Here is a 57,671-nt window from a genome sequence, read left to right as displayed (position 1 = left end):
TGGTCGCGTCCAGTCTTGCTGCGAGCTCTCGTGCAGGCGCGTCATTGTATCCCCGTCGATAGCTCTGATGGATGGAGTCGTAGTGATAGGCGACCGCTCTTTCCGGGTCGCGGCGATCTACGAGCAGCAGCGACCAATGCTCGTTGCGTCCCTCATTCTCCGCCGTAGCCATAGGATTGCCACTGTTCACCGGCAGGAACACGAAGTCGGCTGCGACGTCGTTTTGATGATAGATGGACAGCACCGTATGTTGCGCGTCTCGGTCGTGACGGCGCAGTTGCTGGGAGACCAAGGGATCCACCAGCCGCGTTCGGGCGGCGAGCGCTGGATCGGCCTGCTGCAACTGCTGCTGGAGGAATTCGTAATCCCTCTGGATATGGGCGTCGCTCAGCAGTTCGGTGGCCCCGAGCACCGCCCCCGCGGGAAGGTTGGACGAACCTGACGGAAGCGCTGCGATCTGTGCATCGGAGGAGGTGGTCAGATCGACCAACGGAACACCGCGATAGGTGTCTGACAGCCTGGCGGTCGCAGGCAAGCCGTGTGCTGGAGCCCTTGCCGGTACTGCCGCCGCTGCAGCTTCCCTCATCGCACCGCGATGGACAAGCCAAACGTCGTTGCCTCCTTCTGGCCTCCGGGCGGTGTAGCCGTGACCTTTAATCTCGTAGTTCCATTCCGGCTTGTCCGCGTCCGGCAAGAGGCCCTGGTGATCCAGGAAAGGGAGCATCGCTTCTGGGACGCGTTGAGTCCCATGGGAGAAACCTTTGGGGACGGCGAATGAGATGTTTATGAAGTCCTCGAGCGCAGCGGGGGTCGCCTCAGACCTTGCGGAGGGCGCGGCCTCCGCATGCAGCCTTCGGATATGTTCGGCCCCTGTGCCTTGAACGGGTACCCCTGCCAATGGCAATTCACCCAACTGCTGCATGGGGGGCTGCATCGGCACGCGGCCGCCTGAATTGCCGATTTCGCTCGGCGGCTGCTGAATGGCGGCGGCTTGCGGGGCCCACTGCCTCTCCGCTGGCCGCAACGGCGCCGTCGAATGTTCATTGTTGACGATGAACCGCTCGGGTGGCGGGAGGTTGCCCTGGTCAAGCGCATCCGGCGAGGGCCGGATCTGCTGTTGGCTAGCAGCTAACGCTGGCGGGGCGGCCTCAACTCCGGCGTGCCCAGAGCCGGCCGCTGCCAAAGCGTCCGCCACGATCCTGTCTGACGCGGGCTTCGCATCGCGAACCCGTCCCAACGCCAAGCGGAGATAACGATTGCCTGGAAACAACCCCTCGGCGAGTTTGATCCGCGAATCATGATCCAGCCCAGAGATCGTCTGGCCCTGACTCTCAAGCGCCTTAGAAAAATTGCGAAGATTACGACCATAGATAAGACGGGTGGTTAAGGCCAAGCTGCTGTCACTGGTCACTTGTTCCAAGACATGCGCGTCTGCCTTTGAGGGCGCCGTCACTGGCCACCGGCCAGTCGCTGAATAGCCCGGCTCATGATACGCACGCAGGACGTTCAACGCCGGCTTTATGTCCTTGTTTTGCGGAAAGAAAGTATCGACGTGATCGACCAGGGATTGGTGATTTTTTAGATCAGTCTCTTGGCCACGAGCGCCGAGATCATTCGCCAATCGGCGAAGCGCAGACGAGTATATTCCGAGCGTCGGCGCGCTATGGTGTTGCTGAGCCGCAGCGTGGGCGATCGCCTTATCAATCACGTCCCGGTGTTCGTCCGACAGATGGGGATAGCGGGTAGCAGAAGTCGCTGAATAGCCCGGCTCATGATAGGCACGGAGGGCGTTCAACGCCCTCTTTATTTCCTCCTTATTCGGAAGAAAAGCATCGACGTGATCGACCAGGGATTGGTGATTTTTTAGGTCAGTCGCTTGGCCACGAGCGCCGAGATCATTTGCCAATCGGCGAAGTGCATACCTGTATTTTAGGACCGTGCTCTCGCTATATTTTTGCTGAGCCGCAACGTGGGCGATCGCCTTATCAATAAGGTCCCGGTGTTCGTCGGAAAGATGGGGATAGCCGGTAGCACGGGCGCCACTCGCGACAGGAGCCGGATCGGCTCGGCGCGGCTCGGCCACGTGCTGCTCAAAGCTCACTTGCCGCGCCTGGCCCGCATCCGGCAAGAGGCCATGGTGGTCCAAGGAAGAGAGCATCGCGTCTGGGACGTGTTGAGTCCCATGGGAGAAGTCTTTGGGGACGGCGAATGGAACGGGTGGCAGGTGGTTGCCCTGGTCAAGCGCATCCGGCCAGGGCCGGTGTTGGCTGGCAGCTAACGCTGGCGGGGCGGCGGCCTCAACTCCGGCGTGCCCAGAGCCGGCCGCTGCGAAAGCGTCCGTCACGCTTCTGTCTGACGCGGACTCCATATCGCGAACCCGTTGCAGCGCCAAGCGGAGATAGGGGTGGCCTGGAAACAACGTCTCGGCGAATTTGATCCGCGAATCGTGATCCAGCCCAGAGATCGTCTGGCCCCGACTCTCAAGCTCCTCAGAAAATCTGCGAAGACTACGACCATAGACAGCACGGGTGGTTGAGGCCAACCTGCTGTCATTGGTCACTTGTTCCAAGACATACGCGTCTGCCTTTGAGGGCACCGTCACTGGCCACCGGCCAGTCGCTGAATAGCCCGGCTCATGATACGCACGCAGGACGTTCAACGCCGGCTTTATATCCTTAATATCATTGTTTTTCGGAAAGAAAGCATCGACGTGATCGACCAGGGATTGGTGATTTTTTAGATCAGTCGCTTGGCCGCGAGCGCCGAGATCATTCGCCAATCGGCGAAGCGCAGACGAGTATATTCGAAGCGTCTCCGCGCTATGGTGTTGCTGAGCCGCAGCGTGGCCGATCGCCTTATCAATAACGTCTCGGTGTTCGTCGGACAGATGGGGATAGCGGGTAGCAGGGGCGCCAGCAGTCGCTGAATAGCCCGGCTCATGATACGCACGCAGGACGTTCAACGCCCTCTTCATATCATCGTTTTTCGGAAAGAAAGCATCGACGTGATCGACCAGGGATTGGTGATTTTTTAGATCAGTCGCTTGGCCACGAGCGCCGAGATCATTCGCCAATCGGCGAAGTGCATACGTGTATTTTCGGACCGTGCTCTCGCTATATTTTTGCTGAGCCGCAACGTGAGTGATCGCCTTATCAATAACGTCCCGGTGTTCGCCGGAGAGATGGGGATAGCCGGTAGCGCGGGCGCCACTCGCGACAGGATCGGCTCGGCGCGGCTCGGCCACGTGCGGCTCAAAGCCCGCTTGCCGGGCCTGGCCCGCATTCGGCAAGGGGTCAAGGCGGCCCACGAAAGGGAGCATCGCGTCTGGGACGCGGTGAGTCCCATGGGAGAAGCCTTTGGGGACGGCGAATGAGACGTTTATGGAGTTCTCGATCGCAGCGAGGTGCTTCTCAGACCATGCGGACGGCGCGGCCTCCGCATGCAGCCTTCGGGTGTGTTCGGACCCTCTCCCTTGAACGGGTACCCCTTCCAATGGCAATTCACCCAATTGCTGCATGGGGGGCTGCATCGGCACGCGGCCGCCTGAATTGCCGATTTCGCTCAGCGGCTGCTGAATGGCGGCGGCTTGCGGCGTATTCAGGGCCCTCTGCCTCTCCGCTGGCCTCAATAGCACTGTGGAATGTTCATTGTTGATGATGACCCACCCGGGTGGCAGATGGTTGCCCTGCTCAAGCGCATCCGGCCAAGGCCGGATCTGCTGTTGGCTGGCAGCTAACGCTGGCGGGGCGGCGGCCTCAACTCCGGCGTGCCCAGAGCCGGCCGCTGCGAAAGCGTCCGCCACGATGCTGTTGAGGTCACCCGGTCCAGCGGGCATCCCTGGCTCGCTGAAAAGAGACGAGGCGGCTTGATCCTGCCCTCGCTCAAGCCCTGCGCTCAATTGTTCAAGTCGCAGAACCTCTTCTGGATTGGTTGGCGACTCGTCAGCTTGATTGAACAGCCTCCGGGCCTCGGCAAGGTGCTGCTCATCGCCCACTTGCCGGGCCTGGCCCGCTTGCCCCTCTTCCAAGCCGGCGTCCTGCACCTGCGACAAAGCTGTTACACGGGATGGATTACTATTTCGCGGGTCCACACTAGCCTCACATCAAACTGTATCGTCAAAGTCCTGCGCTAATCCACGCAGCGGCTCATCGAGTTGAGATTCTGCCGAGAGCCCCTCGTCTGCTATCGTCAAGGGTGCCGGCTCCGGGAGGGCGCCTGTCTGGCTTTCAAAGATGCGTTTCAGAATGCGATCCGAATAATATCGCACCTTCCTCAATTGCAATGGTGGCAGACCTTTGATGAGAACGATCTCGTACTCGTCATTAAGTAGCCGCACCTGTTCGGGACGCAACAGCGGTGCACCCTGATGTGAATTCTGGATGTTCCAATCGAACGTGCGCGCCTGGCTGTAGGAAATCGATTGGGCTTGAAACGTGTATTCACCGATAGCTTTGGAAATGTAGTTCGGAGTCTCGTCATCGGCAGTGGCCATGAACACTTGCAGGCCGGTATTGCTGAGAAAATTCTGCTTGCCAGCCTCGCCATAGGCCCCCGTCAGTGCGGAGAGGCTCTGGATGATGAGCATGAAGCGACCCTTGTAGCCCGCGATGGTCGTAATTGCGGTCTCGATCGCCTCCAGCTTACCCAAGTGCTTGAACTCATCGAGCAGAAAGAGAACCTCGTTCTTTTCATCCCGGCGGGGCAGCGACCGCTGCAGAATTGAAACGATTTGCTGAAAAAACAAGCGTATCAAAGGCGCGATCACCTCAAGATCGTTCGGACCAACACAAAGATAGATGCACGTTCTGCGACGGCGAAGATCATAGACCGAAAAGTCCGAGCGACTTGTAGCTGCCTTTACAGCGGGATCCGCCCACAAATTGAGCCCGCCATCGCCGAGCACGGAAGTGTAGGAGGTCAGGATTTTCGTGTCGTTCCCCGCCATGTCGTCGAATATGCGTTGTGCCTCTTTGTTCTGGGTCTCCATGGCGAGTCGCGCGAAGAGCTTAAACTTCTCCCCCGGCTGGGCGAAGAGATCATAGACGGCGCCGATTGTTGGCGTGCCCCGCTCGATGCAGGCAAGGATCCCCGCGACAAAGATATCTCGCGCGCCGCTGACGAAACCTTCCGCGCCCTCCCCCTTCGCCGTAATCAGGTTTGCGGCCAAGCGGCGGGCTTCGGTGAATTGCAGCTGTGGAGGCAGCGCTATAAGATCCAACAGCGGATTGTAGCAGTTTGTGCGCCGCTCCGAATCCAGCGGCGCGAATTTGAACACGTCGTCGCCTGCGGCTTTGCGCGCCCTCGAGGTGAGCTCAAAGAGCTCCCCTTTGACATCCAGAGCTATCACTGAGCCTTTGAATGTAAGTAGCGTTGGAATGACTATGCCGACGCCCTTGCCAGCGCGCGTCGGTGCAACGATGAGGCTGTGAGGCTGCTCGCCATTGGTCAGGTAGTAGCCAGGCCAGAAAGGGCCACTCGTCTTCCCAAATACCGGGCCTGTCACGCCACGGTATCGTCGCAGATATCCGGTGCGTCGCATTTCATCCACTCGAGCCCAACGAGCCGTCCCGTGGTGTTCGAGCTTGTGGCGTAATACGATCCGCTGAATCAGCAAGACGACCGCGGACGTCGAGAGCAAGATAGCTGCGCCCCGATAGAAGACGGGGGTTGCGAAACCCAGATAGAAGGGGGTCTCAAACCAAAAGGCACGGACGTCAAACGTCATCAAAGCCTCGCCGCTACCCCCGTGGCGGAACGTTGCGTACAGACTTGCCGCGCAGAAGCCCAAGGCGAGCGAGCACGCGATGCTAATGGCTATGTTTGGGGGCGTCGTTTTTGTTGAGGGCATTGTTCCATTGCCGGATTAGCCGTAGCTAGTGCTGCGCTTGCTTCAGACACCGAACCGACGTCGCGCGATGTCGCCGCTCGACAGATCGATGCCGCAGCGGGTGGTGCGATGCTTGCATCGACCACCCGAAGACGTGGTTTTTGAAAGTTACACTAAGCAGGTACGTCAACGGACAGCGAATTGGAAACGGCAAGGCCGTGAACGGAATTCGGGAGAGAAGGCGTCACTGTACCATGGCCGAGACCTCAACGGCCCGAGCGATCTCTGCTTCTGGAGGCAGCCATCAGGTCGTCTCGAGCGTGACTGAAGTCGTGGTTAATGGCCTGACCGACTAGACCACCCCGCTGCAGCTGTTCATAGGAGATTTGCGCGCTTGTCGCACGGACTGCAGCCTCAAGACCTGCTATATGGCCGTCCAGATTCGCATTCCGTTCCGCTGCTGCATACCGCGGCGGAGGCATGTTCTGCAACAGACCATGCAGGTGGGGAAGTGAGCTAGCTTGCGCCTGTTGATTTGCGTCTAATTCATGATACACGGCGATAATGGCATTTTGTGCGTTCTCCTTGACCATGTGGTGATTATGAGGATCAGCCGCCAATTCAATGGCCTGCTCAAAAATGCGGGATTTATTTGCATCATTAAACTTACCGAAGTTTTGTGAAGCGTAAAGAGCTCCGAGAGCTTGCTCCGGTGGCTCCATGTTGCCAATGCGATTAACAACAGCATCTTGCATCTGTGGCGTTATGTAATTGGCTATACTACTGACCGCTCTGACTTGCTCCAATGCGACGTTATCCGGCTGGTACCCCAATCCGTCTGTCAATTTCCGGGCCAGCTCCATGGCTGATTGTCCGAGCTGATTGGCCCGCCTTTCAAATTTCGCGAGGTCAGTTTCTGGCCCGGGTTGAGTGCCCCGAACGGCTGTCCGCGCTTGCGTCCCGAGGTCTTTGAAGCCCCCAAGATTTCGCGCTGTATCGCGCGGGTTAGCGGTTACCAGCCGTTCTGCAACATCGCTCAATGGCCCCTCTGGAAGGTCCAGGAGGCCACTGCGTCTTCCCCCGCCTTGGGATGAACTTGCAGCTGCGCGTGCCCGTTTGTTATCGCGATCCATTGCTCGGTCTCCAAAGTCGCTATTCTACCCAATGAGGTTACCACCAAAGCTTGACCTGCTGAACCGATATGATGTTACAGTTGTAGTCTGGCAGAGGGTTCCCAGCTCTGTGGGTCTGCCAAGAGCCCGCCTGAGCCAAGGAAAATATGATGAGGCTGGCATCAAATGCGATGAGTGGGGTCTGCCCGAGGGCATGAATGGCACGCCGTCGCCGACTCTTTCACCTCCCCCTTCCGGTTCCTTGCAAGAGCCCGGCATGAGATCCCCCGCAGCAGGTTCTCCTTTGGGCGCAGGCTTGCATGCTCGACGGTTTCGATGAGGACCATCGCCCACTCCGGCTGATCAGCCGCGGCCGAGCTGTCGTGCTCCCTCGGCAAGGAAATCAGTCGCGACCTGACCGGCAATTTGCGCCGCGCCGCGCCAATAGCATCGCTGTACCATGCCACCGCCAAGGCATTCCTGCCGCAGGCCACCCGTGGCAATCCCCCGGCCCAACCGGCGCCAGGCGAGGAGCAAAGGTCCGACGGCAAAAACGCGCGCGGGCGGGCAGCACGGCATCGCGCAATGCCGCTCCGTTCTCGACGCGGCCGCCTGTCGTCTATGTGCCGCGGTCGTCAGCACCAGCCCGCGGCGAGCCAACCGTCGGCTGGGCGATCGCGACGTCTTCAATGCCTTTGTTCCGGGGTTTTCTCAACGGGAGTCGCCTGGCGCAGCCACCTCGGAAAGGACGGCATACTTCAGCGCCACCTTGACCGGGTGCAATTGCCGCGCGGCTTTGCGCCCCAACCGCATTGATGCAGGCCCGCCATCGACTAACTTGCTTTGGCTGCAATCCCCTCGACTCACAGAAACCTTTCCCCAAAGACGGTCGGTTTCTCGCGCTCCTGTCCGGGGCCAACTGTGGATGGTCCTACGATCGGGTCAAAAGAGTTCGATGGATGAGGGTGCAAGTGGCGCCGACGCGCTCTGCTTGTCAGACGCCATTGGTATTACCGCGGGAATGCAGCCATCCTGACACCATGCCTGTTTTTGGGCAATTCAACGTGTTGCGTCTTTTGCCGATGCCCCCGCCTCTCGTCGCCGAGTCAGCTCTGGCTTGCGTGGTCGCGACCGAAGACCTCAAGCCTATGGCCAGCCAGAACGACAGTGTCGACTTTGCAACAATGTCAGAGGTCCGACTGACACGGGCGGCCCACAACCGTGCAGTTGAAAGCTTTTCTCTTTTGGCACGCTTGGTGCAGCAGATGATCCTAAACTTGCGCGGAACCGCGATAGACCGAGAGGGGAATCCCAGGAATGAACATGACAGGCATCATTGCGTCGGTCGCTGTCGACTTTGTCTGTCTGCCAGCGGTTGGAACAGATGGATCCTACAAAGCGGCATTTCACGTCCTGGGCGAACCCGATGCGGAGAGCAACATGGCGGTCAGCGTTTTTCACGTGTGAAAGCCTGTGACGCGGTTCGAACTTAGTTCGACCGCAACCTATGGGAACAGGGAGCCGATCTGCAGCCAGAGCCAAGGCACAGTGACCGAGATCTACCACGATCACTGCAACATCGACGAGATCGTTGGATCATCAGGCACAGTTGAGGACACCAACTATGATGGGAGCATCGACAGCGGCGACGGGTAGGCAAGCCTGCTTAGCGACCAGCATCAGGTTGCTACTTCGAAGGAGCCTCTCACATCGAAGGCATCGTAGAGCCGGCCAGAGTTGCCTCTCGCCTGAAGCCGAGGCGCGCGTCAAACCATTGTCGCCGTGCAGGTCTTTGCCGCCCTGTGCAATTTGGGAGACCACGCATCAATGAAGCGGATCAGCTTGCTTCTAATGAGCGCATTTCGGGGTTCGGACCTGTGTCCCTCATGAAGAGAGTGGTTCGATCCGGCACAGACCCTTGGGCGGGGGGGCTTGGTTGAGCCGGTGCCGGACCGAACCGTCTCAGGCAACGCCGGCTATGTCGAGGGATATTGCGGCAACTTCGTGGCCAAAACGTGGGGGTAATGTGTCGTGGATTCACCGATTCCAACACGCGCGTTGCAAACGTGACTGGAAGTTTAAGAAACCGCGCAGCGCCGCTGAGTTTGTCGGGAGTTCTGCACGTGGGCGGCTAGCTTGGCTGTAAAATAGCCGCCCGATCAGGCGTCGGATTCAGGAAGGGAAAAACTCGCAATGTTGTTTCCGCGGGGCGCCGGGCGACATACAAGCCAGCCGGTGTCGCCCGGCCACATAGAATTCGACCATCTCCTTCGAAGGGCTCACAACAGAAAAACGTGTGTATCAGGACATTCGGATCCGAAGCAGAAGTCATGCGCTTCAATCTTGCGGACTGACGCAATGGCCCGGCGATTTTTCATGACCGGGCAAGGCCGTTCCGTTTGTCGGCGATGCCGGAATGGCGAAACGGCCCCGAGTCGGGAGTACATAGGTGAGGCGAGCCGGCCGGGTGTAGGGTCGGGCTCTCGGCCGTTCGGGGAGACGGCATGAGCGGCAGGGTTTCGCGGCGCCAGTTCATCGCAGCGGCGGCTGGTGCGGGGATCGCGGTCAAGATCGGTTTTCTGGGCCGGCCCGCTGCGCCCATTGCCAATTCTCCCGGCCGTTCGCCAAACTGGATCGGACCGGACGGTCGGCCGCGTTTTCGGATGGACGCCGTGGCCAAGGTCACCGGGGAAAAGACCTTCACCCGCGATTTTCGCGCCCGTGACATAGCGGGCTGGCCGCAAGAACAGAGCCACGCGTTCCTGATCCGCGGCACCCGGGCCGACGCTCCGTTCGACGGGCTGAACCTCTCACTGCTGGGCGGAGGTCTCAAGCCCGACCGATTGATAGTCGGCGAAGACCTTGTGCGCGATGGTCTTGCGCCGCCGGAAACGACGGCTCCCGGCTTCTATGGCGACATGTTCCTGGTGCCAAAGGGGCGCATTCCGCGCCTGCTCGGTCAGCCAGTCGCGCTCTTGATCTACAAGGATTTCGCGCGGTTCGACGCGGCCAAGCGGTTGGTCCGTTTCGCCAAGGGCATCGTGCGCTGGGGCGCGGTCGGCGGCTACGAAACGCCACCTCATTACGGCGCCAGCCGGTTCGTGCGCATCGGCGGTACGATATCGGATGAAACCGCTCCGCTCGAAGGCACCACCATCTACGGCAGTTTCGACGGCGATCGGGTCGTCTGGCCGAAGCCGGATCGGAGCGGCGATGCGGCGGCCCGCGCCCTGTGGGCGGCGGGCGAGATCGAGCGTGAGATCACGGCTGCCGGGGACGGCGCGTTGGTCCTGAAGCGAAGCTATTTCTCGCAGTCGACCGACGCCTGCGCGATGGAAGCCGACAATGGCAATGCCTGGTTCGAGCCGGGCAGTTCGACCCTGCACGCACTCATCGCGACCCAATCGCCTTACGAGGTGGCGACCTCGACGCTGGAAATGCTGTCGAAATCGCGGTTCGCGGTGAAGGCGCTCGAGCTTTCGATCGGTTACACGGTCGGATACGGCACCAAGGATCATTCGATCTTTCCCTACTACGCCGTCCTGGCTGGCCTCTATGGCGACGGGCGCCCGGTGCGTCTTGCCAACGACCGCTTCGAGCAGTTCCAGATGGGGTTGAAGCGCCATGCCTTCTGGATGGAGAATACGCTTGTCGTGGATCGCTCCACGCACGCCTTCCGCATCATGAGAGGCAACTATCGCACGGATGCCGGAGGACGGCGCAATTTCTCGCCCGAGGTTGGCAAGGTCGGGGCCAGCGCGGCGCAGAGCATCTATTATCTGCCGAAGAGCGATTTCTCGGTCGAGGTCCGCGCTTCGCGCGCTGTCGATGCTGGCTCGACGCGCGGGTACGGAACGCTGCAGACCATGGCCGCGACCGAGATGATGATCGATGAGGCGGCCGAACTGCTCGGCATCGATCCGATCGAGCTTCGCCTCAAGAACGCGTTCAAGACCGGCATGAAGAACTCGCAGGGCGCCATTGCCGGCGAGGCGCTAAGAACCGAGGAGATCCTGGAGCGAGCCCGTGCCCATCCGTTGTGGAGGGATCGCGATGCGAACAAAGCGGCGTTCGATGACGCCAATCCGGGTAAGCGCTATGGCATCGGTTTCGCGCAGGTGCAGAAGGATTACGGCACCGGAGCCGAGGCAGCGGTGACCACGCTGTCATTCGATCCGTCCGGCCGGCTCACAATGCGCCAGAACGGGAATGATATCGGCACGGGCCTGACCACCTCTCAGGCGGTGATGGTCGCCGACATCATCGGCCGGGTGCCGCACGACTATGCCTTCGGAATCGTCGACTGGCCCGAGATGCCTCTCGTCTCCACCGAGGAGCCCTATACGACGCCGCAGGACAGGGAGGACGCGCTGGCACGCAATCCGCGCTGGACGCCCTCGTTTATTTCACCGATGAGCGCCTCAAACAGCGCCTATTTCGTCGGCCACGCCACGCGGACGGCGGCGCGGGCGCTGCTGCGCCTGTCGCTCTGGCCGGCTGCGGTCGCGCTCTGGTCGAGTGGACCGGGCGGCGGGCGGGCGGGGCCGCTCGCTGTCGACATGGCGGACGTGCGGATCGCAGATGGCAAATTGACGGCTGGAGGGATGGAGCCGCTCGCACTGGAACAACTCGCGGCGGCGGCGCACAGGCTCGGCCTGGTCACGGGAGTCAGCGTCCATGTGTTCAACCGCTGGCAATGGGCCGAGGCGGTGTTCGATGTGCCGAACGTCGGCGCCGTCCGCTTGCCGGTCGACGCGCTTTCGGTCTGCTATGGCCAAAGCGCGCCGGCTGGTTTGAAGGCGCTGATGACCTGCGGCGGCTTCCATTTTCTCGACCGGCGCCAGGTCTTCTATCCGCCGGTAAAGCGCCAGAACGCCGCCGGCACCTGTTACACGGGCGTAGCGACGATCGCCGAAATCGCAGTGGACACCGCCTCAGGCGACGTGAAGCTCCTTGCACATCATTCCATCCTCGAATGCGGCACTCAAATCGTGCCGGAACTCGTCTCGGGTCAGCTCCAAGGCGGCCTGGCTATGGGCGTCGGCCACGCCCTGCTCGAGGAATTGCCGCTCTATGAGGACGGTCCCGGCGACGGGACGTGGAACTGGAACCGGTATCGCCTGCCGCATGCCAGGGATGTCGCGGTCTGGACACAGACATCGGAGGTGTTGGCGCCGCTTTCCGAAATCGACCCACCAAAGGGAATGGCTGAGGTCGTGATGATCGCGATCGTTCCGGCGATCGTCAATGCCGTCAACCACGCCATCGGCAAGCGTTTTTATCAAACGCCGATCACGCCGGAAAGGATTTTGGAGGCCCTCCCGTGACCGTCGCCACGCGACCACTTTCGATGACCGTCAACGATCGCAAGGTCGGCCCGGTCGACGTACCCGACGATCTGATGATGATCGACTTCCTGCACGAATATCTCAACCTCACGGGCTCGCGGCTTGGCTGCGGCCAAGGCATCTGCCACGCCTGCGCGATCATTCTCGATGGGCCGGAAGGAAATTCTAGCGAGATGCGGAGCTGCATCACCGGAGCGCATTTCTTCGATGGCAAGTCCGTCCGCACCATCGAAGCGCATGCCGAACGCGACGCGAATGGCGATGTCGTCCGGCTCTCGGCGATTCAGCAGGCCTTCGTCGAACGTTTTTCGTTCCAGTGCGGCTATTGCACGCCGGGCTTTGTCACCGGTGCAACCGTGCTGGTTGAGCATCTCAAAGAGAAGCCGGTCCGTAGGGCGGATGTCGAACGCACGATCGAGCAGGCGCTTGCGCCGCACATTTGTCGTTGCGCCGGTTATGTCCGTTCTTATGAGGCGGTCCGTCACGTGATCCTGAGCACGCCCGGCCTAGTACAGGGCTGAATCCGGCGATGAGGCGTTCCTGGACATTTGGCCTGCGGCAAACATCAGGTCGACGTACAGCCAATACGGGCGGTCTGTTTCCGTTCACCGCTCATTTTCTGCTTTCGAGATCGCCGCATGGACCCAAGCGGGCACTTTCGCCTTGAGGGCGACTACGCGAGTCCATTCCTCGGGGGTCAGTCTGTTCTTGAGCAATTTCGCGTAGTGGACACCGTTAGATCGGCCAAGGTGCGCGATTGCCCGGATAGCTTCGCCCGACCTATTCTTTGGCAGGCTCGTGATCCAAGCGGGCGCGTGCTTGAGGCGTATTGTGCAGCGGCCAAGTTTCAGGTTCTTCGACTTTCCGGTCGTGAGAAAGACTGTTTGAACCGGAACTTGTGTCGTCAGGCCGAGCTGGTTCGCCGCCGTAGCACCGGAATTGACGATCCTCTCACCTGAACGAAGCGTACGACTTCACGACGGCTTCCGCTTCCGGCAGCACATATCCATACGGCGTCTTCCTGGAGGGCGTGTACATTCCCCTGTAGACGCGCGCCAGTTGGCCCTTTTTCGCAAGTCTGCTGAGAGCTTGATCGGCTGCCGCACGGTTTCCAGAGCCAACGAATTCCTTCGAAGTGAGCAAAGCACCTTCCTTGGCTCTTTTCGTACGCATTTGAACCGCCCGCGTGACCCCTTCCATGGCATTAGCTCCTGTCAGAGAGAAGATTCGAGTTCTGACCGAATTGCTGTTATCGTATTGATTGGAAAGAACAGTTCAAGATCGGCTATGGCCAAATCTGGACGCTATATCCCATCCAAATTATAACGCGGCCTGCCTGTGCATAACCGGAAGTCTGCATTGAGCTTTTTTGGAACGGGATCAAGGCTGCCGCAGGTCTTGGGGCCGTCCTGCGTGGACGAATGAGGCATCCCGGGTCGGGCGACTGCCGAAGACGGCTGGATCATTGCCGCCTTCGCCCGGAACTTCAGGCCCGACGAGGTTGCCGATGATCGGCAGCTCCATGTCGGGGCCGCGGCTCAAGGTTTTTGGGAATCAAATCGCGACCATCTTACGGCCGCACCAAAGTCGAAATCGGCCAATTCAGAATCCGAGCTTCAGCGTCGGATCCACAGTTCCCCGTGTTTTCCTGAAGGTCTCGCCGAAGTCGTCTTCCAGAGCCACATTGGCCAACGCAAATTCGACGAGCTCGGCATCAGATGTCAATCCGGTTCGAGCTTTGGCCTTCTTAATTAGATCAGCACTCACCGCCCCGTAATTCTGCCGTCCTTCTCAGCGCGCAGGCCGGATTCTTCCGCCCTCTGCAGGACGGCGTTAATCCTGGCCAAGCGACGCATCTGCAATTTCTCAGCCAGTTTGGGAAGGGTTCTCGTTCGCTTGCCCACGGATTCTTGGCCGCGACGCATACGTACAGCTGTCTTCGTCATCGGGATTTCCGCAGGTTCCGTTTAACAAAAATCGATTTTAGCAACATAGCAGGCAAGGTGTTTTTTCAAATACCCAAAAATAAAACGGGTGTTGGCAGCCCCGGAGTTGCGTTGCTGAAGCTCTCCGAAGGGAGGGATGCCACGGCTGCAACCGACCCGTTGGCGGGGTCCACTCGGAGCACCAGGTCGTAGGCGCTCCCGGGCCAAGCTCGCAGCGGGAGTTTTCACCTCGTCCGAGCGGCCCGGCAGCGCCAAGTTGGCACGATTCGGGAGTGCTAGCACCGCGCCAATTCGAAGACCGGTGCGGCCTTGACCCTCGCCAGCACCTGACATACTTTCTATAAGCAATTTGCGTAGGGAACGCGTGTGCAGCCCGATGATATCGAACTCATTGTGGACGCTGAAATTTCGGAGGACCCATGCCTCCTCTTTGATGTCGTCACGCCCGATGGCGTGCTTCAGCTATTGGGGGACGTGGAGATGGGCAGCAACCATCTTGTTGTCCGTGACCTCCATATTGGAGGCGATGCCCATGTCCAATGGGGTTGGTCCAAATTGCGCAAGCTCGATCGAGTGATCGCGGAGAAGCTTAATGTCGACTACATCGAAGTTCATGGAGCGGTTCGGACAACGGGTGCGAACCCGGGACGTCGTCCAGGTGTCGTCAGGCTCTCCCGTCCGGCTGAGCCTCAGCTTTCTACACGGCGCGAATACTCCTGAGGCTGCTAGGGTTCTCGTCAGGAGACAGCTGCCGCTGAGGACGGCCCATGCGGTCCTCACGGAGATGGTCGATCAGGGCAAGGCGTTCGTGACTGTTCCTTGCGTCGACGACCTGCGGGCACTGAAGGACGAACTCTCGTCCGCAGGAGTGATCGCGAAGGTTCATGCGCCGCGGCCGATAAGCGTTCGCGAAGTTCGGGATAGCACCAAGCTGTCCCAGGAGGCGTTCGCCGTGAGGTATGGCCTCGATCTGGCAACGCTTCGAAACTGGGAGCAAGGTCGCTCGGAACCGGATGCAGCGGCGAATACTCTGCTTTGGATCATCGCCCGGAATCCGGAGGCAGTCGAAAAATCGCTCGACATGGAGGACGAAGTGGCGGCGCCGTCTCCCTAGTAGTCTAAGTCTTGGGGAGAGGCCGTCGGAACGGCCACTCCATCGCGCGGCTACTCGGCATGCCAATGAACTCTAACCCGACCGCGCTTTGCTCCATCGTGGGCATATCCCAATCAGATCCGCAAACTGCAGCACGACCTGTCGAGACGCACGGAGCACGCCCTGGAGGCGGGCCTGCGCCTTCGCGCGAAGACGGCCAAGCATCTCCAGTCCCTTAGCCAGAACCGGAATATCTCGTCACCGCTACGGCCCGGAACTGGCCGCCACCGCCTCCCAGATAAACCGGCTCACCGCCACCCTTGAAGAGGTGGCGGCAAAGGTCACTGCATTGATCGCGCTGCCCGCGAGATTGCAGCAGGCAGATCGAACTGCCTCCGGGGAGGTTCACGGCCGGGATTCAGCGGCCTCCTCGTCTGCTGCGACAGTTAATCCAATGACATGATGCACCAGGAACACGTCGACGAGGTACGCAGCCTCGTTCCGTGAAATCGGCAACATGTCTGCCGTGATTTCATTATCGATATAGGACTCGGCGTCCCAAAGGGTGCGAGTCAGCTTCTCGTTGGCCGGCTCAATCCGCTCAATGACCCTTTCGAACGCGGCGTTGGCGGCCTCGATAAGCACAGTACGGTCGGCCCCGGCGACTGGCAGGGACGCAATAACGGCATGGGAATCCATGACGAACGTTTCCTTCAGGAGTGGCGGTCTGTTGCCTCAGCATTTTCGGTCGCCATGCCGACGCTGATTTTTGCTGGGGTGGCTCGTCGAAGCGCCAGGCGCCACCTTGTGCTCACATGCGCAGCCGCAGGATACGCGAGAATTCGGCAGATGCAATCAAAGGTGACAAGCACGGCAGCGCCAGGGACAGAACAGTGTCGGCATAGTGGGCGAAAGGCGGTCTCCGAGCTTTAGGTTCCCGCACGAAGCGGCCTGGAACCCAAGCCTGATCCCCGGAGCCGCCGTCGCGCGTTCCGTCAAGCGCAGGCGCGCGCACTCCGCAAGGGCTTGAGCGGAGCGTCCCTTGAGGACGAGCACGGCTGCGCGAGGGACAGAGCGCGTCGGAGGCGGACCGGGTTCAGGCGGCCTGATCCTTGGTGAGTCCAGAGCGTCTTCTTTGGTCGGCCGCTCGGGCGAAACGCCGTTCCTGGGGGTGGCAACCTGGCCCTTACCATTTCGAAAGCAAGGAGCTAAGGGGATTAAGCCTTCCGGTTTCGGCACGCGTTGTCTAGTCGGCGGATAGATGAGTGTTGTGATGTCTGCTACAATCGAAAAGTAGCGTCGAGGGGGGGCGACAATGGTTGAAGTGTTCCGCGGAAGGAGCGGTAAACTCGAACACGAAGGGGCCGCGCCCGGCAGAGTCCATGCGCAGGCAAATCACCGCAAGGCGTTGGGGTACTGGCTCGGGTTCTTGAAGGGCGTGATGGCCAGCGAGCGGGTCGAGCGGGCGGAGATGCCGCCACTCAGGGTCGAAGCTGAGCAGTTCCTGTCCCTTCTTCACGACGATGATGCTGCCGAGCTCATCCGCGATCTGGACATTTGGGGTAACGCGCCCGAAGAGATCTACGCCGTCCTTGAAACGATAATCGGCATACGCTCACGGGAGTTTGTCGCCGCTGACGACAAGGACGAAGTCAACGAGTTCTACGGATTCTGTGCCGGTATCGCCTGCGACAACTCCATCACGCCAGCAGAGGTCGAAAAACTGCTGTCCAGGTTGGACTCGAGTGTGGTCCTGCGCAGAGACAGCCGCGTGGCATCTCTCGGAGAAACTGCCAGAAGGTCTTTTGCTGACGGTCGCATAACCGCCGACGAGGCAGAAGACATATGCGGGTGGATTGCCCGTCTTGTCGGCGACAGCGCGACAGACACGGGGCTGCCTACCTTCGGCAATGTGGGTGTCATTGACGGCGCCTTGGAGGATGCAAGCCAGTTCGTGATTCCGAGCCGGATGTTCGTCCTCACGGGAAAATTCGCCATCGGCCCGCGAAAGGCAGTCGCTGCGATGATTTGCGAACGCGGCGGTGATTGGAAGGACACCGTCTGCGGCCAGACCGACTACCTCATCGTCGCGGCCGAAGCGTCTCGGGACTGGAAGCACAGCCACGAAGGCACGAAGATCATAAGGGCAATGGAGCTTCGCGAAAAGGGAGGTCGGCCGCATCTGGTTCTTGAACCGATGCTGGCCAAAGCGTTGGGTTTCTGACCGCCTCCATCCGGCAAAGGGAAACCCTATTGTCTTGGAGGTGCGGCTTCAGAGCCTAGTCGTCGGAAGCGCGGAGTCTGAACACCTGAGCCTTAGTGAATCCTGATACGGGTCGTTTTTCAAGGCGGGTAGCGGCGGCACCTGGCGCCATCAACCCGCAAAGGATCGGCTGCGAGCATGCCGCCGCTGCGGCTGCGCCTGCGCCGTGATTGCAGCGCTCAGCCCGACACGTCGGGCGGCTGTCAGCGGGGATAGTCCTCCGCTCGGAACAGGAGCCGGATCGATGCCCCTCAACGTAGGCCACGCGGTTGTTTAAACAACATATAACCCATTGAGTTACTGCCAAATGTTTCTGGCCACGACCCTGAGGCGTCAAAAAGTTACGCTTTCTATTTTAGGGAAAATCGCCGAAAAAATATGTTTGAGGTTTCGTCAACTATCGGGACCGGTGGACGATTTTGCACCTGGCGGCCGCCCGGCGGCCTGCTCGACGCTCGTCAAAAAATACCGTCGCACAACCATGCATCCTAGACCGATGCCATCCAACCGCAAGGGAGCACCGCCCGGACTGCCCGCGCCTTGATCAACCCCTGCGTTCTGGTTATATTACTGGAAATATGTCGGAGGCAACTATGGGCAGCTCGCAAAAACGCGCCATTCAAAACTATCGATCTCGCCTCAGCGAGCGCGGCTTGGCGCGCTTCGAAGTGCTTGGCCGCGATGCCGATCGCGACCTTATTCGATCTTTGGCTCGCCGCCTGGCCGAAGATGGGCCGGATGCCTCTAGCCTGCGCGCTGCTGTCAGCCGGACCATCGCGGGCGAGCCACCCAAGCCTGGCGGGATCCTCGCCGCATTGCGTCGTTCGCCGCTGGTGGGAGCCGACCTCGATCTTTCCCGCTCGCATGAAGAGGGACGGAAGATCGACCTGTGACACGCTACCTCCTCGATACCAACATCATCAGCAATGTCGTCAAATCGCAGCCGTCGGAATCGCTCCTGGCATGGATGTCGAGACAGCTTGACGAGGATTTGTTTATCGCTTCGCTGACCGTTGCGGAAATTCTTCGCGGGGTTCTGGAGAAGCCGCGCGGGAAAAAACGCGACGCACTCGACAGGTGGTTCTCTGGGCCTGAGGGGCCGCAGGCGCTGTTTGCAGGCCGCATCCTCTCGTTCGACGACAAGGCCGGGCTGATCTGGGCGCGGCTGATGGCAGGAGGAAAAGCGGCCGGCAAGCCGCGCAGCGGGCTCGATATGATCATCGCCGCTGTCGCCGGAGCGAACGAGTGCGTGCTGGTAACGGATAACGAAAAAGACTTTGCCGGGCTCGAGGTCGTCAATCCGATACGCGGAGCGGTCTGATGCGGCGGCGGGTCAAGGAATGCTCGGGAGGGCAAGATGGCTGAAACTCAGATAGAGTGGACAGACTCCACTTGGAAACCGGTCGCAGGATGCTCGATCGTTACGGCAGGCTGCACCCATTGTTATGCAATAGAGATGGGCCAAACGCCTTGACGCCATGGGCATCGCGAAATATGCGGGGCTTACCCGTAAAACGGGAAAGCGCACGGTGTGGAATGGCGTGGTGCGGGAAGACCGCGAGGCGCTGGCCATTCCCTACGGATGGAAGAAACCGCGAAAAATCTTTGTAAATCCGATGAGCGACCTCTTTCACGAGGGTGTCAGCGACGAGTTCATCCTCAAGGTCTGGAAGGTCATGCGCGAGACCCCGCGCCACAACTATCAAATTCTTACTAAGCGTCCCGAGCGAATGGCAGCGCTTGTCGCCTCGGCGATGGGCGACATCCTGCCCAATGTCTGGCTGGGCACGAGCATTGAAAACGCGGACGTCGTGAGCCGAGTCGACTATCTCCGCCAGGCACCCGCGACCATTCGCTTCATCTCCTTTGAGCCTCTGATTGGATCGGTTGGCACCGTCGATCTCCGTGACATCCATTGGGCAATCGTAGGCGGTGAAAGCGGCAAATTCGCTCGACCGATCAGGGAAGAATGGATCGATGGAATTTACGGCCAATGCCTGACGGCCGGTACCGCCTTCTTCTTCAAGCAGTGGGGAACCTGGGGCAAGGACAATAAAAAGCGTTCAAAGAAAGCCAACGGGCGTGAGTATCGGGGCCAGACTTGGGACGAGATGCCGACTACCCCGCAGGACGCGGTAGCAATGTAGAATAACATCCGGCGGGGGGAAGTTTAGGTGGTCGAAAAACGATATTGAATGGGTCGACGGAGCAAAGCTGGAGGAACACTCTCGCCGCAAGCATAAAATATTGCGCGAATATGTCTTCGACTACCTGACGGTTCGCTGCAGGCTGCCTCAGCAGGAGCGCTTTCGCCTTGCTATCGTCGACGGTTTCGCTGGCGGCGGGCGCTACCAGTGCGGCTCACCTGGATCGCCGTTGATTTTCATCGAGGAACTGAAACGAGCCCTCGAGGCGGTGAACACGCAGCGCGCCGTCCAAGGGCTTGGCGCTGTCGAAGTTGAATGCCTCCTCGTATTCAACGACGCCAGCCGCGAAGTCATCGAGCTTTTGAGGACGCACGTCGCGCCCATGCAAGCGGAGGCAAACCAAGCCTGCCCAAAATTGCATTTACGCGTCGAGTATCTGAACGAGTTCTTCGAAGTCGCCTATCCCAATATGAAGCGCCTACTGGAGCAAGGCCGGTATCGGAGCGTCATCTTCAATCTCGATCAGTGCGGGCATAGTCACGTCGAGCGAAACACCATTCTCGACATCATGCACTCCTATCCCGCGGCTGAGATCTTCTACACCTTCGTCATTAGCTCCCTGCTGGCCTTCCTTCAGAAGGACCAGCCGGAGCGACTTCGCGCCCAACTGAATCATCTCGGCTTGACGAGCAATGACATCCAAGCGCTGGATGCCCTGATGAGTCAGAAGGATTGGCTCGGCACGGCCGAGAAAATCGTCTTTGATGCTTTCCGGTTGTGTGCACCCTATGTCAGCCCATTCTCGATCAACAACCCCGGAGGATGGCGGTATTGGCTGATCCACTTCGCCAATGCTTATCGGGCTAGGCAGGTCTACAACAATGTCCTCCACGACAACGCCAGCTTACAGGCACATTTCGGTCGGTCTGGCCTTAACATGCTGTCCTATGATCCAAAGCATCATGAAGGCATGCTCTATCTCTTCGATATCAGCGGTCGAGCTTCGGCGAAGAATCAGCTTCTCGGGGATATTCCACGCCTGATCACGGAATCCGGGGACGCCATGTCCGTCATGGACTTCTATGAGAGCATCTACAACATCACACCTGCACATGCGGACGATGTGCACGCGGCGATCATAGAGAATCCGGACCTTGAGGTCATAACCCCCGCTGGAGGTGAGCGGAGGAAGGCCAATACAATTGGCGTCGATGACGTGATCAAGATCAAGAAGCAGATCAGCTTCTTCCCAATGTTCTTGAACGCCGGGACAAAGGGCGGTGCCAAAGGATGACCGCGCGGCGTCGGGACCCGGAATGGCGCGAGTTCGAATCCCTAGTCGCGCGGATTGAGGCCGACGCCGGACCTCAGGGCCTGGTCGTTACGTCGCCGGATCGTCTTCGCTGCAAACTCACCGGTCGGATGAGAGAAGTGGATGCAAGCATTCGTGCTCGGGTCGCCAGCACCGAAATGCTTGTTACAATCGAATGTCGACGCTGGCGAAAGACCCAGGACGTAACTTGGATCGAGCAGCTAGCCACAAAGAAGTCTTCGATTGGCGCGGATCGAACCATTGCCGTCAGTGTATCTGGGTTTTCCCCAGAGGCTCAGATTGTCGCGTCTCATGCGGGCATTTCGCTGCGGAAACTTTCGGAAATTACGGTTGCGGAAATCAACTCGATCTTGCGACTGGACTTTGTGCTCTTTTGGCATCGGGCCTGTGCCATTGCACAGGTCGGCATCCGGAGATTTCGTTCGCTCGATTGGAAAGTTCCCAGTCCCCAGGACGTCGATTTCATTTTACCGGAGGATACTGACCCGCTCGCACCGATCTTTCGCAACACTGAGTCCGATACAACTTGGTCTCTAAACGATCTGTGGCACCAAATTCAAGAGGCCGCAGATCCGTTTGACGGCATTCATAAGGCGCAACCGCCTGCGTTCCGGACGGCATGCTTTCCTTATCCTGGCTCAGTCACCCTCACAACCACCAACGGCCCCTGCGTGCTCGGTGACGTCCTCCTCACCGTCGCACTTTGGACAGAGGCCGAGCAGATCACTCTCGATGAGGGGCACAAGGTCGAATACGCATCCGACGAGATGGCCGCGATCCAGCGCGTCGAATTCGCCTCGCGCCGGCGAAAAACGAACGATTGGCGCATCTCCCTCCAGATCCCAAAAGACTCCGAGGACACCGCCGATCTGCGATTGGGAGGCGATCGGTCTGAAGCCGAGAAATAGCGACACACATTGCATTTTGAAAAACGTCTACCGGTTTGTGCCCCCGCCCGGCCCTACGTAGCGCAGCAATCGGACAATCTGCTGTGAGAATCCTGGCCAGGGGCGTGCATCCCAGGGAGGGATCTCAATGAGTATTGCCCAGACAGTTCGACCGGTTCATTTGCGACCGGCCCATCGTCTCGGGTCGTAGCGGCTCTCGCTACGGCCGCCGCGAGCGATACTGGCCTGAACGTTGGACCCGATACGCGCTCTGGAGCAGAGAAGTGAGCTCGATCGGACTTGGGACGCGCTGATGGGGCGTATATCCACTCAGCGCGACCGCCTTGTCCGCTCCCCACAATCCGACAGTGGAAATCAAGCTGCTCATTGGCCCAAGCTCGCTGCTGAGGCTGCCTGGGGCATGAGGAATGCAGCTACATCTCTAATGACGTTCCCAAGATCACCCGGATCGTGAGCGACTTCTCCAACAAACGCGCGCCACTGTCGCTGCTTTTGCGCATCCTCGGCAAAGGCCGACGTCAGCGCATCGGGCAGGTCTTGAGGTATCGCCGTTCCGCGCCGCGCGAAGGTGGCGGCGATCGCTCGTGGCAACCTGTCGTCGTCGAAGGTGAAGGACCGGCTAAGAATCCAGATGTCGTAGAAGTCCTTCATCCTGCTATTCGCCCGCCCCAGCGCCACCATCGCCTGAAATTTCTCGGCAATGACGGTTTCCCGCGCATAAGCCCGCAGCCGGGGCATGGGAAAGTCGAGCATGGAAGGATAGTCCAGCTCTTCGGCACCAGGCTCCAGCGCATCGCCAAAGCCGATGTCGATCGTCAGGCTGACCCGGGCGCCGCTGATCGAGGCCGTCGTCCGCAGCCTGAGCCCACCATACTCCAGCTCCTCGCGAATGCGGTCGACCCGGAGTGCGTCAGCGTCGAACTCGACGCCATCGCCAGCGTCCTGCGCCAGGACCTCCCGAAACGTCGCCAGCATCGGCTCCGCGCTCGGATCGCCAAAACCCAGCAGGTCAAGGTCGCGGGTGCCGCGGTGCGGATCATCGAACCAGCTCATCATCAGCATCGCGCCCTTCAGCACGAAGCGGTCGGCGTGGGGTGACTGGCTAAGCCGGAAAAGCAGCCGCTCGAGGGCGAAGCGGGTCAGAACCAGATCGAGGGTCTGGCCACTTACCTTGGCGAGTTGCAGCAGACGTGCGCGCACTGAGGCGCCGATGTTCTTGATCTCTTTAGCCATTGGCAGTCAGCGCCTCGATATACGGCCGGATGACCGTGGCGACACCGCCACGCTCAGCCTGCCTGGCAATTTCGCCGGGCGTGGCCTTGCGCTGGCGAAGCGCTTCCTGGAGGCCCTCGATCGCCACCGACAGGCCGATCTTGTTGCGATATCGGAAACAGTCCGCGATTGTTTTGACAACCCCAAAGACCTTTACGGTCACGCCCTCGACAACATGAGTTTCGACGCTGTCGTTGAGCAGACTTTCGGTAAAACGCACGATGCGAATGGGTGTGCCGTCGGGTTTGGGAGCCCAGTCTTTCTGGCCGATGGCCAGCCATACCTGTCTCGGAAGCTGATCCGTCAGCTGGTGGAATGCCAGGGCTGACACAAGGCAGACAACGCCTTTGGATACGCGCTTGGCAGCCTCGGCTAGGCTATGATTAGCGTCGAGCGGCGCATCGGAGAGCTGGTAGAGGCCGCGTGCGAGCCGGAGCACCTCCCCATCCCGTTCCATGCGACTCATCGTGGCCGCTGTTACGCCGGCGTTGCGCAGCTCCGCGAGACGCGCGATTCCGCGCAGTGTCAGAAGTGCGTGGGCGATTTGGCGCTGGGAAGCGGGCTCTGGCATTGATACGAAATCTGGGAACTAAGGGGTTACAGTCCGATGATTTGTATCACTTGTTGAGAATCAATGGAAGCCAATCGTCAGCCGCATTGAGCCTTGCGCCGCAGCCATGCTTTGAGCTCGCCGTGGACGGCGGCGCCTTCGACCAGGATATCGGTTTCCTTGGGATGTGGTCCATCGGGATAGAGATCGGAGCCATGGACAAGATGGATTTCATCCCCATCGATGCTGAGCGTCCCTGCCCATCGCGCGGCGACCGGCGCATGAAGGCCTCGGCCGTTCGCCGCATCTTCGCAAGCCGGCCTTACCGCGCAGCCGCCGTTGTGCTGGGGCGAATCCTAGCCGGTTATGCACGTGTCGCAACAGATCCTTCAAAGAAAATCGCGGACTTTTAGCACTCTAAACCGCTGAGAGTATGTACGTTGAGCCTATCATTTGGGCCGCGGGTCGAGACCGTGGCGTATCGGAAACGATCTGCGATGCGGTCGGGCGTATTGACCTCGTCGGATGGCAAGATTGCCTCTGAAATTAGTGGAAGGACGCCAAATGGAGGAAGTCAATACAAGGAGTGCCGGCCGATGATGACACTGGTCATGCGCCTAAAGGCCGCGGCTCATCTTGATCGACTTCGAATCCTGGGACTTTGTGCGCATGCGGACCTGACCGTCTGCGAGCTAGCAGAAGTTCTGAGTCTGTCTCAGGAGCACGTGGTCGCACACGTGCGCCAGCTCGCCAGAGCCGGCTTTCTTCTCGGCAACGAACAGCGCCCCTGGCCTTCGTACCACCTCGAAGCAGGAGGCTCGGACGGCGGCTTGGTTCAATTGTTGGTTGATCTCCTGCCCCACGGCGATGGCCATCACAGACAAGACCTACAGCGCCTGGAGGCGATACAGGGCGCGCGGTCCAAGGTGGCCGCCTGCTTGTCCTGAAACTTAGTCCCAATGGAGCGCGAAGCTGATATGGACAATTCGACTGGCGGCGCCATCGCGGAGCTTGACACTTGCGAGTGGCCTCACCTGGCTGTCGCAGATTCTCGCGTTCACGAGCTGCTTTTAAGACAGGAGCGCCAGGAGCGGACGACCCTCAAACTTATCGCCTCCGAGAACTTCGCGTCCTCGGCGGTGCTGGAAGCGACCGGGTCTATTTTCACCAACAAGTATGCCGAGGGATATCCCGGCGCGCGCTACTACGCCGGAAACGAGATTGTCGATGAGCTTGAGAATCTCGCCATCGAGCGATTGAAGGCGCTGTTCGGCTATGAACACGCCAACGTGCAGCCTTATTCCGGCTCGCCGGCCAATCAGGCTGTCTGTCGAGCGCTGTTGTGTCCGGGAGACAAGATGATGGGCTTGACCCTCCCCGGCGGGGGGCATCTGACGCACGGTTGGGCCGTCAACTTCTCCGGCACTGATTATCAGCGAGTTCCGTACGGGCTGCACGAAAAGACGCAGCAGATTGACCATGACCGCTTGCGCGAGACGGCCAAACGCGAACGACCGAAGCTCATTTGGGTCGGCGGAACTGCTTATCCGCGCATCTTTGACTATGAGGCAATGGCCGACATTGCTTCGGAGGTGAACTCCTATCTGGTAGCCGACATCGCCCACATCAGCGGTCTCATTGTCGCAGGAGCGCATCCGAATCCCGTTGGCCATTGCGATGTTGTCACCAGCACCTCTCACAAATCGATCCGCGGCCCCCGCGGTGGCTTCATCTTGTCAAGGAATGAAGACCGCTATCAGGCGCTCTACCATTCCAAGAGCAAACACAATCTGGCCAAACGCATAGACCGTGCCGTGTTCCCTCTCCTCCAGGGCGGACCGCACATGAATACGATTGCCGCGCTAGCTGTCGCTCTGCACGAAGCAGGGAATGCATCCTTCCGTGTGTACGGTCAGCAGATCGTCAACAACGCCAAGGCTCTGGCCCAGGCCCTTCTGGAGCGAGGTTATGAACTCGTCACGGGGGGCACTGACAATCACATGCTGATCCTTGATCTTAGGGACCGGCCGCTGTCTGGGAAAGCCTATGCCGAGCGTCTGTCGCAAGCAGGTATCATTACGAATTTCAACATGGTGCCGGGGGACCGGCGCCATCCCGCGCTCACCAGCGGCATTCGGTTAGGCACGCCAGCAGTGACGTCTGTGGGCATGCGCGAGGCGGAAATGCTGCAGATTGCCGCTTTCATCGACCTGGTTTGCCGCCAGCCCGATGATTCGGACGTCCATGCCCGCGTGCGCAGAGACGTTGCCGACTTCTGCGCTGCGTTCGACGTGCCGGGCATCTCCGACAGGTAAGACGGCCGGATCAACTGTCACATCAATTCCAACGTTTGAAGCGAGGACATTTCATGCCCAGACAATTCGTGTTTTCTTCCGAATCCGTCGGCGCCGGACATCCCGACAAGATGGCCGACAATATCTCAGATGGCGTGCTCGATGCGATCCTTCGTAAGGATCCCAAGGCTCGTGTCGCTTGTGAAGCGTTGGTGAAGTCAGGGATGGTCGTTCTGGCTGGCGAGATCACCAGTCACGCGCATATCGACTACAGCCAAGTTGCCCGCGATATCATTTTGGACATTGGATATGACGACGATGCGATCGGCTTTGACGGCCGGCGTTGCGCCCTGATCTTGGCCTTGACCGAGCAGTCGCCTGACATCAGCCAGGGCGTCGACGAGGGACGAGGGCAGGATCTCGAGCAGGGAGCGGGGGATCAGGGCCTCATGTTCGGGTACGCGTGCAACGAGACCGAAACATTGATGCCGTTGCCAATCCAACTCGCTCACGAATTGACAAAAAAACAGGCGGAGGTGCGCCAAACCGGACGCCTTGGCTGGCTTCGCCCGGACGTTAAATCTCAAGTGTCCGTCCGTTATGAGGGTTTGCGCCCGATAGCGCTCGATACCATAGTCCTGTCGACGCAGCATGACGAAGAGGTCTCACAAGCCACGGTCCGCGAAGGCGTCATTGAGGAGATCATAAGGCCGGTCTTGCCCCACGACTTGGATACTACCGGGATAAGGTTCCTGGTCAATCCAACAGGCCGGTTCGTGGTCGGTGGGCCGCGCGGCGACTGCGGGCTCACCGGCCGCAAGATCATCGTCGATTCCTACGGCGGTATGGGGCGTCACGGCGGCGGTGCCTTTTCGGGCAAGGACCCGTCCAAGGTTGATCGGTCGGCCGCCTATGCGGCGCGGTACGTTGCAAAAAACGTCGTTGCCAGCGGACTGGCGCAGGTGTGCGAGGTTCAGCTTGCTTACGCGATCGGTGTGGCCGCGCCGGTCTCTATCCTCGTCAATACATTCGGAACCGCAAAGATTGATGAAAAAAGGATCGAGCGCGCCGTCCTTGAGCTTTTCGATCTCCGGCCGAAAGGCATCATCAAGGCGCTTGATCTCTTACGGCCGATTTACCGCAAGACCGCGACATACGGACACTTCGGCCGCGAAGAGCCGGAGTTCACCTGGGAAAAGACGGACAGAGCTGACGACCTGTTGCGTGAGGCAGGACCGGCAGCTGCGTGATGCGCCGGTATTGGATGCGTCGGCATAGGGCGATCCATTCCACACTCGCCAAAAACACGCCGGCCCCGGCGTGGCGAGAAGCCGGCTCGGGTTTTTGGCGGAGACACTGATGTCGAAATATGACGTGCTTTGCATCGGCAATGCCATTGTCGACATCATTGCCCAGTGCGACGAGGCATTCCTCGAGACCAACGGCATCATCAAGGGTGCGATGAACCTCATCGACACACAGCGCGCCGAACTGCTCTACAGCCGCATGGGCCCGGCGATCGAAGCCTCCGGCGGCAGCGCCGGCAACACGGCGGCGGGCGTCGCCTCCTTCGGCGGTCGCGCCGCCTTCTTCGGCAAGGTCTCGAACGACCCGCTCGGCGAAATCTATGCCCATGACATCCATGCGCAGGGCGTTGCTTTCGACACCAAGCCGCTCAACGGCGAGCCGCCGACGGCGCGCTCGATGATCTTCGTCACGCCCGATGGCGAGCGCTCGATGAACACCTATCTCGGCGCCTGCATCGAGCTCGGGCCGGAGGACGTCGAAGCAGACAAGGCTTCGGGTGCGGCGGTCACCTATTTCGAAGGCTATCTGTGGGACCCGCCGCGCGCCAAGGAAGCGATCCGGCAGACGGCGAAGCTGGCGCACGCGGCAGGCCGCGAAGTCTCCATGACATTGTCGGATTCGTTCTGCGTCGACCGCTACCGCGACGAATTCCTCGACCTGATGCGTTCGGGCATGGTCGACATCGTCTTTGCCAACAACCACGAGATCAAGTCGCTCTACCAGACATCGTCGTTCGACGAGGCGCTGGCGCAGATCCGCAAGGATTGCAGGGTCGCCGCCGTGACCCGCTCTGAAAAAGGTTCGGTGATCGTGCGCGGCGGCGAAACGGTGGTGATCAAGGCGACCGCCATCAAGGAACTGGTCGACACCACGGGTGCCGGCGATCTCTATGCCGCCGGCTTCCTGCATGGCTACACGCAGGGCCGCGACCTGCAGACCTGCGGCGACCTTGGCTCACTGGCGGCCGGATTGGTGATCCAGCAGATCGGCCCCAGGCCGCGGCAGAATTTGCGCCGCGAGGCCAAGCAGGCGGGGCTGTTGTAGGGCAGCATTTCCGCGAGGTGCTGCCCACCTTGCCGTTGTGCAGGCTGTCCAGACAGGCGCGGGTAAATCGACTGTCGCGTGCCTGCGTGAAGGACGGCGGTTTTTCTCCGAATTTCTGATTGTTGAGGCTTAGGGACGTTGTCGCACTTCGGGCCAGTACTGCCGGCCGATCATGATGGCCAACACGCCCTTTTTGACGAAAGTCGTTTTGAGCCGGGATCGTAGACTGGCAGATTGCCCGAGCGGCCAAGCACAGCCTGCGCAGACCGGCGAGTGGCGCAAATGGCTCAGCTCTACCGCGACCTGCTACTTTGGAAACACGCCGCAGGTGAACGGTTCACATAAACATATAAACATTTCTTTATACCGCATTGACAACAAAGCGGGCTGCTGCGATTGTCTGCGTGTCGTGGTTCTCCGCAAGGCGTTGCCGTAGCGGAGCTAAGAGGGAAGCCGGTGCAATCCGGCGCTGCCCCCGCAACTGTAAGCGGCGAGCCAACCCACCAATGTCACTGGGGCGAACTGCCCCGGGAAGACGGGCAGAGGCTGTGACCCGCGAGCCAGGAGACCTGCCACGGTGAACAACGTCCACGGGCGGGGTGTCTGGTGGCCGCGGCAGCTCGGCGTTCATGCCGGCCTGCTAGCGCCTTCCTTGTCCCCGCCCCAACCATCGGGGTATGGAATGATTGTCTCCCAGCAAGTTCCCATAGCAACGCTTGGCGTGCCGCGTATCGGTCGCCGGCGAGAACTGAAATTCGCGCTCGAAAGCTACTGGTCCGGAAAATCTTCTGCTGCCAACCTTCTGTCGACGGCGAAGGCACTCCGTGCCGCCAGCTGGAGCGAGCAGCACGACCGCGGCGTGTCGAAAATCCCGTCGAACGATTTCTCACTGTATGACCATGTGCTCGACACCGCAGCAATGGTCGGCGCCGTGCCAGCTCGTTACGGCTGGACGGGCGGGGAGGTCCCACTCGACATCTATTTCGCGATGGCGCGCGGGACGCAAGGCGATGCCGCGGGTTGCGGACGCGCCAGTCACGGGCATGCAGGGCAGCGCGTAACCGCGATGGAAATGACCAAATGGTTCGACACGAACTACCACTACATCGTGCCGGAGCTGGGCGACGATCAGACATTCGCCCTCTCGTCGACGAAACCAGTCGATCACTTTCTGGAGGCAAAAGAGCTCGGCATCCATACACGCCCGGTCATCCTTGGACCGGTGACCTTCCTCAAGCTGGCAAAGTCTCCCGACCAGGGCTTCAATCCCATAGCGCTCCTACCGCGCCTGCTGCCCGTCTACGAGCAACTCCTGCGGAGGCTGGAGCTCTCGGGGGCCGACTGGGTGCAGATTGATGAGCCGGCGCTTGTGCTCGACCTTAACCCGAACGAACGAGCTGCCTTCGAATTCACATACGGCCAGCTGTCGAAAGCCGCGCCCAAGTTGAAAATTATGCTGGCGACCTATTTCGGGCCGCTGGGAGACAATCTGGAGACCGCGCTTTCGCTGCGCCTGGCGGGCCTACATCTCGACCTCGTGCGCGCTCCCGAGCAGTTGGAGACGGTTGGTCGGCTCGCACCGAAGGATCTGGTGCTCTCACTTGGCTTGATCGACGGCCGCAACGTCTGGCGCGCGAACCTGGCTGCCATTCTCGACCGCATCAAGCCGATCGTTGCCGGCTGGCCGCTGGATCGCGTCGAGATTGCGCCTTCCTGCTCGATGCTTCATGTGCCGATGGACCTGCGGATGGAGACCGCGCTCGATGTGGACGTCGGTTCGTGGCTGGCATTCGCCGCCCAGAAGAGTGAAGAGCTGCTTGTGCTGGCCCGAGCCTTATCCGAAGGCAGGGAGGCCGTAGCAGGCGCACTGAAAGCTTCTGCCGAGGCGGCCGCGGCGCGCGCAATGTCTGGAAAGGTCCATGATCCGCTCGTCCATGGGCGGGTTATCAGCATTGACGGCGCCATGAAGCAACGAAAGCGCGCATTTGCCAAGCGCTCCAGAGTCCAGGCTGACACGCTCGGCCTGCCGCCGTTCCCGACGACGACGATCGGGTCCTTCCCGCAGACGCCCGATGTGCGCAGGGCGCGCTCCGCTCATGCGAAGGGCCGGCTGAGCTATGTCGATTACCAGGCCTTCCTGAAGAAGGAGACCGAGGCGGCGGTCCGCTGGCAGGAGGAGATCGGGCTGGACGTGCTGGTACATGGCGAGTTCGAACGAAACGACATGGTGCAGCATTTCGGCGAGCAGCTGTCCGGCCTCGCCTTCACCCAGCATGGCTGGGTGCAAAGTTACGGCTCCCGGCTGGTGCGCCCTCCAATCATCTTCGGCGACGTATCGCGGCCCAATCCGATGACGGTTCTCTGGTGGCAATTTGCCCAGTCGCTGACGAAAAAGCCGGTGAAGGGCATGCTCACAGGCCCAGTGACGATTCTTAACTGGTCTTTTGTTCGCGACGACGTACCCCGCGCCGAGGCCTGCCGCCAGATCGCACTCGCCATTCGCGATGAAGTGGCCGACCTTGAAAGAGCTGGCGCAAGGGTGATCCAGATCGATGAGGCCGCGTTTCGCGAAGGCTTGCCCCTGCGGAAGTCCGATTGGAAACATTATCTCGGCTGGGCAGTCGAATGCTTCCGTCTCGCTTCAACGGGTGTAGAGGACGCGACCCAAATTCACACCCACATGTGCTATTCGGAGTTCAATGAGATCATCGACTCGATCGCTGAACTGGACGCGGACGTCATTTCGATCGAGACGTCGCGCTCCAAAATGGAACTGCTAGACGCCTTCACCAAGTCCAAATATCCGAACGAAATCGGTCCTGGCGTCTACGACATTCACTCACCACGTGTCCCGGAGATCGGCGAGATATTGCATCTCGCCCAACTTGCCTGCGAGCGACTGTCCGACGGCCAATTGTGGGTGAATCCGGACTGTGGCCTCAAAACAAGGAAATGGGAGGAGGTCCGCCCTGCCCTCATCAACATGGTCGCTGCAGCACGCGCGCTGCGGGAGAAAGTGCAGGCGCAGGCCGCTGGGCCACTGTGACCGGCAAACATGTGAACAGCGGGCTTCGCGGATTGAATTCAAAGCAGAAAGGACGGGATCGAAAAGTCGCGCACCGGTAGACGCGTGCGAGGCTCCACCCTTGTCGTCCAGCCGAAGGTCCGCTCGACGGCTCAGCGGCGGGGCAGGATTTGGTAGCACTTCTGGAAGGACGGATGACTTCGACCACGAGATGGAGGAAGGCGGCTTGTCCGTGAGCTTCAGCCTCTCATAACGCCAGCGGTCAACAGACACGAGGGGCCAAAGCTGGCGGTCTCGCCTGAGCACCGGCATCATCGAGATATCGGCGGCGAAATCGCCCATCAAGAGCATCGGTTTCGAGGGAATGCGTCGCATGTGGCGGACATCGACAAAATAGCCATACCGCCCAGCCGCAAGCTGCGACCATTCCTCATCGCTCGAATTGAAGCTTGGCTGCATCTGGCATGGCGTTTGCTCCGCTTCTGCTGAGGTTCGCTGGAACGGAGCTTTTCCAAGGGCATGGATCGCGGTGGAATGTTGCTTCGACACAAAGGCGCCGCCAACATTACGATCGGTCCAAGGATCTCAGGTGCGCTCTCCGAGCGTACCTTTTTCGTCGTGCAGGCTACCCGAGCAGTGGCGAGGAGCGGAATCAACCAAGTGTAAGGAGCACCAGATGTCGAACATGATGAAGGCGCTGGTGAAGGCTAAGGCCGAACCGGGCATCTGGATGGAAGAGGTGCCGGTGCCGGAAATCGGCCCCAACGACGTTCTGATCAAAGTGAAGAAGACGGCGATCTGCGGTACCGACGTCCATATCTACAATTGGGACCAGTGGGCGCAGAAGACCGTGCCGGTGCCGATGGTGACCGGCCACGAATTCGTCGGCACTGTCGCCGATTTCGGTGCGGCGGTCACCGAATACAAGATCGGCCAGCGTGTGTCGGGCGAAGGCCACATCGTCTGCGGCCACTGCCGCAACTGCCGGGCGGGCAGGGGACATCTGTGCCGCAACACGCTGGGCGTCGGCGTCAACCGGCCGGGTGCCTTCGGCGAATATCTGGCGATCCCGCAGCACAACGTCGTGCCGATCCCTGATGACGTGCCCGACGAGATCGCAGCAATCTTCGATCCGCTGGGCAATGCGGTTCACACCGCATTGTCCTTTGATCTGGTCGGCGAGGACGTGCTGGTCACCGGCGCCGGGCCGATCGGCATCATGGCTGCGCTCGTCGCCCAATGCGTCGGCGCGCGAAAAGTGGTCATCACCGACATCAACCCGGTGCGGCTGGCGCTGGCGAAAAAACTCGGCGTCCAGCATGTGGTCGACGCGTCGAAGGAAAAGCTGCGCGATATCATGCCGGCGCTCGGCATGACCGAAGGTTTTGACGTCGGCCTCGAAATGTCGGGTGCGGCACCCGCCTTCCGCGACATGATCGACGCCATGAACAATGGCGGCAAGATCGCCATTTTGGGCATCGCGCCGACCGGCTTCGAGATCGACTGGAACAAGGTCATCTTCAAGATGCTGCATCTCAAGGGCATCTATGGCCGCGAGATGTTCGAAACCTGGTACAAGATGATCGCGCTGGTGCAGGGCCCGCTCGATGTTAGCGGCCTGATCACGCACCGCATCGGCATTGATGATTTTCAAGTAGGCTTCGACGCGATGCGCAGCGGCAGCTCGGGCAAGGTGGTGATGGACTGGCAGGGCGACTGGTCGATGTGACTTTGCGGAGGTGCTGACGGGAACGCCACCCTGGCTGCCGTCGATCTCCCCGCGAGGGGCATCGCTGCTGCAAGGCAGTGGCTCCTGCCACCAACGTGCGACGCTCAATCGTGCCGCGACGTATCACGGCCCAATCGGACGGCTGCGCTTGTGGCCATTCGCCCAGATCGGTCAAGGAATGCTCATTGGCCCCCGACGCGATCGCCTGTTTTCCCAATGCCTAGGATCGAGGTCGAGGTGTTGTGGGCGTTTCAGTTGGCAAGATGGGATATGTGATCTCCGGTCGCTTTCCGGTCAGCGAATTAAGGTAGGCAACGATCCGATCGATTTCGATTTGCGCTAGCTCTTCGCCAACCTGGGTGGTGCCCATGATGGCGACCGCCTCGCTCAGGTCCCAGACCTTGCCCGAATGAAAGTATGGCGCGGTGATTGCTACGTTGCGCAGCGATGGCACGCGGAAAACATAGGAATCCTCTGGTACATTGGTGACGGCAAATCGTCCCTTGTCGTTCTCCGGCAGAATGTCGGCGCTAGGCTTCTCTACGAGGCCGAATGGGTAATAGCCTTCCCCACCAATATTGACACCGGAATGGCAGGACGAGCAGCCCTTTTCCATAAAAAGGGCCAGGCCCTGTTTCGCTTCGGAACCGACGGCGGTGTCATCGCCATTGAGGTAGGCGTCGAAGGGGGCCGGCGTGACCAGTGTCCCCTCGTAGGCTGCGAGTGCATTGACTACGTTTTCGAGGGTGATGGGATCTGCTTGCTCCGGGAAAGCTGAATGGAACAACTCCACGTATTGCGGCATCGATTTGAGCGTCTCGACCACTTGCTGCGATGTGTTGGCCATCTCGGCACCGGCCTGTATCGGCCCTTTGGCCTGAGCTTTCAGGTCTTCGGCGCGACCGTCCCAAAACTGTGATTTGTTGAAGACAGAGTTAAACACCGTCGGCGCGTTGCGCTGCCCCTTCTGCCAACCATGGCCAATCGAAGTTTCACGATTGTCGTCGCCCCCGGTGGCCAGGTTGTGGCACGAGTTGCAGGAGAAAACGCCTGAGGACGAGAGGCGTGGATCGAAGTACAGTGCCTTGCCGAGGGCAATCTTCTCCGGCGTGCTCGGGTTGTTGGTGACCGCCGGCGTGAATGGCAAGGGCTTGAAGGTGGCCAGTGACGTTTCTCTGAGGTCTGGCGGAATGGACTGCGCAGCAAAAGCGGTGGCTGCCACAAGCGCAACAGCCACCGCAGGGAATAGAATTTTCATAAATGGAGTCCTTACGATGTGCACGGAAACCATTCTCCACATGCGGCCTGCGAACGCCCTGCGCTAGATCAGCGGATCGAGGGAATCGTGCCTGCCGACCAAGCAAATCGAGCGGCGGAGACAGTGACTGCGATTCATCGCCCGACGGCGGATTCCAATGGTGGCGCGCGCGCAGTCGCTGTTTGTTCGCCTGAGGGTTTGGTCGGTTCTGTGGCCTGTCGCCACATGCTGGCGCAACGCCAGCCTGTTTCATACGCGCAAGCTTTTCTGCACCCATCGAGTGCACGGCTCATGGTTTACAAGCTTTCTGCGTCTTCCCTCTGCAATTCAGACGGACGAGATCGGGACTGAATGGCGGATACTGGCGCGGTTATGGACCGCGATTACCGCGCAGATCAGTGTCACGACAGCGTGAAGTGGCGCTATAGACCTCAATGTTGGACGAGCAACGAACAATCCTGTCGTGACATTTGTTGCTTTCGGCGGAGATCACCACTAGAAGCGACGCTCCGCAGACCAATCCCCCCGGAGAGTTTCATGCCAGAAGAAGACTTCAAAAACATCGACAACCTCATCCAGCTTACCGCAGATGTTGTCTCAGCCTATGTTTCCAACAATCCCGTTCCGGTGGGGGACCTATCTGCCCTGATCGGCCAAGTGCACGAAGCTTTGAAGGGCACGGCGGCCGGTCGCGTCTCGGCACAAGAGCCGACGGTGTTGACGCCGGCGGTCCCGATAAGAAAATCGGTGACGCCGGACTACATTGTCTCCCTTGAGGACGGGAAGAAATTCAAATCGCTGAAGCGTCATCTGTCGACCCACTACGGACTGACCCCTAGTGAATATCGCGCCAAATGGGGTCTGCCGGCGGACTATCCCATGGTCGCGCCGAATTATGCGGCTGCCCGCTCTGCGTTGGCCAAGACAATGGGACTCGGCCGCAAACCAAAAGAGCCTGAAATCTCGGCGCCCGAGAAGCGGTCTAGAAGGAAGGTACCAGCGTGACTTCTTCCGTCCAGACTCGTTGTGGGCTGGCGGCTCGATCGGCATAATGTGAGCTAAACATTGAAAAGGCGGGACCAGGTCCCGCCTTTTCCTTGCAGACGGTGTGATTACACACCCGCGAAGCGGAACGGAATTGACATAACGCAGAGACACAGGAGATCGCAGGGGTAAAAGGAGGACAGTTATCAACTTGGGAGGGAAACTGTTGCAGACTTCTATCCTGAAAAAACATCGCGAGGCTCTCCTGCCTTGGTACACCATCTATCCGACTGTGCCGGAGTTCTCCGCAGCGGTCGGCGCCGAAAGCTATGAGGAATGGCTAAGAGGTCTGCCGGCTGACGATCCGGTGTCGCTCTATCTCCACATTCCGTTCTGCCGATCGATTTGCTGGTATTGCGGCTTTCCGACCACGATTGCCCGCAATCAGGGTCCGATCCTCGACTATGTGGCCGTTCTGCGTGACGAGATCCGTTTGGTCTCGGAGCAAGTGCCGCAGAGGCTCGTCGTGAACGACGTGCATTTCGGCGGTGGAACCCCGACCCTGATCGGGGCAGCGGAATTCTTGGCCATGATCGAACTCCTGCGCCGCCGCTTCGCGTTCAGGGAGCCCGCTACGATCGCCGTCGAAATTGACCCGCGCACGTTCACGCGCGAGATCGCCGAGGCACTGGGAGCAGCCAATGTGAGCCGCACGAGTCTCGGGGTGCAGAGTTTTGATCCAATTGTTCAAAAAGCCATCAACCGGGTCCAGAGCGAGGCGCAGACGGCCGCTGCCGTCGAAGAGCTGCGCCGGCATGGAGTAAGCGGCATCAACGTCGATCTCATGTTCGGTCTCCCGAATCAGACGGTAGAGTCCTGCGTCCAGACTGCGGCGGCAACCGCCGCCATGCGTCCCAACCGGCTTGCGGTGTTCGGCTACGCGCATATTCCATCGGTGATCAAGAATCAGCGCCTGATCGAGAAGACTGCGCTGCCGGACAGCGTCGCCCGCGCCGAACAGGCTGCGGCCGTGGCAGATACGCTGGTTGCGGCCGGCTACCGAGAGATCGGCCTCGACCATTTCGCCTTACCGGACGACGAACTTACGCTGGCGCAGACCCGCGGTCGGCTACGCCGTAACTCGCTGGGTTACTCGGCCGACACCTGCAAAACCGTGATCGGTTTCGGCGCGTCGGCTATCGGGCGGGTCGGCGATGGTTACGTCCAGAACGAGGTGACACACGAGTCCTACAGCCGGCACATAGCAGGTGGCCGTCTGGCAACGTCAAAAGGCTACCGGCTCACAGACGAAGACCGCGTGCGAGCCGCAATCATCGAGCGGCTGATGTGCGATTTGGAGGCCGATGTGCCGGCAATCTGTGCGGCCTATGGATTCGATCCAATCCGCTTTCTCGATTCAACTGAACGCCTGGCGAAGCTGGCCGAGGACGGGGTAGTGGACATCGAAAACGGTCTCATCCGGGTGCGGCAGGAGCATCGCTTCGTGATTCGCGCTGTTGCGGCCGCATTCGATGCTTTTCTCGACCGGGTTGTCCCATAAGCACAGCCAAGCAGCGTGAGGGGCGCCAAAGCGATAAGCTCGTGCCAAACGGCACGCTCGTAAAAATGCCGCAGGCCCCGGTCACGGCGCCCCTGCGCGGATTGAAGTGTTGGACCTTCCCGAATGGACGAGCGTGCCGCCCACAACGCGTCACAGTCATAGAACGGTCACTGGTTTTGTGAGATGCCCGGCCGGTCGACATCTGTGCCTATGAATACTACCGTTTCGCAGGCAAGAAACTGGGGTGAACGACAAGATCGTCGGCGCGATTATCTCGTCCATGGCTCGCGCATTACGTGTACATCGCATCAAGTTCGATGCGGCAGCCCCTTATTCGTCAGTGATAAGATCAACAGTTTTGGGGTTATGGACGGAAACTAGCCTAGCCTAGCCACAACTAATAGCGACGTGGGTACGATCCGAGAATTCTCAGGCCATCAATCTCCGCCAACGCGGCCAGCGCCGGGTGCGTCAAAACGTGTCCAGCGACATCGATGACATACTGATGGGTGTCTAGCCGCTCGCAGGTCGGACGCTGATAGACATTGAGAACGGCTAAATTGTCCTTCGAGAACCTGTTCAGGACACAACTGAGATTTTGCTCTGAAACGCGGAGGTGAAGTGTTGTCCGGTCAAATCCTGTCGGCGCAGGGGTCCTGCGCCCGAGCACCCACCACCGCGTAACGTTATGCAGCCCTTCTTCAATTCCTGTTCGCAATATCTGCAGATTGTACAGCTTGGCACCAAGCGCAGGACCAAATGCTGCTATCGAGGGAGATTTTTGCTCTGCCACGAAAGATGTCGATCCCCGACGGCTCTCTCGCTCGACATTGGGCATGTTCTCGTCGAGCCACCCGGCCACCTCCTGCAGGGCCACTGGGTGGCCCACCACCTTAGCGATCATCGAGAAACTCGCATCCTTGCTGGCCATGAGGCTGTAGCTCAGGACCTTCGGGTACTCGGCGATAATCGTGGGAGACCTCAAGCTCAAGACTTGGTCGAGGTAGGGAGTGGCTCCGACCAGAGAGGTCGTAGCTGGGACGCATGCAACGTGGACGCAGCCATTCTCATATGCTTCGAACAATCCGTCGCTGAACGGAACGAGTTCAACTTGGTCACCAAAGAGGTCCAGCGAGGCTTGATGGGTCCAGGTCCCCTCAGGGCCAATGTACCCTGCCCTCTTGATCCAGGAGGTGTGGATCGCTGGAGGCTGGCTGAATTGCTCGTTCATTCCCCGGCACGCTCGATCGAGAATGCAATAAACATCTGCTGCAGAAAGTAAGAGGGCTGGGACCCGCCCCTCTTCGCTTGCACATCGTGTGGCAGTAGAACTTAGCAGCTTGCTACAATCCGCTGCCCCAGTCGGCGGGGATCCGTGTTCTTGCCCGCTCCTATGGCGCGGTCAGTGGCACTTCTGCCCGGCTCTTGCCGGGCAGAAGCAGAAAAAGGTCAGCCAGCTTTGCTGAGACTGCCAGCGGATGATTTGCCAGTACGGCGGTCCTGTTCGACCTCGTAGTTGATCTTCTGGCCCTCATTAAGGGTCGAAAGGCCCGCTCGTTCGACAGCGGAAATGTGGACGAAAACGTCCTGACCTCCGTTGTCAGGCTGGATAAAACCGAATCCCTTGGTGCTGTTGAACCACTTCACCGTTCCAGTCGCCATAGCGTATTCCTTTGTAACCATTCAATGTAGGCAGGCCATAAGCCAGGTCCGCTTCATATCCGAGACTTTAGGGCAGCAAAAGCTAAAATAGCAAAAGCCCGGTCAAATCGCTAAAGCGGCTCGCAAGCTCCATCATGACCGCCTGTCGCGGACAGCGTCTCCTGCGCTGGCGCTTCGAATGGCAAACACAAGTTCTGAAACGCTCCGGTAAATTCCAGAACCCCGTCTATCGCTGGTTTGGAGTCCTGTTAGGGACCTGCGATCGGCCGATGTGAGCAAGAGTACGCGGACGACCAGCAACTACGGGCGCGCGCTAACGCCACCATGTTCGCCGCTGTCCTAAGGGTATTTCACCTAGCCACCTCTTTAAGCGGCAAGCGCTCCCCAGTCGGCGGTGTCTGACGTCGGACAATGTCGGAGGTACGCAACACAGAGTCCGTTGAATCGCATCGCCGAAAGGGCTTTCTCATCTGGCACGGTTCCTGCGGGGTCATGCAAACGCGCAGGAGAGTCGTCCCATGATCCCCACACAGAAAAATGCCGCCCCACCTTTCGCCGACCTACTCAAAAACTGACATCCCAGCCGGGCCTGGCAGCATTGTGAGGGCTCGTCTGGACCGGCGCTGCCCACCGATCCACCTTCTCCCAGTGGGGGCGACAGGGACGCAGCACCTTCAAATTGAGGGACAACTCACTTCCGTGCGAACTTTGTCCATCGCCCGGTCACCACAACCGAAGCCACCGTCTGCTTGGCTGCGGGGCGCACTTTTTGCGACCGCGCTGGCATTTCTGACGACCGCGCCGTCTCCGGCGGCCGCCTATGACATAGCGAATTTCCTGCTCGACAACGGCATGGAGGTGGTCGTCATACCCGATCACCGCGCGCCCATCGTCACCCATATGGTGTGGTACAAGGTCGGCAGTGCCGACGAGCCTCCGGGCAAATCCGGCATCGCGCATTTCTTCGAGCATCTGATGTTCAAAGGGACGGCCAATCACGGCGCCGGCGAGTTGGACCGCGCGGTGGCGGAGATCGGGGGCTCGCTAAACGCCTTCACCTCTTACGATTATACTGCCTTCTACGAAAGAGTGGCGCCCTCGGCAGTGGAGCAGATGATGAGCTTCGAGGCTGATCGCACGCGCAATCTCACCCTCACGGATGACGTCATCAACACCGAGCGGGACGTGGTCCGCGAGGAGCGTCGCTTGAGGGTCGACAACAATCCGGAGGCGCTTCTCGATGAGGAGGTCGTCACGACGCTCTGGCAGAGCCAACCCTACCGGATCCCGGTGATCGGCTGGATGCACGAGATCGAGAAGCTGGACCGCAACGACGCCGTGGCTTTTTATGACAAGTACTGGCCGAACAACGCCGTGCTGGTGGTGGCAGGCGACGTCGAGCCCGAGGCCGTGAAGGCGCTGGCCGAGAAGACCTATGGCAAGGTCCCGCGTGGACCAGATCTGCCGCCACGCGAACGCCCGTCTGAGCCGGTGCAGAACACCAGGCGCACATTGACGCTAAGGGATGGCCGCGTTTCGGTCCCCATCTTTTCCAGATATTGGGTGGTGCCGTCCTATCGCACCGCCGAGCCCGGCGAAGCCGAGGCGCTGGACCTGCTGGCACAGATTCTCGCCGGGGGCAACCGCAGCCGGCTGTACCAGGAGCTCGTTGTGAAGCAGGGCATAGCCGCAGCGGCCGACGCTGATTTCGAGGGCACCATGCTGGATGCTGGCAAGTTCAGCATCCGCGGCTGGCCGCGCGGCAAGGCGAAGCTTGCGGATGTCGAGGCCGCAGTCGACGCCGAGATAGCGCGCATCGCCAGGAACGGCATCACCAGCGACGAACTGGAGAAGACGAAAAACCGCTATATCCGCTCGTTCATCTTCGCCCATGACGAGCAGGCCTCCGTCGCTGGCATGTATGGCTCCACGCTTGCCACCGGCGGCAGTGTGAAAGACGTCGAGGAATGGCCCGATCGCATCCGCAAGGTCACCGCCGATCAGGTTAAGGCCGTTGCCGCCCGCTACCTCGTGTCCGACCATTCGACCACCGGCTATCTCCTGCCCAAGGAAAATTGATATGATGACGAACCAATTCCGCAGGGCCATTCCACAAGCATTGCCCTCTCCTTTTGGACAAGGCTGGCGCCTCGCCTCCTGGCTGGCTGTCCTTTGCCTTGCTATTTTCTTCCTCACCCTGCCAGCGTGTACCGCCCGTGCTGCGACGAACATCCAGGAGGTGAAATCTGAAAAGGGGATCACCGCCTGGCTGGTGGAAGACCATACGCTGCCGATCGTCACGCTCCAGTTCGTGTTCGACGGCGGCACCAGCCAGGACCCGGCCGATAAGGAGGGGCTTGTCAATTTGATGACCGGCTTGTTCGACGAGGGCGCAGGCGATCACGACGGCGACACCTTTCAGGTGCGACTCGATGATGCCGGCGCTGAGATGAGCTTCCACGCGCGGCCTGACGGCATCTATGGCTCGGTGCGCATGCTTTCCCAGCGCCAGGACGCCGCTTTCGATCTCATCAGGCTCGCGTTGAACAGGCCCCGCTTCGATCAGGAACCCTTTGACCGAATCCGCGCTCAGCTTCTCTCCGGCATCATTGCCAACGAGCGCGAACCTCACGCGATCGGCAGGGATGCATGGCGGCGCCGGCTCTACGGCGCGCATCCGTATTCGAGGCCGCCCGAGGGCACCAAGGAAAGCCTGGCCCGCATAACGCCCGCCGATCTAAGCGCCTTCCACAAGGCCGCTTTCGCCCGCGAGGGGCTGCACGTGGCGGTTGTCGGCGACATCGATGCCAAAGCTCTGAGTGCAAGGCTCGACCAGTTGTTCGGCGATTTGCCTGAGAAGCAGGCGCTCGCCCAGGTACCTGATGTCACCCCGAAGCTCGGCCAGTGGACGTTGGTCGCATACGCCCTGCCCCAGACTTCGCTCCAGCTGGCTTTTCCCGGCGTCGGACGTAGCGACCCGGAATTCTATGCCGCGCAGCTGCTAAACGATATACTCGGAGGCTCGCCATTCACCTCCCGTCTGTTCCAGGAAGTGCGGGAAAAGCGTGGCCTGGCCTACGGTGTGTCCTCTAGTTTGGAAGGCCACCAGCATTCCAACACGCTTGTCGTGACCACGTCGACGCGCGCCGACAGGGCGGCGGAGACACTCGCCCTGATTAGACAAGTAATCAAGGAGCTGGTGGACACCGGGCCAACAGCGGCCGAGCTCGAAGCGAGCAAAAAGTATCTGATCGGGGCCTATGCTATCAGCAATCTTGGTTCCTCCAGGGCGATTTCAGCCACGCTTCTCAGGCTGCAGCTCGACAAGCGCGGCATAGACTACATCCAGCACCGCCCGGCCCTCATCGAGCAGGTGACGCTCGATCAGGTCAGGGCGGCGGCGAAGAAACTGCTGTCGGCCGAGCCCGCCATTATGGGCGTTGGCCCGCGGCTTGCTGGTGTCCCGTGACAGCGAATAATCCCGCGCTCTAAGAATAGATGCTGAAGGACTCCGCCCACATACGTTTGGCTGATTCGACTATGGTGCGGCAGAATGAACGCCTTGATTTCTGCCTGCTCGCCCGCAGACCAGGTTCTCGCCCGGCGGTTCGATTGCCGAGCCGGAGAACGTCGACGTTCCGAGAAGGTATTAACTTTCGCGTATTTGAAATACGAGAAAGTTAAATTCTCTGGAATTGGAGCTCAGTATGCCAACTTTCCTGTATTTCACATACGAGAAAGTTAGAAAATGGCCCTTCACCTCGTCGGAGAAAACATCGATAACGCCCGCAGCCACTATCAGGCTGAAGCGGGCAAGCTCGTCCAGCTAATGCGCGGCATCTATGTCGATGCCGGGGAGGATATCGAGGCCACGATACTCAAGCACGCCGTCCGCATCGCCAAATACCTGTATCCCAACGCTTACCGCTCGGCCGCGAGCGCTGTCCTTCTCGGCCCAACCCGCGATGGCCGCCTGTTCCTGAGCGGGCGACGAATACAACGCACGCGCTTGCGCTCGCTGGAAATCATTCAGAACGCAGCTCCCGACCACCCATCAGTCGCTCAAGCGATTGTCGATGATGGCATGGGAGAATTCCGGATCGACGTCTCCTCGATGCGCCAGCGCTTCCTCGAAGCTTTCCGCCTGCGCAGCGAACACGCGGCATCCATCGACGAGACGATGCGCGAGGCAATTGCGAACCGCCTCATAGAAGAATACGGCAGCGCCCAAGGCGCTGCCGACGCGACATGGGCGCTTGCCCGCGCAAACCAGTGGTATCGCGAAGGCGAGCACGCCGAGCGCTTCCTCCTCCGCCGTCCACTGATGGCGGAGCCCGCGCTCAATGAAGCCGCGCTCGATCTGTTAGTAGCGTGGCACGGCGCTCCACTCGGCAATCTCACACATGATGGTTTTGAGTGGCGCTGGAATCCAGACGATCAGGATGGCCCGCCACTTGTTCGCCAGACCACGCCGGGCAAGCTGCCCCCTTTCATCCTGTCGCTGCTGCCTGAAGGCTGGCTTGAATCAGTGTTGAACGACCGCGACGAGCGCGCGATGCTGCGCTCGGGCAAACGCTACATGTCGAACATCACCATCGTCGAGCATGCGAGCGATCTCTCCGCCCTGCCGCCCGACATCCTGCTAACCCGGCTCAATGGATTTACTAGGAACTCTGTCTTCACTGGCCAGTATGCAGGGCCGGGTCGCGGCGATTTAGAGCAGAGCTTCGAGCGCAATCTGGCGCAGATTTTCGAGCGTACCGATACGCCCCGTTTATCGGGCGTTCAGATCAAAGCGCCGATGTTCCTCGATACCGACGGTACTCTCTCCCCCAGTACCGGCAAACCGTTCACCCACATCCTCAAGCCTGCCGGTACAGGTGGATTTGAGGCCTGCCGGTTATCGAATGGCAGTCGCTCGCTTTGGGCAGCGCGGCCGGTTTCAAGACGCCCGCGACAGCGCTCGTCTCGATGCCTGACAGGATGCCTCCGGCGCTCCTCGTGGAGCGGTTCGACATCAGAACGAGCCTTGACGACAAGCATCTTTTGGCGCTTGAGGATTTTTGCTCGGTGCTCGGTGTGCCCACGGAAGCAAAATACGACGGCACAATGGAGCGAATCGCGCGGGCACTAAGACCGCTATCGACCTCCCCCGAAGACGACGTCCTGCTTGTCCTCAAGCGATCCTTATTCGCCTGGCTGATCGCCGATGGCGACATGCACCTTAAGAACATGGCACTGCTGAAAATCGCAGAGCCCGGCAGCGCGCAGTTCAGCTCAGTCCGCATGGCTCCGCTCTACGACGCGGTCACGACTCGCGTGTTTCCACATCTCGAAAAAGACCGGAGGGCCCTCAAGCTGAACGGCAAAGACGATCGTCTGCGGCGCGCCGACTTCAAGGCTTTCGCGAGCACGGCTGGCCTTAAGGCTGCCGATGCGGATACCAGCATCGACGATCTCGTTGCAGCCCTCTCACGCGCTCTCAACCACCTCGAATTGCCGCCACCTCTATCAGACGGCTCTCAAGGCGCGAAGATGGCGGAGCAAATGCGCGCTATTGTCCACGAACGCATCGAAGGGTTTGCGTAGATATGTCGATCTACTGATACGACGGTTTCCGCTCTCAGACCCAAACACCTTATTGGCTGAACCGCCTAGCCATATAGCGTTCGAGCTTGAGCTTGCGCTTTTTCCCAATCCGGCCTCCCATCCGCGTCCAATTTTTTGACCCCCTTATGGACTGTGCGACGTCAGCGTTCGCCCGGGCGGAGCTGGTCAAGGTTGCGCAGCCCGGGCGGGCGCGGATCGCGCTTGGCAGCTGAAGGGTGATCAGGCGCGGTTCTTGAAGCGCCAGGACTCGTGTGGACAGGTGACAAGTCATTGATGCTGCGGACTTGCAACTTTTCTCTGTCGTGAAAGGACAAGTTCTTTATCAATAATCCAAAATTTCACATTGGAATCATAATTCTTGATGATGTTCCCATAGTCTTTCTGCGCGAAGGATCGTCACCCGTATGGGCCAAGACTCTGTTTCGCTGAAGGCCACGCAGGAGCTTGGCCTCTACAACGACGCGATGGGAGCCTTCTTGATGGCGCAGGTCCGGGCCATTGTGCAGGAAGCGGGCTCCCAGCAAAAACAAATCACACTGGGTAGAAGGACTCGGAAACGCCGCAAACCAACCCTGCAAAATCTCAGAAAACGGCAGGAATGCTGGAGGTTCGGTGAAAAACGAACGCAAACCTCTTCACTGCAGTCAAACCGCGAAGCCGATGGGGCGTCGTTGCGCGCGGCCCTCGATTTGCGCGTGTGCACGGGCAGGCAAGCTGACAATTACCGGTCGATCCCGGACCAGCCGCGCCAGGCGCTGCCATACTGCGCCAAGCGCAATTGGCAGCTAACGGTCGAAATTAATTTGTTGAACCGGGTGCGAGTGGCACCGATGACCGCCCATTTGATTGCAGCGTGTTCTCGACATGGCAACGGTCGTCGGTGCGCCGTTCGACGTTATTGTCGTGCGTATCGGCGAAGCCGCCGACGCGAGCGCTGCCGCGAAACTGCGCTTTCCACCATTGCTCGATCAGTCCCACGGAGATTGTTTCCAAGTTTCATGAACGGCATCCACCAGCGCTGCGGCTAGATCTTGGACATCGGTCTCGCTCGTCGGAGTCGAGAGCGCGCCAGAGCAATTCGTCGTCATTAGAAAACTCCGTTCCAGCATTGCAAGGTGCACCTTTGCGAGCGCCGCCTTCTGCAACGCGCTCGGGCACGACGTCCGGTAGTTTCGGATCACTTCAGTCTTCAGGTGGAGCCGAAAGAGGGAGCTCGCGCCGGTAACGTGCGCGGGGAGTTCGCGCCTTCTGAGTTGCTCGATGATTTCACTACGAAGCGTTTCGCCCATCTGGTTAAGACGGGCCACGGCATCCTTTGTGTATGATTGCAGTGCCACCAGCCCAGCTGTCATGCTGAGCGGGTTTGCGGTGAACGTGCCGCCGTGGGACACGGCTGGCTTGCCCCTGGTGTGATCGAAGACCGCCATGTACGACGCAGGCCCCGCTACGGCTCCAACGGGCAAACCTCCGCCGATGATCTTGCCCAAAGCGACCAGATCCGGCTCAAAGCCGAAGATGTCATGGGCGCCACGGAAACCGACGCGGTAAGAAACGACCTCGTCAATCACAAGCAGGATGCCGTAGCGGTTACAGCAATCCTGGATGACCTCCCGCAAATCCGGCTCTGTCGGAACCATGCCCACGCGGGGAGCAACTGGATCGAGAAGGATCGCGGCGAGGCGCTCATGGTGTGCACGGATGAGCTCCCTGCACGACTTGGCCTCGTTGTAAGGAAGGACAAGGACATCCGCGGCGGTGGAGGCGGGAGTTCCACTGGCATAGAGCACACTGTTAGGCGACGAATCCCCCCAGTTGTCTGGTGCAGAATCAAGGCTCACTTCCACATAGTCATAGGCGCCGTGATATGCGCCCTCGAACTTGGCAATCATCGGGCGCCCTGTAATAGCGCGAGCGGCCTTGACAGCGAACATAACAGCCTCGGTGCCGGAGCTCGTAAAGCGGACCTGCTCAAGCTTCGGCGAACGCGTCGTGATTGCTTCCGCGAGCCTGGTCTCGCTTGTGGTCGGAAGCCCGAATGCGGTGCCGTCGTCCAGGACCTTGTGCAGCGCCTCGATCACCGGCGGAAAGGCATGGCCGTGAATGAGCGAGAAGGAGTTGTTTGCGCAGTCGAAGACCTTGCTGCCGTCCGCCTCAGTGATCCAGCTGCCCGCTCCTGCCACAGCATAGGGCGGGTGGGGAGCGAAGAACTGCGCAGCACGCATGCTGCCGCCGGGCGTGATCTTTAGCGCTCGTTGAAACTCCTCGCGAGATTTTGGCCCAACGACCTCTCCCCGGTTGTGGCCCAGCCCTGAAATGCGCTGCATGTCTGAACTCCTTGACTACCTTTGTCGAGATGGCGAGGCTCTACGAAACTTTGATGCCATTTGGCGCTGGAGCGAGTTCTGATGGAGGTGCTTGCACCATCAACACGGATCGAGAATGCTGCCTACTTTCGTGGCGGAATCGCAGCTCGCCGGCACTCTCGGTGCCGCAACCATCACGCGAAACTGCGGCGTCGGCACGCCGGCATCGCGGGCTAGTCTCTTGGCGATGATCTTGTCGAGCGCTAGCCCATGCCGGGGCGGGCCGGATCCGGTGTACGGGATGCCCGCCGGGGCATGGCGGGAACGTGGGTGAGACCACTTCTCGCCCTGAATACCGTACGCATGTTGAAGGCGATCCCCGAGGGCCGGGCCTGCGGATGGGCGGCATAAACCACACGAGCGAAGCGAGCAGTTCTTTATCGCCGTCGCACCCCGGCGTCTGGTGGCCGCCCTCTCGCAGTACCGCCGTCATGCTTTCGACCTCGCCGCGGTGGTCGACCTCCGGGCGCGGCTGTCCGAACCGATGATCATGCCGGTGTGACCATGGATCTATACGACGACTACTCGCATCAGCTACTCCCTCAGTTTGCGCACCGTCACATTCTGCGCGCAGTTGGTTGATCGAGAGGAACAATTCGTCTGGGCCCCCCGGCCGTTAACTGTCGCGTGCAATTGACGTGCCACCGAGGAGCGCGATCAAAAGGAGAAAAGCACGCATTCGTGCCACGCGGGTGGGATGCCGGCGCGTCAGTTGTGTCGGGTTTCGAACCTAAGACGTCTTCAATCGGACACGGCCGGAAACAGGAACATCTCCTGGTCTTCAAGGATAGAGGCCGAGCTCGAGGCAATCAAGGAACATGGATCAGCGCCTATGCTATCTACAAACTGGATCCCTCCAGGTCGATTGCAGCCCCGCCCCTCGAATCGCAGCTCGAGAAGCTCGGCATCGACAACACTCAGCGCCGCGCAGCCTGATCGATCGGTGATGCTCGATCAAGTCAGGGCAGCGGCGGAGCTGCTTCCGGCCGAGCCCGCCATTTATGGTCGTCGGCCTGACGCTGGGGGCAAGGATGAGCCCGGCAGCCTAGTTCGCCTTCCTTCTCCCTTTCTCGGGGAGATAAATTCGGTTCGGTGAGAAAGGCCGGCGGAGCTGTTTTCGCGGGCGTGCGAAGCACCTGCCGGGTCAGTCGACCGATCCGCCGAATCGTGGCTCGCCTTCTCCTCATGGGAGCCTCCCTTCCGATGGCAGAGATCGCGATCCGTTCAGGCCACATGAGCTGGCTGCGCGGTCGGAAGCCGATGTCCATTGTTCAGGTTGTCACTTAATGAGAACCGCAAGCCATCGACCACGACAGTTCAAGAATTCTCCCTTTAAGTCGAGTGGAATGGTCTACCAGCCATCAGGCCGAGGCCCTATAAGCATCCCCGGACGCGGAATATACACCGACGCCTGCTGACATGCGTATCCGCAGTATTTGAGAGGAATTCAGTATTGCCCCTGTGCCTGCCGATGGTCCGCCACCTGAAATCCCCGGACCTGTTTGGCGCCATCGATCGCCTGCCGGCGCTCGGCACGCCGGTTAGCGAGCGGACATTCGAGGTCCTCAACCCGTCGAGTGGCGAAGTGCTGGCAGTACTTCCCGACATGGGTGTGGAGGAGACACGCGCTGCGATCGAAAAGGCCTACGTAGCGCAGCCTGGATGGGCGGCTCTGACCGCCCGAGAACGCAGCGACGTTCTGTGGCGATGGCATGAGCTGATCATCGACCACGCCGGTGATCTTGCCGCCATCCTCACTGCAGAGATGGGCAAGCCGTTTGCCGAAGCCAAGTCGGAGATTTCGCATGCGGCCGCTTATCTGCAATGGTACGCCGAAGAAGCCAATCGCATATATGGCGAGACGATCCCGGCACCGTCGACAGACCGTCGCATGCTGGTGATCAAGCAGCCGATCGGTGTCGTCGGCACGATTACGCCATGGAATTTCCCGGCGTCGATGGTGGCGCGCAAGATCTCGCCGGCCTTGGCGGCGGGCTGCGCGATCGTGCTGAAACCTGCTGAACAGACGCCGCTCGTGGCAGGTGCAATGTTTGCCCTCGCGCATCAAGCCGGATTTCCCGACGGCGTCGTCAACCTAGTCTATGCGTCCGAAGGTGGTGGCGTTGGACGCGAACTCTGCTCCAACCCCAAGGTCCGAAAGATCAGCTTCACAGGCTCGACCGAGGTTGGCCGGCTGCTCATGCGCCAATGCTCGGACCAGATCAAGAAGGTCAGCCTCGAGCTCGGCGGCAATGCCCCTTTCATTGTCTTTGACGACGCCGATATCGACGCTGCGGTTGACGGCGCGATCCAGGCGAAATTCCGCAACGCCGGCCAGACTTGCGTTTCAGCGAACCGTCTTTACGTTCAATCGAGCGTTCACGATGAGTTCGTCGAGAAGTTCGTGGAGAAAGTCCGGCACTTATCGGTTGGCGACGGCTTCGCTGCCGGAGTGGACATCGGACCGCTCATCGACATCCATGCTCTGCGCAAGATCGAGTCCCACATTGCAGATGCCGTTGCCAAAGGGGGCACAATTCGATGCGGGGCCGAACGTATCGGCAGGGTTGGCACCTTCTTCAGACCCACAGTCCTCACCGAAATTTTCAGCATCATGGCGGTTGCGCAAGAGGAGACTTTCGGGCCGCTGGCGCCGATCATTCGCTTCCACGAGGCGGATCAGGTTGTGCGTGAGGCCAACGACACGATCTACGGCCTCGCCGCCTATTTCTATGCCTCGAACCTGAAGCGTGTCTGGCGCGTGGCCGAGGCATTGGAATATGGCATGGTTGGCATCAACACGGGGCGTATGTCTTCGGAAGCGGCGCCCTTTGGCGGGATAAAGCAGTCCGGCATCGGGCGTGAGGGTTCCCGCCACGGGCTCGAAGACTACCTCGAAATGAAATATCTCTGCATAGGCGGAATCTGATCTCTATGTGGATGGACACCTCCGGCTCAGAATGAACCAAAGGGATGATCGAGCGCTTTGGCGAACCTGCTTGCGGCTGGTTCGGGTCGTCTATCGCGACCCCGGCCTGCGCGCCTTAAGTGTGCATCTAGGCGCCCAGTACGTTGAACCGCCTCTGCGGCGACGAGCCAAGGCGCCGGTACCTGACGGTACGTTGCTCATCCTATCCAACCGCGGCAAGCATCTCATCTGTGCGGGGCGACAGCATCAAGAAGTACCCGGAGATCCACTCCGCCGACAGCTCACCCTTATATGGATATCCTGATAGGTTCGGCCGCAATCGCTCGTTTGGGCCTCATAAATGTCCCCTGTTAAACGACGTATAGCTTCTTCGGAACGGGCAGGTGCCGATCACAGTTCGGCGCCCCAATTGCCTCATTTAGTAATTTTGTCCGATCACGTTCAGATAGTGTTGAGGGGCATTTTCCAACCCACGTTTTCGGCTCGCTGTCGTGAAATTCAAACACGGGATGAGCGCCCTTTCCGACGTGCTTGAATCGACGCTCGCCCTTGTCATAGCGCTGCCCTGTTGCCTTCCCTTCTTTGCAACGCCGGCCGCTGCCATTTTCTATCTTCACTCCTGCCAAGCATCAATACCCGGCCGCCGCCCCCAAAACGAAGTGTCTCGGGCTCTGCCTCAAAAAATGCCCTAAGTCGCAATACTCCTCTTCTGTTGCCGCGGCCCAAGCTCGGCGCCTAGCAGGCTTTTGAACGGGTCAGGCTCTTCGCGAAGGGACATCGCAGGCGCCCGACTGTTACCCTGACTTGGCGGAAACGCGAAAACAAATGAACGGGTAAACCACTCGCGGTCGGCGTCAATATTCGGTACTGAATTACACCTTGGGCGCGGGAGCGACTCTCGAAATCGTTCGATAGGCTGTCCGACCATTGGAAAGTTCGCCAAGGCACCGGCGTGTTTGCGTCCGCGGCGCGAGACAATGCTGGATCACTGTGGTGCCGTCAATCACGATGGTTCTGCAGAGAAACGTCTCGCCAGGTGGTTCACGCGAACTAGAACGCGATCGTCCATCAGATGCGCTGACACAGCGAATGTCGTCAACCCAACGGTGCAGCGCGTCCGCACGGCGAGCGGTTGCGGACACTTTTTACGCCGCAACCTCCTTATTGCCGCACAAGCAATTGAGCGCCCTTCGCGCATCGCTCTGAATCGCTACAGTCGCCGGCATTCTCGCCTGGACAAGATACAGTGACACTAGACGTGCCCAGGCCGCACGTCCACGAGAGACATTGAGGGGTGAGATCCAATGATTATAGCGCATCTGCTCGACATGGACGGGGTCCTGGTCCGCGGCGGCCAACCGATTGCTGGCTCGGTCGACTATGTCGCCGGGCTAGTCGCCAAGGGTGAGCCGTTTCAGATCTTCACCAATAACTCGCGCTTCACGCCCGAAGATCACGCCGAGCGTCTAAGAGCGGTTGGCTTCACCGTGCAGCCAGAGCACATCTACACATCGGCGCTCGCCACTGCGCGGTTCGTGGAACTGCAAAAGCACGGATCATCTGCTTATGTCATCGGCGACCACGGTCTGGTCGAGGCCTTGCGGCAGGCAGGCTGCCGGATAACGGAGTTTGCCCCCGAGTTCGTGGTCCTCGGAGACACCACTTCGTACCACTACGAGCAGATCGCAACTGGCGCCGAGCTTGTGGCGAAGGGCGCGCGCTTTCTCGCCACCAATCCGGATGGGACTGGCCCGACCGAGCGGGGCTCCCATCCGGCATGCGGTGCAGTCGCAGCACTAATCGAGAAGGCCACCGGCCGCCAGCCCTATTTCGTCGGGAAGCCGAACCCCTTCATGATGCGTAACGCGCTCGACCGGCTCGGAGTGCGAGCTGTCGATACCATCATGGTCGGTGACCGCATGGACACCGACGTGCTCGCCGGGCTGGAATCGGGCCTGAAGACAGCCCTTGTGCTTACTGGGGTCACGAAACTGGCTGACATAGAGCGGTTTCCATTCAGACCGGACCACGTGGTCGAGTGCCTTGCCGATCTGGACCAGATCATAGTGAACCAATAAGCCGAACGCACCTCTACACGAAGACCGAACGCTCCCTCTACGTTCCGCATGGCGGCCGTCAACCTGAGCAATGATCGGGAGGAACAGCAGGCCGCATCCAGAAAAGAAGTGATAAGCATGACAACTTAGTCGAAGTATACCCATGTAGCCCAATGCAGGCCGGTCTTGACCTCTATGAAGCAAGAGTCTTCGACCGAAGAATCTCGCGCGCCGAAGTGAAGTAGGCTAGTCCAGCGAATGGGCAGGTCGGATCGACCAGATGCGTTCGCTGCGACACTCACGCCCGACACCGCCTTCGTTTCTGTCATGGCTGCGACAACGAGATGGGCGTCGTTCAACCCATTGTAGTTTAGACCGATATCGTCGCCGCCTCGCTCCGGAGGCGATCCTACACGTGGACGCCGTGCAGGTTGTTAGTCGTATACCCATAGATCTGACAGACGAGTTCGTCGAAGTCGATCTGCTCTCCCTATCAGCGCATTAATTCCAAGGCCCGAAAGGCGTGGGCGCGTTGTACATTAGGGAGGGGTTGCGCCTCGAACCGCTTTTTTTATGGTGAACAGGAGGACGGGCGACGGCGCGGGACGCTGAACAGCTAAGCAGCCGCCTGACTGGCCGTTGCCGCGGAACAGGCGGCTCGGCGGCTGAGTGTAGCGAATGGCATCGAAGCGCTTCGAAACAACTTTGAACGGGAGTTGCAATCCGCCTGCCGCAAGTACGTATTAATGGGATTCAAGCTCCGCGCCTTCCAAATACGTGCTCTTGACCATCCCGTGGTGTGAGGCCGATGCGATTGTCGAGCGCCTGGCGATGCGCGGAATCTGTCTCTCCACAGGTTCCGCCTGCCGCGCTGGCTCCAGCGCTCCGTCGCATGTGCTGACGACGATGGGGATCCCTATCAAGATGCTAAGTCTACGCTGCGAGTGAGCCTTTCCACATCTACTCCAAAGGCGGATCTCGAGTTGGCAATGGCCGAAATAGTCGCTGCCGTGAATACGGAGCCACAACGACCGCGCTCGAAGTCTGACAATTCTTCAGCACCAGTTCGCATAGCCGGACGCGAAACATTGCGCCTCTAATTTGAAGTTCTGAACGCGAGTACGTCTGAACACGGATGCCCGGCAGGAGACTGAGCTCGCTGCCGGGCCGGGTACGCCTTGGGAGGTGGCGTAATTCAGCGACTCTCGTGGAGGTGGGAACCACTCAGTCCGCGTGTTTTGCTGAATAGCGAGCATGTACCGTGCCAGGTCAAAAAGCGCTTAAAAACACCCGAGAGTCAGGTTCCTGTACCTTGCGTACTCGACATTGTCGGCTATCGGACAATACGAACGTGCCTCTTGGCATCGACGATGCCTCAAGAAGGCCGTTCGCTGCCATGTCGAGCGGGCCAATCGGTGGTGACGGGTTTTAGCTCCGAACTGTTCGCCGGCTGACGCACAGGGCGGATATCACTTTCAAGTGAGGAAATCTCTGTACCCTCCATTCATGAGCGCGCGGCCACGAGAGACGGCGCGGCGAATGCGGTCGCGCAGATGATCGCGAGGATCCCTCCAGTCGGCATGGGCGCGCCGTTGACCAACCAGAGCTTCGGCGAGCTCGCGATGTGACGCCCCGGCAAGTGAGCCGTCGAGCGCACGAAGAACGAAGGTCAAACGCGGACCGCGTTTTTCCCGCGGAAACAAGCGGGCAGGCAGTTGCTGACCCAGACTCAGAACATTGAGGCACTCGAGCGCCCTCAGACGGGGCTTCGAAAGCATCGCTGGCCAGATCGCCTCGGTGCGGAGGCAAACAGGGCGCAAGATATCCGCGCCAGAGACGGCGAGCTGTAGCGTATGTTCCGCATTGCGAAGAAGAACATGCTGGCCCTTGTCGGGCGCCAGCAGGACCGTCGCACGACATGGCAACGCCGAGAGCTCGAACGGCAATGTCGCCGAGGATGCGGACAGCTGTTCTGCAATGACCGGCAGCACATGGACGCACCAGAGCGGAGACCAGAATACGAGCGAATTTCGCCCATAAGACTCGGCGAAACAGGACACCCCAGCGCGACAGGTCACCGGCCAACGCGACCACGTCGAGAAAGGGTTGGTTAGACAGAGTATGGGCCTGCTGGCGCGCAGCGATCAGATCACGCTGGAATGCTGGGTTGCGGCGTAAGAACTCCCAGGCCCACTCGCGCGGCGTCAGACCAGCGGTGTAATCATATGATCTTTCATCGCGCCAATCAGCCTCGTCCGCGTCAGTCACGAGAACTGTAGGCACGACTGTGCTCCCCTGCCCGCCCCCAGGGGGGTCGAAAGTTTATGCCACTTGGCAAAGCACCGGCGCCGAATGCCCCAGACCTCGATGGGGCCATGTCGTCGAAGCGTGTGCCATTGGCGCCGTCGAGGGTAGAAGGCGCGCGCAAATGGCCACCAGACCGTCGAACCCGCGCAGCGACAGCCAGCGCGGCCTGAGGACGCCAAGGGAGTCGGTTTGATGGCGGTGATTGGCTCCTGCGTCGCGTTCCAGACGTTCCTTGCAGGCGCGTTAGCGTGGCGGTGGATTGCACACTGATTGTGGGTAGGTTGTCGTAGCGCGAGCGCTATAAGCTCAGTCATCGTAGGTCTCCTGGGGAATTTTCCCCCATAGGAGGCCAAGTTTCAGGGTATGGCAGCCTGTATAGGTGTACAGGTTGAGCCGACTGTGCAGTGGGCCCGCAAAACGAACCGGCGAGGCGCGCAATTGCTTTTGGGGTGGTGCTCACGCCGGGGTTTTGCGAGCGGCATGGAGATGGAGCGGCCGGGGGCCACTTGCGCCTGCTGCAGCCGTTTTCCAGGCAGACTTGTCCCACGCTGCCTTTGGTGCGGGCGTCCAACTCGCAGCGTCAGCCAAAGACCGCCGATCGTTGGCCGTCTCGCCGAGATAGGATGCCGAGCCGGAGCTTCCCTGTTCCTGACCCTCACACCTTGCATATTGAACGACGGTCGCCAGCAGCTGAATGTAGCTCGCGACCACTCTCATGTGTTCGTTCGAACGCAGATTGCAGGCGCGATCGGCAAACTTAAAAAGTGCAATCAAGGGGACGGTTCAGGCCAAGTTTGCTGGCAGGGTTGGATAACCATCAGCTCGGCCAAGCGGCGCCCTATCCCTTCCTCGGATCGCCGATTTTTGACTGGTGGCGGTGTCTAGACCCCTAGGCACAGGCCGCTTGGTCGCTCACGGCGTCCGTTGCCTCATGAATGTCTGCCATTGAATCCCTGTGCGTGAAGCGTTCCGGAGCGAAGATGTCGGGGGCCAACCAAGTTCATTGTGAGCTTCCCTGCTTGAGCCCTACGCGGCGTCACCTAACTCCCCGCAGGTGGTCGATCGGATGATTGCGCGGTGCACTCGTTGTCGGATTCTCGACGATGTCGGACATCTGACACAGCGCTGTCAGAGCGGTCACATTGTTCCGAAACGATTTTCCCAGTTGGCACGACGGTTGCAGTCCTATGCGCAAAAGCACTGCGACGCCGCACCGACTGAAAAGAACCCACCTGATGATCACGGCTTTCGAACATGGGGGCGCAGCCGCCAACACTGAGCCTTCCCGAGCAGACGGAAGCCATTGCGCTTTCATTCCTCCGGTTGTCCGGACATGAGCGAATTCGATTTCCGCCCAACACTGAATGCACCCGACGATGACCCACATCTTTGGCTCGAAGATGTAGAAGGCGAACGGGCACTGGCGTGGACCGCCAGCCAGTCGGCAAAGACCCTGAAGCACTTCGCGGGAATGCAGTTCGAGCGCGACCGGGCGTCGCTGCCAGCCATTTTCGACCGTCCCGACAGAATTCCCCTGGTCACGCGCCGCGGTCAGTACCTCTACAATTTCTGGCGAGATGCCGGAAATCCGCGCGGACTGTGGCGCCGGATCACCCTTGCCGTCTACATGCAGGCGGATCCCCAATGGGAGCTACTGCTCGATCTGGATGCCCTCGCGGCTAGCGACGGAGAGGACTGGATCTGGGGCGGCGCGTCGATCGAGCCGGAGAGACGGGAAAGAGCCGTTCTGCGCCTGTCGCGCGGCGGCAGCGACGCGGTCGTGCATCGCGAATTCGACTTCAGCTCTCTGAGCTTTGTGGCCGACGGTTTCAATCTCCCCGAGGCCAAGGGCGACATTGATTGGCTCGACCCCAACACTCTTCTGCTTTCCAGTGCGCTTGGTTATGGTATGGCCACGCGCTGCGGCTACGCACGCACCGTGCGACTGTGGAAGCGTGGCGCAGATCCCCTCACCGCGCCGGTAATCTTCGAGACCGGTTGCGAATCCCTCGGCGTGTCTGGCCATCTGGACCGCACCGCCGAAAGCGAGCGCCTTTGGTTTATCGAAAAGCCGGCCTACTTCGAGAAGATAGTTCGCATTGGCGATAGAAGCGGGCCGAAGGTTGAGATCGACCTTCCTCGGGACGCCTGGTGGAATGGCTTCGATGACTGGCTGGCGGTAAAGCCGCGCAAACCCTGGACGGTTGGAGGGACTACCTATGCCGCCGACGCGCTGATCGGCATCTCGCTCTCCTCTTTCCTGGCCGGCGAGCGTCGTTTTAGTACGCTGTTTGAACCAGCCGAGAGGCGCTGTCTGCAGTCATTCTTCTGGAATGACGGGAAGCTCATTATCGCCTACCTGGCGAACCTCGTTCCAAGATTCGAGATGTTTACCCCGGGCCCGCAGGAATGGACACGCCGAGCCCTGGACACCCTGCCCGCGCAAGGGGCTGTTCACCTCTGGTCACTCGATGCGGCAGATCACGAGACCAATGGAGAGGTCTTGGTTTGCGCTCAGGATCCGATCACGCCGCCGCAGCTTTTCCTATTCGATCTCAACGCCGCGCCGCCTCTCAGCGCTTCAGTAATCCTGAAGCGCAACCCGGAGACTTTCGACGCATCCGGACTGGTGGTCACGCGCCACGAGGCAGTGTCGATCGATGGTGAGATGATCCCCTATACGCAGGTCGGTCCGGCTGATGGGAAAGGAGATGCCCCGGTTCACCTTTCCGCCTATGGCGGGTTCGGCATATCGCTCCTGCCCTACTACAACTCCTCGCTCGGCAAGCTGTGGCTCGAGCGCGGCGGCACGTGTGTGGTGGCGAACATCCGCGGGGGCGGCGAGTTCGGCACCCGCTGGCACGATGCCGGGCGGAGGGAGGGCAAGCGTCTCGCCCATGACGATTTCGCCGCCGTTGCCGCCGACCTCGTGCGAAGGGGCATTACGCTGCCGAGGCGGATTGCCGCCGAGGGCGGCTCAAATGGCGGCCTGCTGATCGCCAACATGCTTACCCGCTATCCTGAGCATTTCGGCGCGCTGTTCTGCACGGTTCCGCTTATCGACATGCGCCGCTACACCAAGCTCCTGGCGGGCGCGAGCTGGATCGACGAATATGGCGATCCCGACAAGGCTGACGATTGGGCTTTCCTGAAGGAAATCTCCGCCTATCACGCCGCGACGCCCGGACAGCCCTATCCGCCTATCCTGCTCGCGACCACGAAGCGGGACGACCGCGTCCATCCGGGCCACGCGCGCAAGATGGCGGCAAAGCTGCAGGCCCTTGGCTATCCCGCGTACTTCTACGAGCCCGGCGCGGGCGGCCACGGCTACGGCAAGGACAATCGGGAGCGCGCTGCATTCATCAGTCTTGGCATCCACTTCCTTCGCAGCGCGATCGGCTGGCACGCCGATAGCTTTCATAGACGACCGGGAGCTCGACAAGCGCGGACTTCGGATGAGTGAGTACAGGTCGAGGACTGCGACAAAGGTGTAAATAATGCGAGCACGGTTTGCGCAAATGCGCGCCCCGCACGCTGTCGATATCAATCAATACTGCAGGACTATAGCAGTCTACCGTTTCTGAAGAGCAAGGAGAAATATCATGGCAACAAAGCGAGTGAAGGTGGCGCGGGGAGTAACAGCGGCCGTCGTCTTGATGCTGCTGGCACAGCCGGCTATCGCGATTCCAAAAGCCCCCTCCGCGTCTCCGCCTCCCCCGCCGCCGCCCCCATACCCCTGCC

The 57,671-nt window shown here is 59.9% G+C and carries 38 protein-coding genes, 3 pseudogenes and 1 riboswitch (1 of these 42 running past the window's edge); of the genes and pseudogenes, 26 read left to right on the top strand and 15 right to left on the bottom strand.

Translation table 11 applies throughout. The features are described from left to right. From AC0L3L_RS25330 to AC0L3L_RS25320, 3 genes are all read right to left on the bottom strand, one after another. A protein-coding gene (locus AC0L3L_RS25330) for a Ulp1 family isopeptidase (protein WP_473639665.1) crosses the window boundary here: on the bottom strand, positions 1-2,368 show its beginning. The gene continues 3,164 nt to the left of window position 1, outside the view; 2,368 of the gene's 5,532 nt are visible here — the first part of the coding sequence; the start codon lies at positions 2,366-2,368; its stop codon lies off the left edge, out of view. A 1,734-nt stretch (positions 2,369-4,102) separates the two neighbouring features. Next, positions 4,103-5,848, bottom strand: coding sequence for a type IV secretion system ATPase VirD4 (virD4, locus tag AC0L3L_RS25325; RefSeq protein WP_473479334.1), 1,746 nt, complete (start codon positions 5,846-5,848; stop codon positions 4,103-4,105). Between the two features lie 245 nt (positions 5,849-6,093). Beyond that, on the bottom strand, positions 6,094-6,867 hold the full coding sequence (locus AC0L3L_RS25320) for a hypothetical protein (protein WP_473489001.1): 774 nt from the start codon (positions 6,865-6,867) through the stop codon (positions 6,094-6,096). A gap of 1,395 nt (positions 6,868-8,262) precedes the next feature. Here AC0L3L_RS25320 and AC0L3L_RS25315 point away from each other — a divergent pair. The 3 genes from AC0L3L_RS25315 to AC0L3L_RS25305 all read left to right on the top strand — a co-directional run bounded on the left by AC0L3L_RS25315 (position 8,263) and on the right by AC0L3L_RS25305 (position 12,808). Beyond that, the gene (locus tag AC0L3L_RS25315; protein WP_473479330.1) at positions 8,263-8,406 is read left to right on the top strand and encodes a hypothetical protein; all 144 of its coding nucleotides are present in this window, start codon (positions 8,263-8,265) and stop codon (positions 8,404-8,406) included. A 1,037-nt stretch (positions 8,407-9,443) separates the two neighbouring features. Beyond that, positions 9,444-12,266, top strand: a complete 2,823-nt coding sequence (locus tag AC0L3L_RS25310; protein WP_473639617.1) for a xanthine dehydrogenase family protein molybdopterin-binding subunit — start codon at positions 9,444-9,446, stop codon at positions 12,264-12,266. Continuing rightward, positions 12,263-12,808 carry a (2Fe-2S)-binding protein gene (locus tag AC0L3L_RS25305; RefSeq protein WP_473639615.1) on the top strand — a complete coding sequence of 182 codons (546 nt, stop codon included), beginning with the start codon at positions 12,263-12,265 and terminating at the stop codon, positions 12,806-12,808. Before AC0L3L_RS25310 ends, AC0L3L_RS25305 begins: the two co-directional genes overlap by 4 nt. 84 nt (positions 12,809-12,892) lie before the next feature. Here AC0L3L_RS25305 and AC0L3L_RS25300 read toward each other — a convergent pair whose 3' ends face one another. Then, positions 12,893-13,195: a DUF6088 family protein gene (locus AC0L3L_RS25300; RefSeq protein WP_473639663.1), complete on the bottom strand. Its 303-nt coding sequence runs from the start codon at positions 13,193-13,195 to the stop codon at positions 12,893-12,895. A 43-nt stretch (positions 13,196-13,238) separates the two neighbouring features. Then, positions 13,239-13,487, bottom strand: a complete 249-nt coding sequence (locus AC0L3L_RS25295) for a DUF6088 family protein (RefSeq protein ID WP_473518262.1) — start codon at positions 13,485-13,487, stop codon at positions 13,239-13,241. Between the two features lie 1,112 nt (positions 13,488-14,599). Between AC0L3L_RS25295 and AC0L3L_RS25290 the strand changes: the two genes are divergently transcribed. Then, positions 14,600-14,953, top strand: coding sequence for a hypothetical protein (locus AC0L3L_RS25290; protein ID WP_473639614.1), 354 nt, complete (start codon positions 14,600-14,602; stop codon positions 14,951-14,953). A gap of 64 nt (positions 14,954-15,017) precedes the next feature. Continuing rightward, complete coding sequence (locus tag AC0L3L_RS25285) at positions 15,018-15,347, top strand: helix-turn-helix domain-containing protein (RefSeq protein WP_473639612.1); 330 nt, start codon at positions 15,018-15,020, stop codon at positions 15,345-15,347. 384 nt (positions 15,348-15,731) lie between these two features. Here AC0L3L_RS25285 and AC0L3L_RS25280 read toward each other — a convergent pair whose 3' ends face one another. Further along, complete coding sequence (locus tag AC0L3L_RS25280; RefSeq protein WP_473639610.1) at positions 15,732-16,025, bottom strand: hypothetical protein; 294 nt, start codon at positions 16,023-16,025, stop codon at positions 15,732-15,734. A gap of 616 nt (positions 16,026-16,641) precedes the next feature. Between AC0L3L_RS25280 and AC0L3L_RS25275 the strand changes: the two genes are divergently transcribed. From AC0L3L_RS25275 to AC0L3L_RS25250, 6 genes and pseudogenes are all read left to right on the top strand, one after another. Further along, the gene (locus AC0L3L_RS25275) at positions 16,642-17,550 is read left to right on the top strand and encodes a BRCT domain-containing protein (RefSeq protein WP_473639608.1); all 909 of its coding nucleotides are present in this window, start codon (positions 16,642-16,644) and stop codon (positions 17,548-17,550) included. 632 nt (positions 17,551-18,182) lie between these two features. Then, positions 18,183-18,482 (top strand): hypothetical protein, encoded by a 300-nt coding sequence (locus AC0L3L_RS25270; RefSeq protein WP_473479578.1) that lies wholly within the window; start codon positions 18,183-18,185, stop codon positions 18,480-18,482. Then, positions 18,479-18,910 (top strand): PIN domain-containing protein, encoded by a 432-nt coding sequence (locus AC0L3L_RS25265; protein WP_473639606.1) that lies wholly within the window; start codon positions 18,479-18,481, stop codon positions 18,908-18,910. Before AC0L3L_RS25270 ends, AC0L3L_RS25265 begins: the two co-directional genes overlap by 4 nt. 36 nt (positions 18,911-18,946) lie before the next feature. Beyond that, a pseudogene (locus AC0L3L_RS25260) lies at positions 18,947-19,736 on the top strand (phage Gp37/Gp68 family protein). A 100-nt stretch (positions 19,737-19,836) separates the two neighbouring features. Further along, on the top strand, positions 19,837-21,030 hold the full coding sequence (locus tag AC0L3L_RS25255) for a three-Cys-motif partner protein TcmP (protein ID WP_473639605.1): 1,194 nt from the start codon (positions 19,837-19,839) through the stop codon (positions 21,028-21,030). Next, positions 21,027-21,977, top strand: a complete 951-nt coding sequence (locus AC0L3L_RS25250) for a restriction endonuclease (protein ID WP_473639603.1) — start codon at positions 21,027-21,029, stop codon at positions 21,975-21,977. Before AC0L3L_RS25255 ends, AC0L3L_RS25250 begins: the two co-directional genes overlap by 4 nt. A gap of 363 nt (positions 21,978-22,340) precedes the next feature. On the opposite strand, the gene AC0L3L_RS25245 is transcribed toward AC0L3L_RS25250, so the two are convergent. Both AC0L3L_RS25245 and AC0L3L_RS25240 read right to left on the bottom strand, forming a co-directional pair. After that, on the bottom strand, positions 22,341-23,210 hold the full coding sequence (locus AC0L3L_RS25245) for a nucleotidyl transferase AbiEii/AbiGii toxin family protein (protein WP_473518268.1): 870 nt from the start codon (positions 23,208-23,210) through the stop codon (positions 22,341-22,343). Then, the gene (locus tag AC0L3L_RS25240) at positions 23,203-23,820 is read right to left on the bottom strand and encodes a type IV toxin-antitoxin system AbiEi family antitoxin domain-containing protein (protein ID WP_473639601.1); all 618 of its coding nucleotides are present in this window, start codon (positions 23,818-23,820) and stop codon (positions 23,203-23,205) included. The genes AC0L3L_RS25245 and AC0L3L_RS25240 overlap by 8 nt, the downstream gene beginning before the upstream one ends. 122 nt (positions 23,821-23,942) lie before the next feature. Here AC0L3L_RS25240 and AC0L3L_RS25235 point away from each other — a divergent pair, with 122 nt between their 5' ends. The 7 genes from AC0L3L_RS25235 (at position 23,943) to tdh (ending at position 33,199) form a co-directional block, all read left to right on the top strand. Beyond that, positions 23,943-24,212, top strand: coding sequence for a hypothetical protein (locus AC0L3L_RS25235; RefSeq protein WP_473639599.1), 270 nt, complete (start codon positions 23,943-23,945; stop codon positions 24,210-24,212). Positions 24,213-24,395: 183 nt separating this feature from the next. Continuing rightward, positions 24,396-24,746, top strand: a complete 351-nt coding sequence (locus tag AC0L3L_RS25230) for an ArsR/SmtB family transcription factor (protein WP_473639597.1) — start codon at positions 24,396-24,398, stop codon at positions 24,744-24,746. 30 nt (positions 24,747-24,776) lie between these two features. Next, the gene (locus AC0L3L_RS25225; RefSeq protein WP_473639595.1) at positions 24,777-26,114 is read left to right on the top strand and encodes a serine hydroxymethyltransferase; all 1,338 of its coding nucleotides are present in this window, start codon (positions 24,777-24,779) and stop codon (positions 26,112-26,114) included. A 53-nt stretch (positions 26,115-26,167) separates the two neighbouring features. Beyond that, on the top strand, positions 26,168-27,343 hold the full coding sequence (gene metK / locus AC0L3L_RS25220) for a methionine adenosyltransferase (RefSeq protein ID WP_473639662.1): 1,176 nt from the start codon (positions 26,168-26,170) through the stop codon (positions 27,341-27,343). Between the two features lie 109 nt (positions 27,344-27,452). Further along, a complete protein-coding gene (locus tag AC0L3L_RS25215; RefSeq protein ID WP_473639593.1) occupies positions 27,453-28,445 on the top strand; it encodes an adenosine kinase in 993 nt (330 codons plus the stop codon). Between the two features lie 393 nt (positions 28,446-28,838). After that, positions 28,839-29,036, top strand: a riboswitch (cobalamin riboswitch). Positions 29,037-29,151: 115 nt separating this feature from the next. Beyond that, positions 29,152-31,491, top strand: a complete 2,340-nt coding sequence (metE, locus tag AC0L3L_RS25210) for a 5-methyltetrahydropteroyltriglutamate--homocysteine S-methyltransferase (RefSeq protein ID WP_473639660.1) — start codon at positions 29,152-29,154, stop codon at positions 31,489-31,491. Between the two features lie 655 nt (positions 31,492-32,146). After that, positions 32,147-33,199 carry an L-threonine 3-dehydrogenase gene (tdh, locus tag AC0L3L_RS25205; RefSeq protein ID WP_473639591.1) on the top strand — a complete coding sequence of 351 codons (1,053 nt, stop codon included), beginning with the start codon at positions 32,147-32,149 and terminating at the stop codon, positions 33,197-33,199. 220 nt (positions 33,200-33,419) lie between these two features. Here tdh and AC0L3L_RS25200 read toward each other — a convergent pair whose 3' ends face one another. After that, a complete protein-coding gene (locus AC0L3L_RS25200; protein ID WP_473639589.1) occupies positions 33,420-34,457 on the bottom strand; it encodes a cytochrome-c peroxidase in 1,038 nt (345 codons plus the stop codon). A 537-nt stretch (positions 34,458-34,994) separates the two neighbouring features. Here AC0L3L_RS25200 and AC0L3L_RS25195 point away from each other — a divergent pair. Both AC0L3L_RS25195 and hemN read left to right on the top strand, forming a co-directional pair. Next, entirely contained in the window at positions 34,995-35,462 is a 468-nt protein-coding gene (locus tag AC0L3L_RS25195; RefSeq protein WP_473639587.1) for a Ros/MucR family transcriptional regulator, read from the top strand. Between the two features lie 205 nt (positions 35,463-35,667). After that, positions 35,668-37,002, top strand: coding sequence for an oxygen-independent coproporphyrinogen III oxidase (hemN, locus tag AC0L3L_RS25190; RefSeq protein WP_473639585.1), 1,335 nt, complete (start codon positions 35,668-35,670; stop codon positions 37,000-37,002). Positions 37,003-37,399: 397 nt separating this feature from the next. On the opposite strand, the gene AC0L3L_RS25185 is transcribed toward hemN, so the two are convergent. Both AC0L3L_RS25185 and AC0L3L_RS25180 read right to left on the bottom strand, forming a co-directional pair. Continuing rightward, entirely contained in the window at positions 37,400-38,233 is an 834-nt protein-coding gene (locus tag AC0L3L_RS25185; protein WP_473488975.1) for a prephenate dehydratase, read from the bottom strand. 218 nt (positions 38,234-38,451) lie between these two features. Continuing rightward, positions 38,452-38,664, bottom strand: a complete 213-nt coding sequence (locus AC0L3L_RS25180) for a cold-shock protein (RefSeq protein WP_008874821.1) — start codon at positions 38,662-38,664, stop codon at positions 38,452-38,454. A gap of 780 nt (positions 38,665-39,444) precedes the next feature. Here AC0L3L_RS25180 and AC0L3L_RS25175 point away from each other — a divergent pair. The 3 genes and pseudogenes from AC0L3L_RS25175 (at position 39,445) to AC0L3L_RS25165 (ending at position 44,253) form a co-directional block, all read left to right on the top strand. Continuing rightward, a complete protein-coding gene (locus AC0L3L_RS25175) occupies positions 39,445-40,743 on the top strand; it encodes a M16 family metallopeptidase (protein WP_473639658.1) in 1,299 nt (432 codons plus the stop codon). A 4-nt stretch (positions 40,744-40,747) separates the two neighbouring features. Then, positions 40,748-42,133 carry a M16 family metallopeptidase gene (locus tag AC0L3L_RS25170; RefSeq protein ID WP_473639656.1) on the top strand — a complete coding sequence of 462 codons (1,386 nt, stop codon included), beginning with the start codon at positions 40,748-40,750 and terminating at the stop codon, positions 42,131-42,133. Between the two features lie 279 nt (positions 42,134-42,412). Next, positions 42,413-44,253, top strand: a pseudogene (locus AC0L3L_RS25165) (type II toxin-antitoxin system HipA family toxin). Positions 44,254-45,072: 819 nt separating this feature from the next. Here AC0L3L_RS25165 and AC0L3L_RS25160 read toward each other — a convergent pair. Together AC0L3L_RS25160 and AC0L3L_RS25155 are read right to left on the bottom strand one after the other, a co-directional pair. Continuing rightward, positions 45,073-45,252 (bottom strand): hypothetical protein, encoded by a 180-nt coding sequence (locus AC0L3L_RS25160; RefSeq protein ID WP_065007675.1) that lies wholly within the window; start codon positions 45,250-45,252, stop codon positions 45,073-45,075. Beyond that, the gene (locus AC0L3L_RS25155; RefSeq protein WP_473639583.1) at positions 45,243-46,598 is read right to left on the bottom strand and encodes an aspartate aminotransferase family protein; all 1,356 of its coding nucleotides are present in this window, start codon (positions 46,596-46,598) and stop codon (positions 45,243-45,245) included. Before AC0L3L_RS25155 ends, AC0L3L_RS25160 begins: the two co-directional genes overlap by 10 nt. Before the next feature lie 1,492 nt (positions 46,599-48,090). Here AC0L3L_RS25155 and AC0L3L_RS25150 point away from each other — a divergent pair. Both AC0L3L_RS25150 and AC0L3L_RS25145 read left to right on the top strand, forming a co-directional pair. After that, on the top strand, positions 48,091-49,566 hold the full coding sequence (locus tag AC0L3L_RS25150) for an NAD-dependent succinate-semialdehyde dehydrogenase (protein ID WP_473639581.1): 1,476 nt from the start codon (positions 48,091-48,093) through the stop codon (positions 49,564-49,566). 1,304 nt (positions 49,567-50,870) lie between these two features. Then, positions 50,871-51,644: an HAD-IIA family hydrolase gene (locus tag AC0L3L_RS25145; protein ID WP_473639579.1), complete on the top strand. Its 774-nt coding sequence runs from the start codon at positions 50,871-50,873 to the stop codon at positions 51,642-51,644. A 1,454-nt stretch (positions 51,645-53,098) separates the two neighbouring features. Here the strand turns inward: AC0L3L_RS25145 and AC0L3L_RS25140 are convergent. Further along, the gene (locus AC0L3L_RS25140; protein ID WP_473639577.1) at positions 53,099-53,614 is read right to left on the bottom strand and encodes a DUF2285 domain-containing protein; all 516 of its coding nucleotides are present in this window, start codon (positions 53,612-53,614) and stop codon (positions 53,099-53,101) included. Positions 53,615-53,729: 115 nt separating this feature from the next. After that, positions 53,730-53,891 (bottom strand): annotated as a pseudogene (locus AC0L3L_RS25135) (transcriptional regulator domain-containing protein); the annotation flags it as partial. 1,372 nt (positions 53,892-55,263) lie between these two features. Between AC0L3L_RS25135 and AC0L3L_RS25130 the strand changes: the two are divergent. Then, positions 55,264-57,393 carry a prolyl oligopeptidase family serine peptidase gene (locus tag AC0L3L_RS25130; protein WP_473639575.1) on the top strand — a complete coding sequence of 710 codons (2,130 nt, stop codon included), beginning with the start codon at positions 55,264-55,266 and terminating at the stop codon, positions 57,391-57,393. The last annotated feature ends 278 nt before the right edge of the window (positions 57,394-57,671 follow it).

This window comes from Mesorhizobium sp. WSM4849, assembly GCF_055811385.1.
The sequence above is the reverse complement of the archived record's forward strand: the minus strand, read 5'-3'. Positions and strand labels throughout refer to the sequence as shown.

Coding starts and splice junctions, on each gene's coding strand:
- AC0L3L_RS25270 (WP_473479578.1), top strand. CDS start 18,183: ATGGGCAGCTCGCAAAAACGCGCCATTCAAAACTATCGATCTCGCCTC.
- AC0L3L_RS25315 (WP_473479330.1), top strand. CDS start 8,263: ATGACAGGCATCATTGCGTCGGTCGCTGTCGACTTTGTCTGTCTGCCA.
- AC0L3L_RS25155 (WP_473639583.1), bottom strand. CDS start 46,598: ATGCAGCGCATTTCAGGGCTGGGCCACAACCGGGGAGAGGTCGTTGGG.
- AC0L3L_RS25295 (WP_473518262.1), bottom strand. CDS start 13,487: ATGGAAGGGGTCACGCGGGCGGTTCAAATGCGTACGAAAAGAGCCAAG.
- AC0L3L_RS25130 (WP_473639575.1), top strand. CDS start 55,264: ATGAGCGAATTCGATTTCCGCCCAACACTGAATGCACCCGACGATGAC.
- virD4 (WP_473479334.1), bottom strand. CDS start 5,848: ATGCCCTCAACAAAAACGACGCCCCCAAACATAGCCATTAGCATCGCG.
- AC0L3L_RS25245 (WP_473518268.1), bottom strand. CDS start 23,210: ATGGCTAAAGAGATCAAGAACATCGGCGCCTCAGTGCGCGCACGTCTG.
- AC0L3L_RS25275 (WP_473639608.1), top strand. CDS start 16,642: ATGGTTGAAGTGTTCCGCGGAAGGAGCGGTAAACTCGAACACGAAGGG.
- AC0L3L_RS25240 (WP_473639601.1), bottom strand. CDS start 23,820: ATGCCAGAGCCCGCTTCCCAGCGCCAAATCGCCCACGCACTTCTGACA.
- AC0L3L_RS25195 (WP_473639587.1), top strand. CDS start 34,995: ATGCCAGAAGAAGACTTCAAAAACATCGACAACCTCATCCAGCTTACC.
- tdh (WP_473639591.1), top strand. CDS start 32,147: ATGTCGAACATGATGAAGGCGCTGGTGAAGGCTAAGGCCGAACCGGGC.
- AC0L3L_RS25145 (WP_473639579.1), top strand. CDS start 50,871: ATGATTATAGCGCATCTGCTCGACATGGACGGGGTCCTGGTCCGCGGC.
- AC0L3L_RS25180 (WP_008874821.1), bottom strand. CDS start 38,664: ATGGCGACTGGAACGGTGAAGTGGTTCAACAGCACCAAGGGATTCGGT.
- AC0L3L_RS25285 (WP_473639612.1), top strand. CDS start 15,018: ATGGTCGATCAGGGCAAGGCGTTCGTGACTGTTCCTTGCGTCGACGAC.
- AC0L3L_RS25230 (WP_473639597.1), top strand. CDS start 24,396: ATGATGACACTGGTCATGCGCCTAAAGGCCGCGGCTCATCTTGATCGA.
- AC0L3L_RS25200 (WP_473639589.1), bottom strand. CDS start 34,457: ATGAAAATTCTATTCCCTGCGGTGGCTGTTGCGCTTGTGGCAGCCACC.
- AC0L3L_RS25310 (WP_473639617.1), top strand. CDS start 9,444: ATGAGCGGCAGGGTTTCGCGGCGCCAGTTCATCGCAGCGGCGGCTGGT.
- AC0L3L_RS25170 (WP_473639656.1), top strand. CDS start 40,748: ATGACGAACCAATTCCGCAGGGCCATTCCACAAGCATTGCCCTCTCCT.
- metK (WP_473639662.1), top strand. CDS start 26,168: ATGCCCAGACAATTCGTGTTTTCTTCCGAATCCGTCGGCGCCGGACAT.
- AC0L3L_RS25280 (WP_473639610.1), bottom strand. CDS start 16,025: ATGGATTCCCATGCCGTTATTGCGTCCCTGCCAGTCGCCGGGGCCGAC.
- AC0L3L_RS25250 (WP_473639603.1), top strand. CDS start 21,027: ATGACCGCGCGGCGTCGGGACCCGGAATGGCGCGAGTTCGAATCCCTA.
- AC0L3L_RS25215 (WP_473639593.1), top strand. CDS start 27,453: ATGTCGAAATATGACGTGCTTTGCATCGGCAATGCCATTGTCGACATC.
- AC0L3L_RS25185 (WP_473488975.1), bottom strand. CDS start 38,233: ATGAACGAGCAATTCAGCCAGCCTCCAGCGATCCACACCTCCTGGATC.
- AC0L3L_RS25225 (WP_473639595.1), top strand. CDS start 24,777: ATGGACAATTCGACTGGCGGCGCCATCGCGGAGCTTGACACTTGCGAG.